Annotated in this window: 54 protein-coding genes and 3 pseudogenes (2 of these 57 running past the window's edge); 25 read left to right on the forward strand and 32 right to left on the reverse strand. The window is 58.8% G+C overall.

Annotated elements, in window-relative coordinates:
* From CKW32_RS17290 to CKW32_RS17320, 7 genes are all read right to left on the reverse strand, one after another.
* A protein-coding gene (locus CKW32_RS17290; RefSeq protein WP_256585340.1) for a glycosyltransferase crosses the window boundary here: on the reverse strand, positions 1-424 show its 5' portion. Its footprint begins 1,523 nt before the window's first position; 424 of the gene's 1,947 nt are visible here — the first part of the coding sequence; its start codon is at positions 422-424; its stop codon lies beyond the left edge, outside the window.
* A gap of 128 nt (positions 425-552) precedes the next feature.
* Entirely contained in the window at positions 553-1,527 is a 975-nt protein-coding gene (locus CKW32_RS17295; RefSeq protein WP_241089452.1) for a bifunctional 2-polyprenyl-6-hydroxyphenol methylase/3-demethylubiquinol 3-O-methyltransferase UbiG, read from the reverse strand.
* 19 nt (positions 1,528-1,546) lie between these two features.
* Positions 1,547-3,703, reverse strand: coding sequence for a glycosyltransferase (locus tag CKW32_RS17300; RefSeq protein WP_095185493.1), 2,157 nt, complete (start codon positions 3,701-3,703; stop codon positions 1,547-1,549).
* Positions 3,704-3,714: 11 nt separating this feature from the next.
* Positions 3,715-4,419: a 2OG-Fe(II) oxygenase family protein gene (locus CKW32_RS17305; protein ID WP_095185494.1), complete on the reverse strand. Its 705-nt coding sequence runs from the start codon at positions 4,417-4,419 to the stop codon at positions 3,715-3,717.
* Positions 4,412-5,836 carry a polysaccharide pyruvyl transferase family protein gene (locus tag CKW32_RS17310; protein WP_095185495.1) on the reverse strand — a complete coding sequence of 475 codons (1,425 nt, stop codon included), beginning with the start codon at positions 5,834-5,836 and terminating at the stop codon, positions 4,412-4,414. Before CKW32_RS17310 ends, CKW32_RS17305 begins: the two co-directional genes overlap by 8 nt.
* Positions 5,833-7,101: an ABC transporter ATP-binding protein gene (locus CKW32_RS17315; RefSeq protein WP_095185496.1), complete on the reverse strand. Its 1,269-nt coding sequence runs from the start codon at positions 7,099-7,101 to the stop codon at positions 5,833-5,835. Before CKW32_RS17315 ends, CKW32_RS17310 begins: the two co-directional genes overlap by 4 nt.
* Positions 7,091-7,906, reverse strand: a complete 816-nt coding sequence (locus CKW32_RS17320; RefSeq protein WP_095185497.1) for an ABC transporter permease — start codon at positions 7,904-7,906, stop codon at positions 7,091-7,093. Before CKW32_RS17320 ends, CKW32_RS17315 begins: the two co-directional genes overlap by 11 nt.
* Positions 7,907-8,203: 297 nt before the next feature.
* Here CKW32_RS17320 and CKW32_RS17325 point away from each other — a divergent pair, with 297 nt between their 5' ends.
* Complete coding sequence (locus CKW32_RS17325) at positions 8,204-8,662, forward strand: Hsp20 family protein (protein ID WP_032885931.1); 459 nt, start codon at positions 8,204-8,206, stop codon at positions 8,660-8,662.
* A 109-nt stretch (positions 8,663-8,771) separates the two neighbouring features.
* On the opposite strand, the gene CKW32_RS17330 is transcribed toward CKW32_RS17325, so the two are convergent.
* The 3 genes from CKW32_RS17330 to CKW32_RS17340 all read right to left on the reverse strand — a co-directional run bounded on the left by CKW32_RS17330 (position 8,772) and on the right by CKW32_RS17340 (position 12,018).
* A complete protein-coding gene (locus CKW32_RS17330) occupies positions 8,772-10,040 on the reverse strand; it encodes a cation:dicarboxylate symporter family transporter (RefSeq protein ID WP_095185498.1) in 1,269 nt (422 codons plus the stop codon).
* Between the two features lie 95 nt (positions 10,041-10,135).
* Positions 10,136-11,344, reverse strand: a complete 1,209-nt coding sequence (locus CKW32_RS17335; protein WP_095185499.1) for a pyridoxal phosphate-dependent aminotransferase — start codon at positions 11,342-11,344, stop codon at positions 10,136-10,138.
* 11 nt (positions 11,345-11,355) lie between these two features.
* A complete protein-coding gene (locus tag CKW32_RS17340) occupies positions 11,356-12,018 on the reverse strand; it encodes an RraA family protein (protein ID WP_095185500.1) in 663 nt (220 codons plus the stop codon).
* A 122-nt stretch (positions 12,019-12,140) separates the two neighbouring features.
* Between CKW32_RS17340 and CKW32_RS17345 the strand changes: the two genes are divergently transcribed.
* Positions 12,141-13,037, forward strand: a complete 897-nt coding sequence (locus CKW32_RS17345; RefSeq protein ID WP_095185501.1) for a LysR family transcriptional regulator — start codon at positions 12,141-12,143, stop codon at positions 13,035-13,037.
* Between the two features lie 64 nt (positions 13,038-13,101).
* Positions 13,102-14,157, forward strand: coding sequence for a D-isomer specific 2-hydroxyacid dehydrogenase family protein (locus CKW32_RS17350; RefSeq protein ID WP_095185502.1), 1,056 nt, complete (start codon positions 13,102-13,104; stop codon positions 14,155-14,157).
* Between the two features lie 81 nt (positions 14,158-14,238).
* On the opposite strand, the gene CKW32_RS17355 is transcribed toward CKW32_RS17350, so the two are convergent.
* The 3 genes from CKW32_RS17355 to CKW32_RS17365 form a co-directional block, all read right to left on the reverse strand.
* Positions 14,239-16,635, reverse strand: coding sequence for a TonB-dependent siderophore receptor (locus CKW32_RS17355; RefSeq protein ID WP_095185503.1), 2,397 nt, complete (start codon positions 16,633-16,635; stop codon positions 14,239-14,241).
* Positions 16,636-16,710: 75 nt separating this feature from the next.
* On the reverse strand, positions 16,711-17,661 hold the full coding sequence (locus CKW32_RS17360; RefSeq protein ID WP_095185504.1) for a FecR family protein: 951 nt from the start codon (positions 17,659-17,661) through the stop codon (positions 16,711-16,713).
* Entirely contained in the window at positions 17,658-18,179 is a 522-nt protein-coding gene (locus CKW32_RS17365; RefSeq protein WP_095185505.1) for a sigma-70 family RNA polymerase sigma factor, read from the reverse strand. Before CKW32_RS17365 ends, CKW32_RS17360 begins: the two co-directional genes overlap by 4 nt.
* Positions 18,180-18,393: 214 nt before the next feature.
* Here CKW32_RS17365 and CKW32_RS17370 point away from each other — a divergent pair.
* The 4 genes and pseudogenes from CKW32_RS17370 to CKW32_RS17385 form a co-directional block, all read left to right on the forward strand.
* Positions 18,394-18,624, forward strand: a pseudogene (locus tag CKW32_RS17370) (MFS transporter); the annotation flags it as partial.
* A 61-nt stretch (positions 18,625-18,685) separates the two neighbouring features.
* Positions 18,686-19,120, forward strand: a complete 435-nt coding sequence (locus CKW32_RS17375) for a hypothetical protein (protein WP_095185506.1) — start codon at positions 18,686-18,688, stop codon at positions 19,118-19,120.
* Positions 19,117-20,571: an ATPase domain-containing protein gene (locus CKW32_RS17380; RefSeq protein ID WP_032885925.1), complete on the forward strand. Its 1,455-nt coding sequence runs from the start codon at positions 19,117-19,119 to the stop codon at positions 20,569-20,571. The genes CKW32_RS17375 and CKW32_RS17380 overlap by 4 nt, the downstream gene beginning before the upstream one ends.
* A gap of 15 nt (positions 20,572-20,586) precedes the next feature.
* Positions 20,587-21,603: a sensor histidine kinase KdpD gene (locus CKW32_RS17385; RefSeq protein ID WP_095185507.1), complete on the forward strand. Its 1,017-nt coding sequence runs from the start codon at positions 20,587-20,589 to the stop codon at positions 21,601-21,603.
* Here CKW32_RS17385 and CKW32_RS17390 read toward each other — a convergent pair.
* Complete coding sequence (locus CKW32_RS17390; protein WP_095185508.1) at positions 21,600-22,661, reverse strand: SDR family oxidoreductase; 1,062 nt, start codon at positions 22,659-22,661, stop codon at positions 21,600-21,602. The two genes, CKW32_RS17385 and CKW32_RS17390, sit on opposite strands and share 4 nt — an antisense overlap.
* 156 nt (positions 22,662-22,817) lie before the next feature.
* Here CKW32_RS17390 and CKW32_RS17395 point away from each other — a divergent pair, with 156 nt between their 5' ends.
* Positions 22,818-23,615 carry a DNA/RNA non-specific endonuclease gene (locus CKW32_RS17395; RefSeq protein WP_032885922.1) on the forward strand — a complete coding sequence of 266 codons (798 nt, stop codon included), beginning with the start codon at positions 22,818-22,820 and terminating at the stop codon, positions 23,613-23,615.
* Between the two features lie 9 nt (positions 23,616-23,624).
* Here CKW32_RS17395 and CKW32_RS17400 read toward each other — a convergent pair whose 3' ends face one another.
* The 4 genes from CKW32_RS17400 to CKW32_RS17415 form a co-directional block, all read right to left on the reverse strand.
* Positions 23,625-23,804, reverse strand: coding sequence for a DUF1289 domain-containing protein (locus tag CKW32_RS17400; protein ID WP_032885921.1), 180 nt, complete (start codon positions 23,802-23,804; stop codon positions 23,625-23,627).
* 34 nt (positions 23,805-23,838) lie between these two features.
* Positions 23,839-24,762 carry a CDF family Co(II)/Ni(II) efflux transporter DmeF gene (gene dmeF, locus CKW32_RS17405; RefSeq protein ID WP_095185509.1) on the reverse strand — a complete coding sequence of 308 codons (924 nt, stop codon included), beginning with the start codon at positions 24,760-24,762 and terminating at the stop codon, positions 23,839-23,841.
* Positions 24,759-25,034 (reverse strand): metal/formaldehyde-sensitive transcriptional repressor, encoded by a 276-nt coding sequence (locus tag CKW32_RS17410; RefSeq protein ID WP_095185510.1) that lies wholly within the window; start codon positions 25,032-25,034, stop codon positions 24,759-24,761. Before CKW32_RS17410 ends, dmeF begins: the two co-directional genes overlap by 4 nt.
* Positions 25,035-25,110: 76 nt before the next feature.
* Entirely contained in the window at positions 25,111-26,328 is a 1,218-nt protein-coding gene (locus CKW32_RS17415) for an MFS transporter (protein WP_032885918.1), read from the reverse strand.
* 244 nt (positions 26,329-26,572) lie between these two features.
* On the opposite strand from CKW32_RS17415, the gene CKW32_RS17420 reads away from it, so the two are divergent.
* Positions 26,573-27,784 (forward strand): YeeE/YedE family protein, encoded by a 1,212-nt coding sequence (locus tag CKW32_RS17420; protein WP_095185511.1) that lies wholly within the window; start codon positions 26,573-26,575, stop codon positions 27,782-27,784.
* Between the two features lies 1 nt (position 27,785).
* On the opposite strand, the gene CKW32_RS17425 is transcribed toward CKW32_RS17420, so the two are convergent.
* The 5 genes from CKW32_RS17425 to CKW32_RS17445 form a co-directional block, all read right to left on the reverse strand.
* Entirely contained in the window at positions 27,786-27,947 is a 162-nt protein-coding gene (locus tag CKW32_RS17425; RefSeq protein ID WP_081797666.1) for a DUF2986 domain-containing protein, read from the reverse strand.
* 60 nt (positions 27,948-28,007) lie between these two features.
* Positions 28,008-29,234: an MFS transporter gene (locus tag CKW32_RS17430; RefSeq protein WP_095185512.1), complete on the reverse strand. Its 1,227-nt coding sequence runs from the start codon at positions 29,232-29,234 to the stop codon at positions 28,008-28,010.
* Between the two features lie 169 nt (positions 29,235-29,403).
* Positions 29,404-30,639 carry a type II toxin-antitoxin system HipA family toxin gene (locus tag CKW32_RS17435; protein ID WP_095185513.1) on the reverse strand — a complete coding sequence of 412 codons (1,236 nt, stop codon included), beginning with the start codon at positions 30,637-30,639 and terminating at the stop codon, positions 29,404-29,406.
* A complete protein-coding gene (locus tag CKW32_RS17440) occupies positions 30,632-30,877 on the reverse strand; it encodes a helix-turn-helix transcriptional regulator (protein WP_095185514.1) in 246 nt (81 codons plus the stop codon). The genes CKW32_RS17435 and CKW32_RS17440 overlap by 8 nt, the downstream gene beginning before the upstream one ends.
* A gap of 86 nt (positions 30,878-30,963) precedes the next feature.
* On the reverse strand, positions 30,964-32,004 hold the full coding sequence (locus CKW32_RS17445; protein ID WP_095185515.1) for an alpha/beta fold hydrolase: 1,041 nt from the start codon (positions 32,002-32,004) through the stop codon (positions 30,964-30,966).
* Between the two features lie 216 nt (positions 32,005-32,220).
* Between CKW32_RS17445 and CKW32_RS28120 the strand changes: the two genes are divergently transcribed.
* The 3 genes from CKW32_RS28120 to CKW32_RS17455 all read left to right on the forward strand — a co-directional run bounded on the left by CKW32_RS28120 (position 32,221) and on the right by CKW32_RS17455 (position 36,354).
* On the forward strand, positions 32,221-32,724 hold the full coding sequence (locus tag CKW32_RS28120) for a hypothetical protein (RefSeq protein ID WP_143499380.1): 504 nt from the start codon (positions 32,221-32,223) through the stop codon (positions 32,722-32,724).
* A gap of 287 nt (positions 32,725-33,011) precedes the next feature.
* A complete protein-coding gene (locus CKW32_RS17450) occupies positions 33,012-34,178 on the forward strand; it encodes a hypothetical protein (RefSeq protein ID WP_143499383.1) in 1,167 nt (388 codons plus the stop codon).
* Between the two features lie 826 nt (positions 34,179-35,004).
* A complete protein-coding gene (locus tag CKW32_RS17455) occupies positions 35,005-36,354 on the forward strand; it encodes a hypothetical protein (RefSeq protein WP_143499387.1) in 1,350 nt (449 codons plus the stop codon).
* Between the two features lie 87 nt (positions 36,355-36,441).
* Here CKW32_RS17455 and CKW32_RS28855 read toward each other — a convergent pair whose 3' ends face one another.
* Positions 36,442-36,936 carry a methyl-accepting chemotaxis protein gene (locus CKW32_RS28855; RefSeq protein WP_256226225.1) on the reverse strand — a complete coding sequence of 165 codons (495 nt, stop codon included), beginning with the start codon at positions 36,934-36,936 and terminating at the stop codon, positions 36,442-36,444.
* A 372-nt stretch (positions 36,937-37,308) separates the two neighbouring features.
* Positions 37,309-38,661 (reverse strand): annotated as a pseudogene (locus CKW32_RS28860) (FIST signal transduction protein); the annotation flags it as partial.
* A gap of 101 nt (positions 38,662-38,762) precedes the next feature.
* Here CKW32_RS28860 and CKW32_RS17465 point away from each other — a divergent pair.
* The 5 genes from CKW32_RS17465 (at position 38,763) to CKW32_RS17480 (ending at position 43,994) form a co-directional block, all read left to right on the forward strand.
* Positions 38,763-40,193: a protein kinase gene (locus tag CKW32_RS17465; protein ID WP_095185519.1), complete on the forward strand. Its 1,431-nt coding sequence runs from the start codon at positions 38,763-38,765 to the stop codon at positions 40,191-40,193.
* Entirely contained in the window at positions 40,183-41,340 is a 1,158-nt protein-coding gene (locus CKW32_RS17470) for an ATP-binding domain-containing protein (protein WP_095185520.1), read from the forward strand. The genes CKW32_RS17465 and CKW32_RS17470 overlap by 11 nt, the downstream gene beginning before the upstream one ends.
* A 2-nt stretch (positions 41,341-41,342) precedes the next feature.
* The gene (locus CKW32_RS28125) at positions 41,343-42,713 is read left to right on the forward strand and encodes a hypothetical protein (protein ID WP_143499390.1); all 1,371 of its coding nucleotides are present in this window, start codon (positions 41,343-41,345) and stop codon (positions 42,711-42,713) included.
* A gap of 224 nt (positions 42,714-42,937) precedes the next feature.
* On the forward strand, positions 42,938-43,339 hold the full coding sequence (locus CKW32_RS17475) for a GFA family protein (protein WP_095185521.1): 402 nt from the start codon (positions 42,938-42,940) through the stop codon (positions 43,337-43,339).
* A 115-nt stretch (positions 43,340-43,454) separates the two neighbouring features.
* The gene (locus CKW32_RS17480) at positions 43,455-43,994 is read left to right on the forward strand and encodes an AAA family ATPase (protein ID WP_095185522.1); all 540 of its coding nucleotides are present in this window, start codon (positions 43,455-43,457) and stop codon (positions 43,992-43,994) included.
* 151 nt (positions 43,995-44,145) lie between these two features.
* On the opposite strand, the pseudogene CKW32_RS28625 reads toward CKW32_RS17480, so the two are convergent.
* Positions 44,146-44,450, reverse strand: a pseudogene (locus tag CKW32_RS28625) (DUF6124 family protein).
* Between the two features lie 14 nt (positions 44,451-44,464).
* Positions 44,465-45,010 carry a hypothetical protein gene (locus tag CKW32_RS17490; protein ID WP_095185523.1) on the reverse strand — a complete coding sequence of 182 codons (546 nt, stop codon included), beginning with the start codon at positions 45,008-45,010 and terminating at the stop codon, positions 44,465-44,467.
* A gap of 154 nt (positions 45,011-45,164) precedes the next feature.
* Here CKW32_RS17490 and msrA point away from each other — a divergent pair, with 154 nt between their 5' ends.
* Positions 45,165-45,689: a peptide-methionine (S)-S-oxide reductase MsrA gene (gene msrA, locus CKW32_RS17495; protein ID WP_095185524.1), complete on the forward strand. Its 525-nt coding sequence runs from the start codon at positions 45,165-45,167 to the stop codon at positions 45,687-45,689.
* Between the two features lie 156 nt (positions 45,690-45,845).
* Here msrA and CKW32_RS17500 read toward each other — a convergent pair whose 3' ends face one another.
* The 5 genes from CKW32_RS17500 to CKW32_RS17520 all read right to left on the reverse strand — a co-directional run bounded on the left by CKW32_RS17500 (position 45,846) and on the right by CKW32_RS17520 (position 49,703).
* Entirely contained in the window at positions 45,846-46,382 is a 537-nt protein-coding gene (locus CKW32_RS17500; RefSeq protein ID WP_095185525.1) for a hypothetical protein, read from the reverse strand.
* Positions 46,383-46,510: 128 nt separating this feature from the next.
* Complete coding sequence (locus tag CKW32_RS17505; RefSeq protein WP_032885900.1) at positions 46,511-47,764, reverse strand: NAD(P)/FAD-dependent oxidoreductase; 1,254 nt, start codon at positions 47,762-47,764, stop codon at positions 46,511-46,513.
* Between the two features lie 79 nt (positions 47,765-47,843).
* Positions 47,844-48,284, reverse strand: coding sequence for a type II 3-dehydroquinate dehydratase (locus CKW32_RS17510; RefSeq protein WP_032885898.1), 441 nt, complete (start codon positions 48,282-48,284; stop codon positions 47,844-47,846).
* A 13-nt stretch (positions 48,285-48,297) separates the two neighbouring features.
* Positions 48,298-49,278 (reverse strand): NAD(P)H-quinone oxidoreductase, encoded by a 981-nt coding sequence (locus tag CKW32_RS17515; protein WP_095185526.1) that lies wholly within the window; start codon positions 49,276-49,278, stop codon positions 48,298-48,300.
* The gene (locus tag CKW32_RS17520; protein ID WP_095185527.1) at positions 49,275-49,703 is read right to left on the reverse strand and encodes a RidA family protein; all 429 of its coding nucleotides are present in this window, start codon (positions 49,701-49,703) and stop codon (positions 49,275-49,277) included. Before CKW32_RS17520 ends, CKW32_RS17515 begins: the two co-directional genes overlap by 4 nt.
* Positions 49,704-49,886: 183 nt before the next feature.
* Here CKW32_RS17520 and CKW32_RS17525 point away from each other — a divergent pair, with 183 nt between their 5' ends.
* The 7 genes from CKW32_RS17525 to argE form a co-directional block, all read left to right on the forward strand.
* On the forward strand, positions 49,887-50,861 hold the full coding sequence (locus CKW32_RS17525) for a LysR family transcriptional regulator (RefSeq protein WP_032885896.1): 975 nt from the start codon (positions 49,887-49,889) through the stop codon (positions 50,859-50,861).
* A gap of 263 nt (positions 50,862-51,124) precedes the next feature.
* A complete protein-coding gene (locus CKW32_RS17530; protein WP_095185528.1) occupies positions 51,125-52,642 on the forward strand; it encodes an amino acid ABC transporter permease/ATP-binding protein in 1,518 nt (505 codons plus the stop codon).
* A 27-nt stretch (positions 52,643-52,669) separates the two neighbouring features.
* Positions 52,670-53,542 (forward strand): phytanoyl-CoA dioxygenase family protein, encoded by an 873-nt coding sequence (locus CKW32_RS17535; protein WP_032885895.1) that lies wholly within the window; start codon positions 52,670-52,672, stop codon positions 53,540-53,542.
* Positions 53,543-53,569: 27 nt separating this feature from the next.
* A complete protein-coding gene (locus CKW32_RS17540) occupies positions 53,570-54,400 on the forward strand; it encodes an ABC transporter substrate-binding protein (protein WP_095185651.1) in 831 nt (276 codons plus the stop codon).
* Between the two features lie 50 nt (positions 54,401-54,450).
* Positions 54,451-55,182, forward strand: a complete 732-nt coding sequence (locus CKW32_RS17545; RefSeq protein WP_095185529.1) for a class II aldolase and adducin N-terminal domain-containing protein — start codon at positions 54,451-54,453, stop codon at positions 55,180-55,182.
* Positions 55,183-55,192: 10 nt separating this feature from the next.
* Positions 55,193-55,870 (forward strand): DUF1028 domain-containing protein, encoded by a 678-nt coding sequence (locus CKW32_RS17550; protein ID WP_095185530.1) that lies wholly within the window; start codon positions 55,193-55,195, stop codon positions 55,868-55,870.
* Positions 55,867-56,130, forward strand: partial view of an acetylornithine deacetylase gene (gene argE / locus CKW32_RS17555; RefSeq protein WP_032885892.1) — the start only. Its footprint extends 888 nt past the window's final position; the window shows 264 of its 1,152 coding nt (coding positions 1-264); it begins with the start codon at positions 55,867-55,869; its stop codon lies off the right edge, out of view. The genes CKW32_RS17550 and argE overlap by 4 nt, the downstream gene beginning before the upstream one ends.

The raw sequence follows: 56,130 nt of genomic DNA on the forward strand, positions 1-56,130 counted from the left end.
ACCAGAACGGGTGTTGCACCAATGAAATCACCCGTGCGCAGCCGGCCCAAAGCAGCACCTCGCCGATGCTGCTGCACAGCTGTTGAACCTGCGCGGTGCTCGGGGCCGCGGCGTAGATCAGCGGCGCGCCACGCGTGAACAAGTGGACCTGGAACAACCGGTGCTCTTGGTCCAGCGCCTCAAGCTCAAAGCCGGCGTGGCTGGCATCTATCAGTGACGTCGAAACGTAAATAACCCGCCGTCCCGTGGCGACCAGCGCGAGGGCCAGTTGTTGAGGGCGTTGGTGCCGGAAGTCCCAGTCGATAGCGCCCCAGATAATGTAGTCCGCCAGCCCGGCCTGCGGTGGCTGCGGGGCTGGCGAAGGGCTGACGAAACCCTGCCCGGAGTTCAGGGCGCTGCGTAGCGCGCGAACTGCTCTGAGCACTGCCCTTCGGTAAAAGGCCGCGAGCAGTTTTTTCATACTGGCCGGAAGCGGCAGCCGGTGGTAGGCCACACGCCAGCGGTTCCAGCGTGAGGGACGCCGATCGGTCAGCATAGGGGCGGGCTGCCTTATCAGGACTTTCGCGGTGAGGCGGCGACGATGACGAAGTCGCTTTTCAGCGTGCCGGATTCGATCAAGCCGTCTTCGATGTCGAACAACATTTGCAGCACCCGTAACGACTGTGGATTGTCCTCCTTGAAATTGCCGGCGATACCGTGCATCAGGAACTGCAGCAGCGAGCCGCCGCAAAGATTCAGTGCCCGGATATCAAAGTGCTCTCCCACCACCCGCAGAATATCCGCCGAACGCACGGCTTCCGAAGGGTCGACTTTGACCACGTCGGCCGGGTCGGGTAATGGCACGGCGTGTTGCACCTGGCCGTATGAACCCTGCACGAATGAACGGCGAAACTGCTCGGGAATCAAGCCGAACGCGTGGCTGATGGCTGCACGTTGCTGCGCATCAAAGGCGAAGTGGTTGGCCCCGACGTATTCATTGAAGAACAGCCAGCCGCCGGGTTTCAGGCTATGGGCAACGCGCTGGCAGACCACCTCCAGCTCACGGATATGGTGCAGCGAACCATTGAACCAGACCGCATCGTATTGATTGGCGGGCAGGTCAGTCTTTTCGATATCGCACAACGAGTAATTGATTGTTGACGCACCCATCGCCAGCGCTTCTGCCCTGGCGGCGTCGAGTGCGCCCGGTGCGATGTCCACGGCGTCGCAGTGTTCGAATGCGTGGAGCCTGTAGAGCTCGCGCTCCAGGGTGCCGGTGCCACAGCCGATACTGAGCATCCGAGCGCCTTGCACCGGGTCGCCCAGGAACTCTTTGAGGCAGTACTGCACCCAGCCGGGGTGGCCGCTGCCAGCCGTTGCCTTGCGCTGATGGCGCCGCTGTACCGCCGGAACGGCGAGCCAGTAGACATCCGCAGAAAAAGCATCGGAGCCGGCCATGTTTTCCGACCAGTGATCGGCCGTCACTTGCTTGTCGGCGCTTATCTCTTCCAGCTTACCGCTGAGCTTGCTCATGATTCGCTTGAACACGGAGTCCTCCTTGGGTGGGTCAGTGCGTATCCGGTTGTCGCTGTGGCTGCGGACGTGTCCAAGCCCCCCATTTGCTTTCGAAATACGCTTGGTTTTTGTCCCACAGCGCTTGGTATTCACCGCTGACAATCAGCTTCTTGAAGGAAGCTTGGCCTACGTGATGGATGAAGGCGTCCTCTGCGCACACGGTCCGCAAGCCCGCCGCCTGGATACGCCGGCTGTAATCGTCGTCCTCGAACATGCCGATGCCGAAGGCCTCATCCAGCCAGCCGATGCGCTCGAACACGTCGCGACGCATGGCCACGCAGAACATGGCGAGCATGCTGATATCGAACGTACGGCCTCGGTGCTGCGCGACGTGGCGGTCGGCGAAGGCTTCCATGTGTGCAATGTCAGCGTAGTCGACGCTGATCTTGGCTTCGTTACCCACCGAGTTGGTCATCGGGCCGATCAGGCCGATCTGTGGGTCTTGCAGGTGGCGGAGCAACGGGTCTATCCAGCCCTTGGGCACCACAGTGTCGTTGTTGAGCAGCACCAGGTAATCCCCGGTTGCCAATTTGAGCCCCTGGTTATTGGCGGCGGCGAAGCCCAGGTTAAGGTCGTTGAGCACCAGGGTGAGGTTGGCGTGGGTGCGGCCCAGGTAACGCAGGTAGTTGCCCGTATCGTCCGAGGAGGCGTTGTCGACGATGATCAGCTCGTAATTAGGGTAGGTGGTGTTGCGCAGCAGGCTTTCGACGCAGGCTTGGGTCAGCTCGACATTGTTGTAGGTGACGACCACGATCGACACTTTCGGATGCAACGCCTTCAGTGCGCTGAGGTTGGCGTCGAAGCGATTGCGCCAGTCATTGGCGCTGGCGAGTGCCACTCGCTCGGTGGGCGTCGCGAGATCGGTTTCGCTTAAGGCACGGTTAATCTGCTCGATGAACGCTTGCGGCCCATCGGCGAAATACACGTAGTCGTCGTAGATCTTCATTTCTTCCAGCGGTACCGACACCACCGGTTTACCCGCGCTGATGAACTCGTAGAATTTCACCGGATCGACCGCGTGGGTCACGTTGTACAGCCGAAATGGGATCAGGCAGACATTGAAGTGGTACAGGTACAACGGCATCTGGGCATAGGGCTTTCTGCCGAGCAGGTGCACATTGGGCAAACGGTCAAGGCCGGCCAGGTCCTTGACGAAAATGTCGCCGATCAACACGAAACTCCAGTCTGTACGCTGCCGGGCGATGGTGGCGATCAACTGCAAGTCCACCCACTCGGCCAGGCCCCCGTAAAAACCGATCAAGGGCCGTGGGATGTCCGACAGCAGGCTGTTGGGCACGCAGTTGCGTTCGAAGAATCCGAAATCCACACCATTGCGCAACAGCAGGCAGTTACTGCTCGTCGTTGCCCATTTTTCGTGCAGCAGGGCGGCGGTGACGGTCACCAAGTCGGCGTCTCGAACCAGGGTTTCTTCTTCCTCCAGCAACACCTTGCCGATGCCCGGAAAGCCCACCCAGTCATCCATGCAGTCGTATTGGATTTTCCAGCCATGGTCTCGGCGCAACTGAGCGGCGAGTGGTGCCCAGAAGGCCAGGTGGACGACGGACACCGCCGTCTTTATGCGCAAGTCCTCGGCCAGTTGCTCAATCGCCGTCGAATAGGCCAGTAGATTTTTTTCCCCGATGCGGTCGTTGTAGCAGTCCACGAACTCCTGGCGCTGTAACGCAATCTCGAAGACGCCGGGCGCCACTTCAAGGCAGCTATAGGCATGGCCGGGCTCGGCACTGCGTGAGGGCACGATGTAGAAGACGCGGTAGCCATGCCTGGCGAACTGGCTCATCAACTGCTGGGGGCGCTGGAAACGCGCGGCCCAGTCGATATTGGCGAAGCAGAGGATGTCGAAGCGGTTCTCTGACGAGGCTTCGTCAGGCGCTGGCGACCCGTTGCTTATCGACGGGCTGCTAAGAGGAAAACTGTCCTGGTGCAGGAAGTCGGGAGTGTCGGGGCCGGTGTGCAGTGATCGGTATCGCAACCAATGAAGCAGTGCTCGCAACGGCTTGGTGATCCGCCAGGAGCGCGTGTTTTTTAACGTTGCGATATAGGCAATTGCTGCGTCTCGCTGCCGGCTGGCTGCATCACGCTCCATGCGCATGCGGTCTTGCTCAAGGGTAGCTTGGCTGTCCTTATCCATGTCGTTGGCCTTCACGAGCGTGTTGGGTTGTTCTGCTCGCCATAAGCGTGCAGCGGTGTCTGGTCATCGGCGGGCCACATCGAACTGCTGGAGCCAGGTCGATAGAACGTGACGGTGACGCTGCGCCGAGAGGAGCGGCAACCGTCCACCACCCGTGAAACGGCATGCCAGGAATGGTCTGAGCGAACCAGAATGGCTGAGTTGCCGATCACCGGGACCACTTGCGCGATGATATCGGTGGGGGCTGCAGAGCCGAGGATTTGCAGGCAACCGCCCTCGGCCGGGTTCCACGTCTGGTTGAAATACAGGATGTGCGTGACCAGCTTGTCGCCCAGGTCCGGGTGAGGTCCCAGGTTGGCCCCAGGCCCGTAATGGAACACGTTGACCTCCATCGGCACGTGCGTCAGGTCCACGCCGGTCAACGCGGACATCGCCTGGCGGTACTTCGGCGAACGCAAGCTGTGGGTCAATGCCAGCCATTGGCGGCTTAACGTCTGTGGGTTGACCACCTCGTGGCTGCCCATTGCGATCAACTGCCGTGCCTCGTATTCGTAGTCCTTCGCCCCGCCGTAGCCGGAGACCGTCTTGAAGTGATCGTGCGGGTAGGTTTCGGCCAGCGCCCTCGCATCTTCCGGCGTATATAACTCACCGATCTCGGCCCAGGCATACGGGGCGGTGTGCAAGCGATGGGCACTTAGTTTGCTCAGGTCAATCATGTCGAAGGGCTCCCAGCCATTTCTGCAAAGTACGGCGAGCGTGGCGCAGCGGCGCCGTCAGCTTGAAAGAGTTGGAGCGATACAACTTTTCAAGCGCCTGTTGATGGTGTTCGTGTTCGGCTTGCCGCTCGGCGGCCTGGCGCTGGCTCTCTATGTATAGAGCTTCGAAAACGCCCCGCTCGGCGACCTGACGCTGGCTCTCTACGTATAGATCTTCGAAAACACCCCGCTCGACGGCCTGACGCTGGCTCTCTATGTATAGATCTTCCAAAACACCGGGCAAGCCTTGCCAGTAGCGGTTGAGGGCCGGGGGGGTGGGCCTGCGACCTTCGCGAACCAGCTCTGCCACACGGTCCCAGTGCGCGTCGACCTGTTCCATCGCCGAGGCGGTGACGGCAGATATCGGCTGCTTGCCCAACTGAGCGCGAAACCACTGCGGGTCAATCGCCTGGTCCCGGCGCAATTGGAAGATTCGCCCATGGCTGGGCAGTGCGGTGTATTTGCCGGTGCCCAGGTCTGCCGAGCAGAAGATCGGTACACCAAACACCAGCGAACTGATCGCCAAGTGGTAGCTGTGCCCGATCACACCTTCGGCATGGGCGATCACCTCGGCCAGCAGCAGGGGAGTGGGCCAATACGGCAGGCACCGCGAGCGCTCCAGATCATCGCCCAGGACTGAAGGGTGATCGCCCAGCACCGGCCCGATGGGCAGCAGCAATAGTTGCAGGTCCTCGAACAAGGCGGCATGTGTTCGCCACATCGCCAGGAAACTGTCCAGCCCCCACATGGCGTGCACCACCACATAGGGTTTGGTCAGGTCGGCACTGGCGCGTAATGCCAGGAATTCGGCTGACGGTGATTGGGGATCGAGCAGCCGAGGAAGACCAAAGGCGGTGTCGGGCAGCACCTGCACCGAGGCTGTTTCCGACACGCGGGCCAAGACCGCCTGCGACAGCGCATCCCTAACCCTGATGTGGGGGCTGTGATCCAGGGTCAGCTTCACCAGCGGCGCGGCCCACGGCGGTATGTCGTTGCAATGCATGCCCGGCGCATTCCAGATCAGCGGGACGCCGTGTTGCAACGCGATCAGTGCCGGCGTCAGCCAGTAACCGGTGGGGTGGTGGATGGACGCGTCCGGCGGGTAATAGTCGGTGGCCACCACTTTGTCGAAGCGAATGATGAAGCCGCCACCGATCAATACCCCGTCAAGCTGGGCGGCGATGTCGGGCAGTTGGGTCACTGAGGTGACCGCGTAAGGCCATTCAGGCTCGGCTTTGCCGTGATAGGAAAATCGGTGCAGCGTTATCGGGCCCAGACGCCTGGTCAACTCCGCCTCGGCGAGGATGGGGAACAATAAGTCGCCGTAATTGGCGACATCGAAGGTGCCGAAGATCCCGACCTGCCATTTTCGACTCATTGCAACTCCCCGGATTGGACTGTTTGAGCGCCGGGGCTGGCTTCTATTCCCAGGTCGACGAAGCCCAGGAAGTCCTTGGTGCCAGGCAAGGTGTCGAAGGCCAATAGCGCAACCTGCTTTTCGATCAACTGTGCAGTTTCTTCGGTGTGGCCGTTCATCAGTTTCAGTGTGATGTGGTACTTGCCCGCCGCGAGGCTGGCGGGGAAGCGGACGGTAATCGTCGCCCTGCGCCAGCCGTCTTGCGCGACCTCCATGTGCAGCGGCAGATTGGCCCCGCCGATCACCAACAGTCGGGCTTCCTGGATTGTCACGCTGATGGTCGGCAGCTCGATGGTTTCACGCACCCGGGTTTCGATGCGCAGCTCGATGGTTTCGCCATACACAAAGCTCGAATACAGGCTGTCAGTGTTAGTAAAGCAGGCCGCAACAATATGGCCTTCATCCGTGCCAAAGGCGATACCACCCTGCTTGGCGAGAAACGGCTTGGGGGCAACGGGCACCGTGCCGCCGCTGGCCCAGCGGCGCTGCTCGTCACGCATTTCGAGCAGGTAGAGTTCGGCCATTTCTTCGGGAGAACCGCTGGCGCGCACCTTGCCTTCACGCAGGTAAATCACCCGATTGCAAAAACGTTTGACCATGCCCATGTCATGGGACACGAACAGCAGTGTCGTCCCTTGTTGAGTCAGTGCTTCCAGACGATTGAGGCATTTGAATTGAAAGGATGCATCCCCCACTGCCAGGGCTTCGTCGACGATCAGGATGTCCGGTTGCACGCACACCGCCACCGCGAAGGCCAGCCGCACCAGCATGCCGCTGGAGTAGGTCTTGGTCGGCTGGTCGATAAAGTCGCCAATATTGGCAAAGTCTGTGATTTCGGCGAATCGCGCCTCGATTTCGGCGTGGCTCAGCCCCAGCACGGCACCGTTCATGTAGACGTTTTCGCGGCCGGTGAACTCGTGATTGAAGCCCGAGCCCAGCTCCAGCAACGCGGCGACGCGGCCATGGCTCTGAAGGCTGCCGGACGTGGCACTCAGCGTGCCGCAGATCAGTTGCAGAAGCGTCGATTTGCCACTGCCGTTGCGACCGATGATGCCCACCGTCTCGCCTTTGCGCAGCTCCAGCGACACATCCTGGAGTGCCCAGAACTCTCGATAAAAATGTTTTTTGCCTCGGGATAGCATCTGCCACAGGCGATCCCTGGGCGTGTCATAGATGTGGTAGCTCTTACTCAGGTTGGCCGTTTGCACGGCGATTTCAGAGCACATCGGCAAATCCTTTGCGGGTCTTCTGGAACCAGATAAACCCCAGCCAGGCGACGCCACTGGCAACCACCAGGCCGCAGGCCCATGTGAAGGGATCGGGCACGATGCCCCAAAACAATACGTCTCGGGTCTGCTCGACCACCCGAGTGAGCGGGTTGAGGTGCAGAAGGCCTTGGTAGGCCTGGGGGAATGCGCTGGTAGGGTAAAAAATCGCCGACACAAACATCAAGGCCGTCGTCAGCACGCCGACCATCTGGCCGACATCGCGCAGGTAAACGCCCAGCGAGGCCAGCAGCCACGAGATGCCCAGGGTAAACAGCACCAGTGGCAGCAGCACCAAGGGCAAGAGCAGGCTGGTCAACGGTGGCAGGCCGAAAAACACCAGGTGGAAGACCAGCCAGATCGTCAGGCTGGCCAGGGTATGGAACAACACCGCGCCCAGCACTACCCACGGCAGGATCTCCAGGGGGAACATGACTTTCTTGACGTAGTTGGCGTTGGAGATGATCAAGCCCGGCGCACGGCTCACGCATTCGGAAAACACGTTGAACACCAGCAGGCCGGCAAACACCAGCAACGCAAACTCCGTTCTGGAGCCGCTGCCTTGGGGCCAGCGCATCTTGAACATCATGCTGAACACGAAGGTGTACACCAGCAACATGAAGAGCGGGTTCAGGAACGACCACAACAGCCCCATGATGGAGCCACGATACCGACCAATTACATCCCGCTGGACCATGGATACCAACAGTTCTCTGTGTCGCCAAGGGCTGGAAAACATGCCGGCCTGCGTGTTTGTTTGACTCATCCAACGATTCCCATGGCCAGTGCAGTGCGCTCATGAGTCTAGTCAGCAATTGTCGTTTCGCTATGTACCTTTTAAGGATTGTTCAATCGACCTTGATCAGCCCTGTATTGCTGGTGGCTCCCGCGATGGCCCTGACGCGTCGGTGCGTCAGCCGGTCTTCATGCAATCCTCGGTGCGAGTAAAATTTTTTTGTGGGCGCCGCTTGAAATTTTTTCCCCTGATCCTACTTAGGTTTTACGCGATGCCGAATGCGGGTCGCGTATCAAATCACTTGGAGAAAACTCAGGAGATTTTGCAATGGCTACTACTCTCTCGTTGGCCCCACTGTTCCGTCATTCCGTTGGTTTTGACCGGTTCAACGACCTTTTTGAATCGGCGCTTCGCAGCGAGGCCGGTACCACCTATCCACCTCACAACGTCGAAAAGCACGGTGATGATCATTACCGGATCGTCATCGCGGCCGCAGGACTTGTGGAGGATGACCTGGAGATCCAGGTGGAAAAAGGCGTGTTGACCGTCGCCGGTGGCAAGCGTGAACACGATGAGGGCATCACTTACCTGCACCAAGGCATTGCCCAGCGCGCGTTCCGTCTGTCGTTCCGCCTGGTCGACCACATTGAAGTGCAGGGCGCGCAACTCGCCAATGGGTTGCTGAGCATTGATCTGCTCAGGGTGGTCCCGGAGGAAGCGAAGCCTAAGCGCATTGCGATTGGCGGTGCGGCCAAGGCTGACGTGAAATCCATCAGCGAGCAGTAAGGCTGGAATGAATAAAGGCGCTCTTCGGAGCGCCTTTATTCGATGTGGCGAGGTCAAAATTAGCCGCTTTTGTGGTGAGCGGGCTCGTCACAAAAGCACAGCCGCCGCTTCATTGCATCTGCACATTTTGCGCGTTCTGCTGCTGCCCAGCCCGCCCCTCCCACTTGGCAATCACCAACGGCGCCAACGCATTGCCCAGCACATTCAGCGCTGTGGTCGGCATCTCCATCAAGCGGTACACCCCGGCGATAAACGCGATGCCTTCCAACGGCAAACCGGCGCTGGCCAGGGTGGCCGAAAGAATCACGAACATGAACCCCGGCACCCCAGCCGCGCCCTTGGAGGTGAGCACCATGGTCACCACCAGCAAGGCCTGATCGCCCAGGCTCAAATCAATGCCGTACAACTGCGCGACGAACAGGGTACCGATGCCGAGGAACAGTGAGGCGCCGTCGAGGTTGAACGAGTAACCCACCGGCACCACAAAGCTCACCAGTGAAGGTGGTACGCCGTAGGTCTCGAGTTTCTTCATCAGTTGCGGCATCACCGCCGCAGAGCTGGCGGTGGAGAAGGCCAGTACCAGTTCATCCTTGATATGACGCATCAGCGCGAACAGGTTGATCCCGCACAGGCGCGCCACCAGGTTGAGCACCACCAGCACAAAGAAGGCGATGGCCGCATAGCTGACCATGATCAGCTTGGCCAGTGGCAGCAACGAGCTGAAGCCGAAGTTGGCCACGGTCACGGCAATCATGCCGAACACGCCGATGGGCGAGTAGGCCATGATCATCGAAGTGACCTTGAACATCGCATCGCTGACGCCGCGCAACAGTGCGATGACCGGGTCTTTGCGCTCGGCGGGCAGGCGCGCCACGCCCAGGCCGAACATCACCGCAAAAAACAGCACCGACAGCAGGCTGCCCTGGGCCATGGCGTTGACCACGTTGTCGGGGATGATGCCGACGATGATCTGCCCCAGGCTATGACCGGCGCCGTTGCTGGTGGGCAGGGTGATATTCGCCGCGTGCAGGCTGGACAGTTCAGTGCCGGCGCCGGGCTTGAGCAGGTTGCCCATGACCAGGCCGATGATAATCGCCAGGGTGGTGATGCAGAAAAAATAGCTCAGGGATTTGACCCCGATACGGCCCAGGGATTTGCCGTCACCGTGCCCGGCAATGCCCACCACCATGCAGGAAAACACGATGGGCACCACGATCATTTTCATCAGCTTGATAAAGATGTCGCCCGCCGGTTGCAGGACATTGTCCACCAGCCATGGTCGGGATTCGGGAAAGCGGTGCAGCAGGGCACCAATGGCGATACCGGCGAGCAAGCCGATCATGATTTGCCAGACCAGCGCGATACGGGGCGTGTGCATGGGAATGCCTCATTTGAGATCAATGATTTTTAAATTGTTGTTCTAGGCAGTCAAAAGGCGTCCGTCCGCTGGTCGCCGGGTGTTACGGGTGGCCGTCAGCGCAGGTCGTGGCATGCGTCTTTGAGGCGACGGCACCCTTCTTCGATCACGTCCAGGGAGCTTGCGAACGACAGGCGCACATACGGCGACATGCCGTAGGCCGCGCCGCTGACCGTGGCCAGGCCGTAGTCGCGCAGCAGGTAGTCCACCAGTTGGGTGTCGCTGTCGAGGCGATCACCTTGGGGGGTGAGCTTTCCCATCAGGCCGCTGACGTTGGCGAATACATAAAACGCGCCATCCGGTGGTGTAACGCCCAATTCGGGGATGCCCTCAAGCAGCGCCAGAATCCGCGCGCGGCGTTGCTGGTATTCCCCGCGCATGCCGGCGATAGGTGCTTGATCACCCGCAAACGCGGCCACAGCTGCCGCCTGGCTCAATGAGCTGGGGCAGGTGGTGGTCTGTGACAGCAACTTGGCGATGGCCGCGATCAACCACGCCGGCCCCGCGCCAAAGCCCAGGCGCCAACCGGTCATCGCATAGCCCTTGGACGCGCCGTTGACGATCAGCGTGCGTGGCTTGAGGTCGGGCGCCAGGCGTGTCAACGGCACATGCCGGGCGTCTCCGTAGACGAAGTGTTCGTAGATCTCATCGGCCATGACCAGCACATGGGGATGGCGGCGCAACACCTGCGCCAGGGCCAGCAGCTCGGCTTCGCTGTACACCGCGCCGCTGGGGTTGTTCGGGCTGTTGAGGATCACCCATTTGGTGCGTGGGGTGATCGCCTCTTCGAGCGCGGCGGGCGACAGCTTGAAACCCAGGCGTTCATCGCCAGGAATGATCACCGGCGTGGCATCGTTGAGCCGTGCGATGTCCGGGTACGAGACCCAATACGGCGTGTGCACGATGACTTCATCGCCGCGATTCAACGTGGCGGCCAACGCGTGATAAATGATGTGCTTGCCACCGCAACCGGCGACGACTTCGTCCAGCCCATACACCACTTCATTATCGCGCTGCAGTTTCAGGCAGATGGCCTGGCGCAGCGCGAGGGTGCCTGGGGTGGCCGTGTAATGGGTATCACCGTTGTGCATCGCCAGGCTGGCGGCCTCAAGAATATGCGCTGGGGTGTCGAAGTCCGGCTCGCCCACGGTGAAGTTAACGATGTCGCGGCCTTGGGCGCGCAACTCGGTGACCAGGGCGTTGGCAGCAATGCTGGGGGAGGGCGCGATACCCAGGACACGGTCCGACAAAAATGCAGTGCTCATCTCGGACTCCTTCACACCAGGCCGGCATTGTTGAGGGCCTTGTCGATCCAGCTCTGGCGCACCGCACCGCTGGCAATTTCGGCCTTGACCGCTTCTTCGTGCTCGGCATGTTGCGCGGCGCGGCGCAGCACTTCGGCGGCGTCGGCCTGGGAGAACGCGACCAAGCCGTCTTCATCACCCACCAACAGGTCGCCGGGATTGATCACCATGCCGCCGATGGACACCGGCACGTTCACTTCGCCGGGGCCGGTTTTGTAAGGGCCGGTGTGCACCACGGCGCGGGCGTAGCAAGGGGTGTCCTCAAAGCTGGCGACATCGCGAATCGCGCCGTCGATCACAAACCCCACGCAACCACGCTGTTGGGCGTAGAGCTTGACCAGCTCACCGATCACCGCGTTGTTGGTGTCGCCTTGGCCGTCCACCACCAGCACATGGCCGGGTTGCAGCATGCTCATGGCCTTGTAGATCAGCAGGTTGTCGCCGGGACGGGTCTTGACCGTGATCGCCGTGCCCACCAGCTTGCCGCTGCGGTTGTAGCGCGTGAGTCCACGGGCGCCGATATGCCGGCCGAGGTTGTCGCTGATATGCGGCGTGACCACCTGGGCAAACGCCTCGACCAGTTCGGCCGGGGCCATGGGCGCGTTGGGAAGGATGCGTGAACCGGGCAAGGACATGGCAAATCTCCAGAATTGTTAGATAGCGATGGGCTATGGCCGGATCTTAGGAGTGATGACCGAAGAGTTTTAGCGATATTTTATGATGTGATAGCATCGCTTTTTCTCATGAATTGGTCGCCATGATCACCTTCAAGCAAATCGATGCGCTGTATTGGATTGCCGAACTCGGCAGCTTTGAAGCGGCGGCGAACAAGCTGAACATGTCTCAGTCGGCCATCTCCAAGCGCATCCAGGAGTTGGAAGACACCTTCGACGTCGAGATTTTCGACCGCAGCAAGCGCAACGCCCGGCTGACGGAGAAGGGTGGTGAGCTGCTCGACTACGCCCGCGACCTGCTCAACAGTCGCGACCAACTGCTCGAACGGGTCAGCGCCCGCGAAGTGCTGGTGCGCCGTTTTCGTCTCGGCGTCACCGAACTCACCGCATTGACCTGGCTGCCGGCGTTGGTGGAAGCGCTGCGCCAGGCCTACCCCAAAGTGCAGATCGAACCGTCGGTGGAACTGAGCAGCGAACTGTTTCGCAAGCTGGAAAGCGACCAACTCGACCTGGTGATTGTGCCGGACGTTTACAGCGACCCGCGCTTCCATAGCACCGCGCTGCAAAGCCTCGAAAACGCCTGGATCTGCGCGCCGGGCCTGATCCCCCATCCAGACCCCGTAAGCCTGGAAGTGCTGGCCGATTACACCGTCCTGACCCAGGGTTCGCAGTCGGGCACCGGCTTGATCTACGAGCGTTGGCTGGCCGCGCACAACGTGCAGATGCCGCGCACGCTCACCAGCCATAACCTGCTGGTGCAGGTGGGGTTGGCGCTGTCGGGGATCGGCGTGAGTTATTTGCCCAAGGCGTGTTTGTCGCACCTGATCGAGCACGGCGCATTACGCGCGCTGGTCACGCAGCCGGAGTTGCCGAGTATCCAGTACGTGGCATTGCACCGGGTGGACCGTCAATTCGGCTTGAACCAGGACGTGGCGCGGCTGGCGCAGGCCTGCTGTGATTTTTCGCGGTTACTGTTTTAGAACCAGTGTGGCGCGGTGCTAGTGTATCGGTGCGGTTGAACACCCTTTAAAGAGGCTCACAGGTATGGCATTCACCACCCTGATACTGGATGCTCCCGGCCCGCCGTTGCTGTTCGAGGAAGTCGGCCGATTCCTTGAGTTGGGCCTGATCGTCACCCTGAATCTCTACTATTTCACGGATAAACACAGTATCCGTGAGCACTATGGCGAGCGCATCCGGTACACCGAGATCAATGGCCACGACCGGCAAGCTTTTATCGACGCCGTGACTCAGGCCGGGGGGTATAGCGTGTTGAAGACGCGCCTGAATATTCCCATTGAGAGCGAACTGATCCGCGCCGCGGCATCATCGGCCCTGCCAACGCCGCTGCGCGCCATCGCCCAAGCGGGTACAGGCGTTAACCATATCGACCGGCAAGAGGCTGAGCGGTGTGGCGTGACCGTACTCAACACGCCGGGCTCCAACGCGTCGGCGGTCGCCGAATACGTCGTCGCCCAGGCGTTGTTTTTATCCAGGGACCTGGACCACTACAACGCCGAAACGCACAACGGCCGCTGGTCCAAGGGCACCTTGGCGCCCGGCCTCGAATTCGGCGAACTCACGCTGGGGGTGGTGGGCACCGGCAGCATTGCCCAAGCCGTCGCACGCAAAGCGGGATCGCTCGGTATCAATGTCATCGCCAGCGGTTCAGAGCGTTTTACGCAGCAGGTCGCGCGTAGCCTTGGGCTTGAGCGACGGCAAACCCTCGAACAATTGCTGGGCGAGGCCGACGTGGTTTCTATCCACGTACCGCTGACACCGCTCACCCAAGGCCTGTTCGGCCTTGCCCAGTTCAGGCTGATGCGCCAAGGTTCGATACTGATCAATACCGCTCGCGGCGGCATCGTCGACGAAGCCCAGTTGGCAAGCTTCATGACCGCGTTTCCCAGGCATATCAAAGCGGTTGCCATCGATACCTTTGTCCACGAAAAAGACCGTTTTTATTCGCCACTGGCAGGCATCAGCAATGCCCAACTGACACCGCATATCGCAGGCAACACGACGACGGCGATCCGTAAGGCTTCACGGCAGATTGTCGACAAGATCCACGCACTCAGCCTGGCTGCGGGCGCAGGTTAACCACGGACCTGTTCATGGTCATCGGCTCGTTCGCCAGCTTGCTGGTGCTGCTGACCATTGCCGAGCCGGTGCCGGTGAGCATTACCAGCGATACGTCAACGAACTGACCAACTGTCGCTCATCGCCATACCGGCAAATCGCGAATTCGCAATAGGTGTAGCGCTTGTTGGTGACGTTATTGGCGTTCAGCGCGACTTCCCAATGCGGGTCGATCTCGTAGCTGGCGCGGGCGTCGTACAGGGTATAGGCAGGCATCGATGACGGCACGCCGGAAGCCTGGGTGGTGCCTTTGTAGCGGGCGCCGCCGCCGATGCGCAGTTGCGGGATGCCGAGCGCCGCCAGGCGGTAATCGGCCCAGAGGGCGGCCTGGTGGTAGGGCGTATCTTCGCTGCGTTGGCCGATTTCACTGGCGATATCGCTTTTGGTGATGCGTGCGTCGATGTAGGCGTAGGACGAGATCAGGCTGAGGTTGGGGGTGACTTCGGTCTTGGCTTCAAGCTCGAAACCACGGGAACGCACTTCGCCGACCTGTACCGAGAAATTGAGGTCGGTGCGGTCCTGGCTCAGCACGTTTCGCTGTTCCAACTGGTACACCGCTGCACTCAGCAGCGTGGCGCTGCCTTCGGGTTGATAGCGGATACCGATTTCATACTGCTTGCCTTCGGTGGGCACAAAGCTTTGTCCCGCCTTGTCGGTGCCGGCCACCGGGAAGAACGATTCGCTGTAGCTGATGTAAGGCGCCAGGCCGTTGTCGGCCTTGTACACCAGCCCCGCGCGCCAGGTGGTAGCTTCATCGCGCTTGCTGCTCTTGGCCGAATTGCGGAACAGTTCGGTGTCCTGGTTGGCCCAGTCATGGCGGCCGCCCAACAGCAGAATCCAACGTTCGTCGAATTTGATCTGGTCCTGGAAGTAGATGCCTTTTTGCAGGGTGTCGATCTGCGAGCCACGGTCCGCGGCCGGGTTGCGATTCACTACCACCGGCTGGCCATATTGGTAGGTCGCCAGGTTCAACGGCTGTGCGGTACCACGGAAGTTGTGCGAGTCGTAGCTGGTGTCGTAACCATCGAAGCCCAGCAGGAAGGTGTGCTGCCAGTCGCCGAACTGCCATTTGCTCTCGATATTGGTGTCGCTGGCCAGGCCCCGCGAGCGTTCCTGGCGGTCGCTGTATTGGCGCCGCAGCAGGCCGGTGGTTTGCGCGGTGCCGATGTTGACTTGCAGGTAACGCCACGTCACATCCGACTGGTAGTAACGCAGCTTGTTGCTGATACGCGTGTGTTCATCGAAGCGGTGTTCGAACTCATAGCCGAGCGCCGACATCTCGCCGTTCATTTCGTCGTAGTCCGGCTCGCCGATAAAGTCGTGGCGGCCGATCTGGAACCGGCCTTCGCCGACGCCTTTGGTTAACTGATAGGGCAGCGGCGCGGAGAAGCCCGTTTCGGTCTTCTGGTAGAACGACAGCAGGGTCAGCGAGGTGTCGTCGTCTGGTTGCCAGGTCAGGGCCGGGGCCACATAGATCTTGTCGTTGTTGATGTGGTCGGCGGCGGTGTCGCTTTTGCGATCGAGCAGGGTCAGGCGGTAGCTCAAGGTGTCGCTGTCGCCCAACGGGCCTGTGAAGTCGGCGGACAGTTGCTTGCGGTCGTTCTGCCCGGCTTGTAGGTTGATCTCGTGGTAGGGCGTCTGGCTGGCGCGCTTGCTCACGGTATTGATCAGGCCGCCCGGCGACAGTTGGCCATACAGCACCGACGCCGCGCCGCGAATCACTTCCGCCCGTTCCAGGCCATAGGGTTCCTGCACGCCGTCGTAGGAGTTGTTCTGCAAGCGCAGGCCGTCGCGCAGGGAGCCGCCGGTGGCCGATTCCACATCGAAGCCGCGAATGCGGAAGCGGTCCGAGGTGCGGTTGAAACTGGTGGGCTGGCTGGTGAAGCCCGGGGTCAGGTCGAGGGTCTGCGACAGAGTTTCCGATTGGCGGTCGCGGATCTCGTCGCTGGTGACCACCGACAGCGATTGCGGGGTTTCGATGATCGGCGTGTCGGTCTTGGTGGCGCTGAGGTTGCGCGTAGCCACATAGCCCTGGACGTGATCGGTGCTGCTTTCTTCGATCCGCCCGGTGATCGACGTGGGCCCCAGTTCCAAGGAACCTGTAGTGTTGATCGGCACCAGCACGTAGCCATTGGCGCCTTGCATCGCCTGCAAGCCGCTGCCGCGCAGCAACTGGGCAAAACCCTGGGCCACCGGGAAGTCGCCCTGCAGGCCGCTGGTGTTCAGGCCTGCGACGGTTGTGCTGTCGAACAGCAGCGCCACATGGGCCTGCTGGGCGAACAGGTTCAGCGCAGGTCCCAGCGGCCCGGCGGCGATGGCATAACGCGCCGCCTCCTGCGCCGCCACCGGGCTGCACACGCCTAAGCTCAGCGCAGCCAGGCTGACCAGGTTGATCGCCAGGGCGAGGGGTAAGGGAGAACGCTTAAGGTGGCGTGGCATGGAAGAAATTCCTGTTATTAAGGTGCTTTCTTCCTTGACGGGGCAGGTGTGAAAAGCGGAACCCGGCAGGCGAAACTATTTTTCCAGGCGATCGACCTGCAACCACAACGGGCTGAACGCGCGGATACGCACCGGCAGGCCGTCGGCAATCAATTGCAAGGCGCGCCGCGGGTTATCCAGCGGCAACACAGCGGACACGCGCAGGTCGGCCAACTGCTGGCGATCGAACTGCACATGGCCGCCGTACTGGCGCGCGAGTTCATCGAGCACCTCCGGCAACGGCCGGTCCTGCACCACCAATTGATGGTGTTTCCAGGCGTCCTCCGTGGCGCGCGGGTCGATCCTGCCCAGCAGCGTGACCGCGTCCGGGGTGATGCGTGCCTGTTCGCCGGCGCTCACCTGCACAGCGTCATGCTGGCTGGCGTCGGTGGCGGCGACGGTCGATTCGAGCATGCTCAGCAGCGTACCCGGTGCTTCGCGCTTGACCGTGAAGCGCGTGCCGAGGGCGCGCATCTGGCCGTCGTCGGTCACCACCGTAAACGGCCGCGTCGCATCGTGGGCCACTTGCACGAGGATTTCGCCGCGCAGTAAGCGCACCTGGCGCTGCTGGCCGTTGAAGGTCAGGTCGACGGCGCTGTTGCCGCCGAGGGTCAATTGCGAGCCGTCTTCCAGATTGACCTGCTGCCATTGCGCCCGGGCGGTGCGCTGGTCGGCCAGCCAGTAACTGGGCGGGTAAGTTCGCAGCGCCAGGGCCACCGGCAACGCCAGCAGCACGCCTAGCAGCACGCGGCCGGCCGGGTTGCGCCGACGTACCCGGGCGGCCTCCAGCGCGGCCTGCACCGGCGCCTGTTGCGGGCGCAACGCCTGCAAACGCCCGACAAAACCCTGCAAGCGTTCAAACGCGGCCACGTGCTGTGGGTCGGCGGCCTTCCAGCGTTCGAATTGCTGTTGCTCGTGCTCGCTGAGGTTGCCTTCATTCAGACGGATCACCCAGTTGGCGGCCTGCTGGTCGAGGTCGGCGCTCATACGTCCAGCGAGTGGTTGCAGTGCATCAGCGCGTTCATCAAGTGCTTGCGCACCATGCGCTCGGAAATTCCCAGACGGCTGGCGATCTCGCTTTGGCGCAGACCTTCGAGGAAGTACAGCAGGAACGCCTGCCGCGCATTCAGGGCCAGGCCGTCGAGCACGAAGGCAATCTGTTCCAGTGCCTCCAAGGTGACGAGGATCTGTTCCGGCGACTGCTGGCACTGCTCCATCATCTCGACGGTCAGCGCCAATTCCCGCAGGTAGGTGTCTTCCAGATGACGCCGGCGTGCGCGGTCGATGATCAGGTGGCGCGCCGTTGTGGTGAGAAACGCCCGGGGCTCGCGCATGCCACCGAGGGCGTCGCGGGAGGTGAGGATTCGCACAAACGTATCGTGGGAAAGATCCGCGGCGTTATGGGGGCAGCCCAGCTTTTTGCGCAGCCAGCCGAACAACCAGCCATGGTGCTCGGTGTAGAGCGCATGGACGGCGTGGTTCAAGGGAAGGTGGCGTGCCGACATGGGAGCATACGTCTGCGGATAAGAATTATTCGCAAGATTAGCGGTGTGCCATCAGCGAAAGCAAGCGTGGCCAGCATGGCCTGCTGAATTTATATCGCCTGGGCTGGCTAACCGATGGGGAATCCAGCCCAAGCAAGCCGGTTATTTCGACGGATTGCTACGGCGCGGCACCGTCGAGGCGGCTATATCCCAGGTCATCAGAAGTTGGCTGATCGCGGCGGGCGAGGGGGCGGATGTGGCGTTATCGCTGAACGTGGTGGCGTGGAACAGCGCAATCGCCGGCAGTGGTGTGGTGGGCGGTGTGCTGCTGGATACCTGGGGCGTGGCCTCGTTTGCGTGGGCGATGCTCGTGTTGATCGGCGTGGCGCTGGCAATTGTCTGGGCGGCGCGTGCCCATGGTTTCAGGCCGGGGCGAAGGGCTGGTGTTGAGACAGCGACTCAATAAACCTTCGGTCGAGCGCCATAGGGTGTACGCTGGGTCTCAATTCATCGGATATAAGCCCGTCATGTCCACGCTAAGCGAAGAGAGCCGCCGGATCGTAGCTTCTCTGGCGCACCGTGTTGGTCCCAGCGCTGATACCGCGCGTATCGCCGAAGTGATCGTGTCGATACTGCAAGGCATGGATGCCGCACTGACGCCGATCATCGGCCAGCAGGGCGTTGTTGCGTTGACACGCCGCAGCATCCACCTGAGCGCCTCCATTCATCCCCACCTGGCCAGCACGTTTGAACGTGCGCAGGCGGCGCCGGATCTGCTCGGCCTCAAATCCGTGCTGGTTGAGCAAAGTGAAGCGGATGCACTGCTTTTCGGTGAAGGGCTGCTGATCACCTTTTACACGCTGCTGACCACGCTGATCGGGCCTTCGCTGACCGCCCGTTTGCTGCGCGACGTGTGGGAACCTTCTTTGAGCGACACCCCTTCGCAGGAAAATTCGCCATGAGCACCAAAGTAACTATCAACCGCCTGGCTACCGGCGTGCCAGGGCTGGACGAGGTGCTGGGCGGAGGATTGCCGGAGTTTTCGTTCAACCTGATCGCCGGCCCTCCCGGCTGCGGCAAGACCACGCTGGCGCATCAGATGATGTTTGCCCTAGCGACACCTGAGCGGCCCGCGCTGTTTTTCACTGTCTTGGGTGAGCCGCCGTTGAAGATGTTGCGTTATCAGCAGCAGTTCGACTTTTTCGACAACGATGCGATCAACCATTCGATTCGCTACATCAACCTGGCTGACGACACGCTGGCAGGTGACCTGGATGAAGTGCTGCGACGCATCGTCAGCGAAGTGGAGGCGCATTCACCGTCGCTGGTGTTTGTCGATTCCTTTCGTTCGGTGGTGCTGGCCAGCCAGACTCAGCACAACCCCAACAACAACCTGCCGCAGTTCGTTCAACAACTGGGCATGTTGATGACCACTTGGCAGGCGACCACCTTCCTGATTGGTGAGTACTTCACCGAAACCGACACCAACCCGATATTCACCGTAGCTGACGGGTTGATCTGGCTGCGCCAGAGTGTTGAGCGCAATTCCATGGTGCGCAAGATGGAAGTCATGAAGATGCGCGGCCAACCGACTTTGCCGGGTTTGCATACCTTCCGCATCGCCAGTTCCGGCATCAATGTGTTCGCACCTGCGCCGCTCAACCCGGTCGAGATACCGATGACGCTGCCGATGCAGCGCTTGAAAATGGGCGTGCCACGCCTCGACGAAATGCTTGGCGGCGGTTTGCCTCGCGGCTATTCGCTGCTGGTGGCGGGGCCTTCTGGGTCGGGTAAGAGCATCCTAGCGGCGACCTTTCTGGCCGAGGGTGCGCGCAATGGCGAAACCGGCGTTATCGCGGTGTTCGAGCAACGGCCCAACCGCTCGCAAAACGCTACCCTGGCAGACCTGATCCAAAGCGGAAGGGTCAGCCTGGTGGACAGCCGGGCGCCGGATTTGTCCATCGACGAAATCGTCCAACTGTTGCTGAGCGAGATCAGCCGCTTGAACGCCACGCGGGTGGTCATCGATTCGCTGTCGGGCTTTGAGCTGGCCCTGGCGCCGACCTTTCGTGCGGACTTCCGTGAGTCGCTGTCACGCATGGTTACCGCGTTGACCCGCGCCGGGGTCAGTGTATTGATGACCTCGGAGCTGGAAGACCGCTACACCGATCTGCGCTTCAGCCCCTACGGCACGGCGTTCCTGACCGATGCGATCATCGTGCAGCGCTACATCGAAGTGCGCAGCCGCCTGTTGCGCATCATGGCCGTGGTCAAGGTGCGTGCCAGTGCCCACAGCGATGAGCTGCGCCAATATCACATCAATGACGATGGCCTGCAGATCGGCGAGATGCTCGCTGACCAGGAAGGGCTGCTCGGTGGTCGTCCGACTAGCCAGCCAATTAAGGAACGATAATGTCTGAGTTGACCCATGAGTAAACGCGCTGGAGAGGACGAGCGTGAAGCAGCCAATGCTGCCCACGAACTCTTCCTGCTCGGCCAGAAAACCGTTGAAGCCCGAGCGGTACTGGCCGCATTGCAGCAGCAACTGAGTGACGCCAACAGTCGCCTGGAGGATTCCCAGCACGTCGAGCAGTTGATCGAGGCCAACCAGCAGTTGGTGCTCGCCATACTCCTGGCCCAATCCGTACCGGTCGCCATGCCGGGCATGGAAGAGCAACTGTTTCAGGAACTGCGTGAGGCCAACGCGCAACTGGTCATCGCAGCGCTCGGCGCCCAGGACCTGCAGGCGACAGCGGAGCGAGCGTTGGACCAGCAGAAAGGCATCCTTGCGATGGTCGCCCATGAACTGCGTAATCCGCTGACCCCCATCAAGCTGATTGCCGAGCGAATGGTACGGCTGCCCAGTGATCAACTGCCGCGCATGCGCGAGTTGATCGAGGGCCAAGTCCAGCATATTTCCCAACTGGTCGACGACTTACTGGATGTCTCGCGCGCCAGCACCGGCAAGCTGCGTATCAACTGCAGTGAAGTGGACATGCTGCGTATTCTGAATGCCGCCGTTGATGCCTGTAGCCCGGTGATGATTGCACGAAAGCAACAGTTTGATGTCGAGCTGCCTGACGCTGCTCTGATCGTCAACGGCGACCCGGGCCGACTCGCGCAGATTTTGCACAACCTGCTGGCCAACGCGGCCAAGTACACGCCCGTAGGCGGCACCATCAGCATGACGGCCACCGTAACCGCCAAAGTGTTGCGGATCAGAATTGCCGACAATGGCATCGGTGTTACCGCCAAGGCACTGCCGTTCATTTTTGACCCGTACGTGCAAGACACACACGCCATCGGCTTCAACGTGACGGGCCTGGGCATTGGCTTGACGGTAGTGCGTGAATTGGTCGAAGCCCACGGCGGTAAGGTGACGGGGATGAGTGATGGGCATGGCAAGGGCAGCGAATTTGTGGTGACGCTGCCCCTGGTGCGTTAAGGGATCAACCGTGCTTCGCGCAACTTATCGAACACCTCGAAAAATGCCTGGTCGCTCGCCTGGTAGGCGGTGAACCCCATCTTCCGGCTCTTGGACATGTCCGTGACCACCTCGATCGGGCGCCCCAAGTCGGCATCGGTGTGCCAGGGCGAGGCGAGGCGGCTGATGTCCGTTTCCTTCAGCCCATGCTCCGCAGCGAGCTGGCTCCAGGCGGCCTGATCGTCGGCCATCTGACTCTCAAGCGGCGAGGGTTTGGCCGGGAAGTCTGCGGGTACAAGGCCAAAATAATCGGCAATCTGCCCCCACATCCATTTCCATCGGAACACGTCGCCGTTAGTGATGTTGAACGCCTGGTTGGCCGCCGCCGGCGTGGTGGCGGCCCACAGCTGTTGTTGTGCCAATTGCCGCGCATCGGTCATGTCGGTGAGGCTGTCCCATTGCACGCGGGAACCTGGGAATACAAATGGGCGCCCAGTGTGTTTGCAGACACTGGCGTAGACGGCGAGGGTGGTCGCCATGTTCATCGCATTGCCCACGGCCACGCCGGTGACTGTGTGCGGGCGATGCACGTTCCAGGTGAAGCCGTCCTTTTTGGCGGCGGCGAACACTTCGTCTTCCTGGGCGTAATAGAAGTTCTCCACATCCAGGCGGCCTTGCTCTTCGCGGAAGGGGGTTTGCGGCAGGCTGCCCTTGCCATAGTTTTCGAACGGCCCGAGGTAGTGCTTCAAGCCGGTGACCAAGGCCACATGCTGCACGCTGCCGGCGGGGCGCACGGCATCCAGCACGTTGCGCACCATGGCGGCGTTGACGCGGATGTTCTCGGCTTCGGTGGCCTGGCGCGACCAAGTGGTGATGAATACGTGGGTGGGTTTCAGATCGGCCAGGGCCTGTTGCAGCGATGCCGGGTCCTGCAAGTCGGCGGCGACTGGAATCACGCCCGGCACCTGTGATGGCTGGCGGGACAGCGCGGCGACCTGCCATTGTTGTTCAAGCAGTAGCTGGGTGATAGCGCTGCCAACGATGCCGCTGGCGCCTACGACGAGTGCTGTCTGGGTCATAAAATTCTCCCGAGGATGTAGGCTTCTGAGCCCCTGCGTGTAGGAGAGGTTCAACCTTATCCGTGAGTCTCGCGGCACCAAACAGACGAATCAGGGTCCATAAGCCCCGCACGAACATTCGCGCTTCTCCGTTACCCTCACCATAAGATTTAAAGCATGTACCTACGCACTATCGCTGTCGGGCTGTCGGCCCTTGTTTTGTTTTCTACCGCTGTAGATGCCCGCAGTCTGGTAAACCCCTACACCCCCACCGAACAACGCGCCTCATTCGATGGCTGTGCCGATCTCTTCCCTGCCGCCGCCCCAATTAAGACAGCCACCGTTCCGGCGTCGATGAAACCCCTGGCGCTGTGTTCCGAGACGTTTGCGGTGCTCTACTCACAGACCAGCAAGACCCCGTTGGTGGTGGTCGAACGCCTGAACGCTGCGCAGTTGAAAGATGCCAAAGGCGAGGAGCGCACCAACCAGTTCTATGCCGACCCGCGCATTCCAAAAGGCGGCCGCGCGGAGCTGAGCGACTACCGCAGCCAGCACCCGGCCGTTGACCGCGGCCACCAGGCTCCGGCCGCCGATGCTCCCAACGCCCGCGCCATGGCGCAGTCGTTTGCGCTGTCGAACATGGTGCCCCAAGACCCCACCAACAACCGCAAGATCTGGAGCAAGGTCGAGGCGGACGTGCGCAAGTTTGCCAAGCGCGCCGGCGGTGATGTGTATGTGTTTACCGGGCCGCTGTTTGACCAGGGTTACAGCACCATCGGCGACAACAAGGTCTGGGTGCCGACGCGCCTGTTCAAGCTGGTGTACGACGCCTCCAGCCAGCGCGCCTGGGCCTACGTGCTGCCCAACGCTGAAACGCGCATCCAGAAGCCGATGGACTACGACACCTTCGTGAAAAGCACCGGGCTCAAACTGCTGGGTAATCTTCCTGTGTCAGGGTCGATTGGGCGCTCCTGAATACGCGGCTTACTTAGCCTTTTTCAACGCCTTCAAGCGTTGGGTTGCACGTTGCACCGCGGCCATTTTCTCGGGGCGTTTCATGCGTTTCCATTTGCGGATGTCGTCCTTGCTGCGCCCACAGCTGACGCACAGGTCGCCGCTGAGCTGACAGGTGGAGACGCAGGGGTTTTCGATGTCTTTAGCCAAGAGGTCACCTGGAGATGGGGTAAAGGGGGCGCACTCACGCCAAACGAAACTCAACGGTGAGGTGGCTCACTTCATGCACCGGCTTGAGGCGCTCGCGAATGCTGTCGGCATCCGTGCTCGCCTGGCCGACCACGCTCACAATCGCCGCGTGGGCGTCGGGGCCGACGCGCCACACGTGCAGGTCGGTAATCCTGGCGTCGCCGGGTTGCTCGACCAGCTCGCGGATTTCGGCGGCGACGTGCTCATCGGTTTGATCCAGCAGCACGCCGGCGGTTACGCCCATCAGGCTCCAGGCCCAACGCGCAATCACGATGGCGCCGACGATACCCATCACCGGGTCCAGCCACACCCAGCCCAGGTAGCGCCCGGCCAATAGCGCCGCAATGGCGAGGACGGAGGTCAGCGCATCGGCGAGCACATGCACATAGGCGGATTTCAGGTTGTTGTCGTTGCTGTGGTGATGGTGCTCGTGGTCATGCTCGTGGTTGTGGTCATGCCCGTGGTTGTGGCCGTGCCCCAGCAACAGCGCACTGACGATGTTCACCACCAGTCCCACGATGGCAATCAGGGTCGCGGTACCGAACTGCACCGCGGTGGGTTCAAGCAAGCGGATCACCGACTCGACGCCAATGCCCAGGGCCACCAGCGCCAGGATCAGCGCCGAGGCGAAGCCACCCAGGTCGCCCACTTTGCCGGTGCCGAAGCTGTAGCGCGGGCTGCGCGCGTGGCGTTTGGCATAGGCATAGGCTGCGGCGGCAATGCCCAAGGCACCGGCATGGGTCGCCATATGAAAACCATCAGCCAGCAAGGCCATGGAGCCGGTGACGTAGCCGGCGGCAATTTCCGCCACCATCATTACCACTGTCAGCATCACCACCCACAGGGTGCGCCTGGCGTTCTCTTCGTGGGCAGCGCCGAGGAACACATGCTCGTGGGCGTGGTTTGTCATGAGCGTCATTTGGCGTAACGCCGGATGGCTTCGAGCAGTTCTTCGACACCTTTGTTGCGTTCTTCCTCGCTGAGGGAAGGATCCGCCACGTGCGCCCTGGCGTGCTCTTCGATGATCTCTTCCATCAAGCCGTTGATGGCGCCGCGCGTAGCGGCCACCAAGTGCAGGGTCTTGGCGCAGTCAGCGTCTGACTCCAGGGCTTTCTCCACCGCCTGAATCTGCCCGGCGATGCGTTTAACCCGTTTTATCAGGTTGTCTTTGTTGGCTGTGATATGGCTCACGATATACCCCCCCTACCTATAGTGGGGCGGATGGTGTCATACCCCACCCCCCTATACAAGGACGCCGAAGCGAGGGTTACTTGGGCCGATCCAACCGATGCCGCAGGGTGTAGACCGCCACACCCACTGCCAGGATGCCCGACAACGCGCCGACCCCCAGTGCCCAGCGCGGGCCCAGGTGGTCCGCGACCCAGCCGACGATAGGCGCACCGATCGGTGTGCCGCCCAAGGCCACGCCGACGCGCAGGGCAATCACTCGGCCGCGCATGGCGGGTTCGGTGGTGAGTTGCATCAGGCTGTTAGTGGTGTTGCTGAAGGTCATGGCACCGACGCCGATGATCACCAGCGCCACGGCGAACAACCAATAGTTCGGCGCCAGGGCCGCCAGCGTGCAGCCAATGCCGAAGATCGCCGCACCGTTGAGCAACGACTTGAACTGTGGCCGCTCGCGTCCGGCGGCCAGCAGGGCGCCGGCAATGGTGCCGATGGCCAGCGTCGAGGAAAGCAGGCCAAAGGCGCGCGCATCGGTATGGAACGCAGTTACCGCCATGGTCGAGATAAAAATCGGGAAGTTCATGCCGAAGGTGCCAATCAGAAACAACATCAGCAGGATCGCCTTCAAGTCCGGCCGTGCCCACACATAGCGCAGGCCCTCGGTCAGGCTGCCCTTGGTGCGCAGTGCCCGCACTTTGGCGTGCTGTCCCGACACCCGTAGGAAAAAAAGCGAAACCAGCACCGCAAAGAAACTGCTGCCATTGAGCAGGAATGCCCAGCCGGTGCCCACCGAGGCGATGGTCAGGCCCGCCACGGCGGGTCCGATCATGCGCGCCATATTGAACGACGTGGAATTGAGTGCGATGGCGTTGGACAAATCCTTCTCGGCCACCAGTTCCGCGACGAAAACCTGCCGCACCGGCGCATCGAACGCCGACGCGCAGCCGGACAAAAACGCGAACACATACACGTGCCACAGTTCGACAAACCCAGTGACGGTGAACACCCCCAGCGTCAGTGCCAGCAGACCCATGAGCGCCTGAGTGACCATCAGTAATTTGCGCTGGTCGTAGTGGTCGGCGGCAAAGCCGGTCCATGGCAGCAACAGCAACTGCGGCCCGAACTGCAACGACATCACGATGCCAACCGCCGCAGCGTTGTGCGGGGTCAACTGGGTCAGCACCAGCCAGTCCTGCGCGGTGCGCTGCATCCAGGTGCCGACATTAGAGACCAACGCCCCGGCGGCCCAGATGCGGTAGTTGGGGCTGCGCAGGGAGCGGAAGGTGCCGAGGAAACTCATAGCGGTATTCGTGACTCCTCAAACAGGACGAGGTGATTTGAACAGGCGCTGCCGGCGCAGTACTCAGCCACAGTGACGGTCAATGTGGGAGTTGTCGAGCCCTGGCGAGGCTGCGATGGCGGCGGCATTGCCAACCTCCATGTTGCCTGACACACCGCTATCGCAGCCTCACTGAAGTCCGACAACTCCCACAGGCTATACTCGCCCGTTCGCAATCCCCCCTTCAAACAAACCGAGATACCCCATGAGCACCTCTCTCCCTATCACCCCCGCGCGCAAGCCAGTCGCGCCGTTGGTGGCCTTTGTCATCCTGGTGCTGGGCGCCTTGTTCCTACAAAACAGCGTCGGTTCGCGCCAGGTGCTGTTGCTGGTGGTCGGCGCCGCACTGGGCTTGACCCTTTACCACGCTGCCTTCGGCTTCACCTCCGCTTGGCGCGTGTTCATCAATGAGCGCCGTGGCGCTGGCTTGCGGGCGCAGATGGTGATGCTCGCGCTGGCAGTGCTGCTGTTTTTCCCGGCGCTGGGGGCGGGCACGTTGTTCGGGCAGCCAGTGGTCGGGCTGGTGGCGCCGGCCGGGGTGTCGGTGGTGTTTGGTGCGTTTATTTTCGGCATCGGCATGCAGTTGGGTGGCGGGTGTGCCTCGGGCACGCTATTCACCGTGGGCGGCGGTAATGCGCGGATGCTGGTGACGTTGTTGTTCTTTATCTGCGGCTCGCTGATCGCCACACACCATGTGGACTGGTGGTTTGCGTTGCCGGCGTTCCCGGCGGTGTCCATCGTCAAGAGCTTCGGCGTAGTGCCCGCGTTGCTCGCCAGCCTGGCGATGTTTGCGCTCATCGCGGCCGTCACCGTGCGTCTGGAGAAGCGCCGCCACGGCCAGCTTGAAGAAGGCGTGACCAGCGAACATCAGGGCTTGCGCCGCTTCCTGCGTGGGCCATGGCCATTGGTGTGGGGCGCGATTGGTTTGGCGTTGCTCAACTACGCCACCCTCGCACTGGCCGGGCGGCCGTGGGGCATCACTTCGGCGTTCGCCCTGTGGGGCGCCAAGGTGGCGAGTGGTTTGGGTGTGGACGTAAGCGCTTGGGCGTTCTGGCAGATGCCGGGCAATGCCAAGGCCCTGGCGGCGCCGGTGTGGGAGGACATCACCAGCGTCATGGACATCGGCATCGTCCTTGGTGCGCTGTTGGCCGCCGGCCTGGCTGGGCGTTTCGCCCCCAGCCTGAAGATCCCGGCCCGCTCGCTGATCGCTGCGGTGATCGGCGGCCTGCTGCTCGGTTACGGTTCGCGCCTGGCGTACGGCTGCAACATCGGCGCGTACTTCAGCGGCATCGCCTCGGGCAGCCTGCATGGCTGGGTGTGGCTGGTGGCGGCGTTTATCGGTAACAGCGTAGGCGTGCGCCTGCGGCCGTTTTTCTTTGTGGGCGAGCGCCGTCAGGTGGCGCTGAGCGGCTGCTGAGTCAGTCTTGCGGGGAAACGCTTGGCGCCTGATCCGCTTCAGCCGCCAGCTTTTCCCGCTCTGCTTTGCTGATGTACCTGTCCTTGGATTTGGGCGCCAATTTGGCGCTGGCCTTTTTGGCCTTGGCCTTGAACAGCTGCTGCAGTTTTTTCTGGCGATTCATGGGTGTCTACCTGGGTTAAACGTGCCCGGATGATACCAGCTTAAAAATCGCAGCCAATGGCTAGCAAGGCTGCGCCGCCAAGCTATTGCTGACCCTGCGTCCCAACACCAGCACCGTCACAAAGCCGCAACCTACCAGCGCCGTGGCCAGGCTCAACAGCACCGCGCTGCCCATCTGGTCGACGATCTGCCCGCCAAAGAACGAGCCCAGGGCAATGATCACTTGGAACAACGCCACGAACAGCGGCATGCCGCGCTCGACATCCTTGGGCGCCACCACAAACATCCAAATACTCGCGCACGCCGGGAAGGCGCCAAAGGCAAAGCCCCACAGCGCGATCAGCATCGCCGCGCCGGTCATGCCGGTGGCGAAATACGGGAACAGCGCGGTGCTGGTGCCGATCATCAACGCCACCAGCAGCAAGGTATTGCGCACGCTGCGGTTAGCCGCGAACCCGGCAAAAATATTGCCCATCACGCCTGCGACGCCATACAGCAGCAACAGCGAACCAATGGTCGGCCCGTCGAAGCCAGAGCTGTGTTTGAAGAAGGGCGCGACATAGGTGTAGGCCGCAAAGTGCGCCAGCCCGATCAGCAGCACCGCGATCAAGCCGACCCGCGCTTGTGGGTTGATAAATAAAGCAGGCAGATCACTGATGCGAATGGCCTTCTCCGGCGTGAGTCTTGGCAGCAGGAACATCTGCGCCAACAGCACTGGAATGCCCACCAGCGCGGTCACCAGGAACGTCATGCGCCAGCCCATCAGGCCACTGAGCCAGGTGCCGACGGGGACGCCGAGTACGGTGGCCAGGGTCACGCCCATCATGATGATCGAAGTCGCCTTCGCTACGCCCACACCCTTGGGCGCCAGGCGACCGCTCAGGGCAATGGCCGTGGCCCAGAAACCGCCGATGCTGATGCCCAGCAATACACGGCCGAACAGCAGCAGGTTGAAGTCGCTGGCAAAGGCCACGACCGAGTTGGCGATGATCATGATCAGCGTCAGGCCGATCAGCAGATAACGACGGTCCATCGCGCCAATGCTCACCGACAGAAACGGTGCAGCGAGGGCGGCCATGATGCCGGGCAGCGTCACCATCAAACCCGCGTGGCCGGCACTGATACCGAGGTCGGTGGCGACATCGTTGAGCACGCCCACCGGCAGGAATTCACTGGTCACCAGTGCAAAGGCACCTACCGCGACCGAGAGAATCGCCAGCCACTGCTGTTTGACACTTTGTTGATTATGTTCGGGAAGGCCGCTGGGGGCCTGGAGGGCGCTTGGCATGATGCTGGGTTCCAAGGGGGGATGTCGCCTGAAGCCAGGCGAGGGGGAAGAATTGGGAGGCGATTATAGGAATCGGGCTTGGCCACCCCATAGGCGAGCGGTTCGATAGTAATCATCAGTGCTATCGATGTGACGGGGTTGGGCTGCGTCCTTTACGGGAAGGGCACGATCACTCCGGCTCAATACTTCGCGCGAGTCCCTTTGCCCATGCGGCGGTCATTTTTTCCCCCACGGCATCAAACTCCCGGTGAGCGATTCGATAATCCGAAAGTTCGACCATCGCTCGGCTCATTCCGCCGTGTACTCTTGCGAGTAATTCAGTGCAGCGAGACTCCGTCAAATTGCATGAGGCGCGTCCGAACTGGACTAGCGTCTTACGTTTTGGCCAAGCCTTTGAGCCACCGAGCAGCAGGCCCATGATGTCCTGCCCCTGGTATACGGTGGTCGTGACGAGATCGTAAGCTGGCGCAAGCCGAACATCAGCATTCTCAGCACAGTCCTCATACAGCAGTCCGAAGTTTTTCAGGTGTGCGTCACCATTTTGGATGCCAGCAGAAAGCGCGACCATGATGAAGAAGTCCTCCAGCGCCTTCGTGATGCGCCATGGAGAGACATAAGCCTTGATCAGCTTTGCGCATCCTTGGTAGCTACCGTCGTATTTTTTTGCCGTTCCCCAACCTGACAAAACGCACATGTCCTCGAAGCCGAGGTAAGCGCTCTCACCGATGTCGAACCGTTTAACGACCAGCAACTGTCCTTGTTGGCCAAGCTGGAATTCGGGAACCTCAAGACCGCAATGAAAGGCCGCCCGCATGCAGAAAAACTCATTGGCGGCCAGTTGAGGAAAGTCTGTGTTGTTGAACGCTTTCACCAGATGCGTAGCGCCTCGGTGGGTGAGGCGAGCAATATCAGGATCCTTCTCGTCAGCGTCGCGTACCAATACCTTCGGTTGAACGCCGGAAACACCTGAGTAGGCTGCATAAGTTTTCATCAGGTCGGAGAATAGATCTTTCGCCCCGTCATAGACCAACAGCTCAGAAAGTTTGATTTCAGGCAGCGATCTATCGCCGTTATCGTGGGATACGCTGATGCGGCCAAGTTGGTGCGGACCGGTGATCCCTAGTAAGGCAAAGTCATCAAAACCGCGGACCGATTTGCTGAAACGCCGTACGAGCTCATCTTTGAGATGCCCTTCCGGGATGTGCATTTCGAACAGTGGATGAATCCCGTACTCCCAGTTATAGCTTTCCAGGCGGACTGGCATGGTCAGGGAGACTGCATCTTTATCGGCTACCGCTTCGTGATACGAAAATACCGAGTCGCGCTTGTTTTCTTCGCTTCGCCCCAGCGTTCCCGCATCCACTCCTCCTGCACCGATATACAGCCGATCACTTTGCCTAGTCATGGATGTTTCCTGATTTTAGTTCATCAAGCGTCTTACGCCGGCGCTTGGGCGTAGCGGTCAATTCATACCCTAAACCCTCAAGGATCGCTGCAACCTTGCGAATCCCTACTTCAGGGATCGTATTGTTCTCGATGCCTGAAATAGTTGCGCGGCTCATTCCGTGCCGTTCTGCGAGCTGGCTTTGTGAAAGACCGGCTGCCTTGCGCAGATCTTTGATAAGGGCACCCAAGTCATTCATTTTTTGCATCCTATACGGTGCATTTGTATGGATTTTTAATTTGTGCATCGTATTTGATGCAATTTGACTTGGGTAGTCCTTTCTTTTTAGTTGTGGGCTATTCGACTCAAAAAAACCGTAATCAGCCCCACAACCTGCTGCTGAATCACTCTCCGCGCCCGAGCGCCTTCGCCATCCCGGCAAATCATGCCATCTCCCGGCGAGCTCTCTTCAATCAACGCAATCGCCCCCGGCTTGCAGATCGACATAAAGCTGAAGTGGGTAGCGTCGGCGATCTCCACATACTGCGTCGAAGCTTTTGCCATCCGCCGGACCATATCGGCGGACTCCAATTCAGGCGCCATATCTTCCGTTGGCACACCCCCCGCAATCACCAGCGCCGGCACCGGCAATGCGGCGAGGCTGGCGTCGGTAAAGCCGCGCGACAGGCCCAGGTCCAACGACACAATGGCGGTGACGCGTTTGTCGCTCAAGTCAGCGGCCAGCTTGGCCTTGCCCTCTGGCGTGGCAGCGGGATTCATCTCGTGGTAGCCAATGCAACCGCCCAGCTTGGGATAGGTGCTGCACTCCTTGACGAACAGGTCAGGATCGAAGCGTGCACCGGCGATTTCCAGCACGGTCCAGCCGCCGAGGGAATGGCCTACAGCGGCGATCTGTTTGTTCGCCACCGCGCCGAATTGCGTGGGCTGATCCAACACTGCATCGATAGCACGGCTCAAGTCCGCCGGGCGCTGCCATAACTGCGCGGCGGCTTGCGGGCTGCGGTCCTTGGTGGTGGTGCCGGGATGGTTGACCGCCGCGACGATATAGCCCTGATGGGCCAACGCACTGGCCAGCCACGTCTGTTTACCCCAATTACCGCCGTAGCCGTGGGAGAGCACGACCAGTGGATGTTCGCCGCTGGCGGGTGGTGCATCGGGTACGGCGAGGGCGCCGATGAAGACTGCGTTGTCGGCGATCAGCTTGGGTTGGGTGGTGGTGGTAGCGGGGTACCAGACGACCAGTTCGAGTGGTCGGTTGTTTTGCGCATCGGGCAGGGTGGTGGTCTTGAAACCGACGGGGTTTTCGGCGGCGAAGGCGGGAGCGGTGAGGCAAATCAGGAACAGGGCGCGTAGAGCGGTTTTCATTGTTGTTATCGTCCTTGAAATGAGCGGCGAAGCATGACCTGAAACAAGCGGTTTTGGTAGAGGGGAGGCGGGACTAGGACGTTACCGACGTATTCCTACTTATTAGTATTACAGATTGCTCTTTCGTGAATTTAGGACGTTGCTATCTTACTTCGGTTAAAAAAGCGTGCGACGGTAGTGCCGTACTTCCTACCGTTGATTAATAAGTTGAGGGTTATGAAAATTCCAATCGAGATGTTGACTTTAATGCTTGGTTTGAATGTTCGTAAGTTCATACTCGTTTTGTTTGCGCTCTTGCTGTTTGTGTCTGCTAGTTTGGCGTTGGCTGAAGAGCGATCTTTCACTAAAGCTGATACGCCAAGTCCTGTGCTGGTTTTGTCCAGTGAGGGTGTTGGATTAGCCAATTTCTATGCGAATTCGTTGGACTTTTCCAGTGGTACTTTGCCTGATCCGAAAGAGTTACTAGAGATCGCGTGGCGTACAACGTACTACCCTGGAAGTGCCAATTCAAAGGTCGAACTCTGTTACTTTCGCCCCTATAGTTCTCAACCTAATTGCGTGGATATCGCTCCTAACTCATCTGGCGTTATCTATGAATTTAATGCACAGAGTTTCAATCACGGATCACGTGTTGTCATCAAGCATTATGTCTTAGGGGGCACACCACCCTACAGCCGTCCTGCTGGCGTTGATACAGTGACTTTTCGATATAGGTACTAACTCGTAATACCGTGCAAGGGTCACTTATTACGGTGACCTCTGCTCTGATAAATAAAAAACGTGCAGTTGGTAAAATTTTAGCCGCCTCTACAGGGTGAATTCTCATGGCAACTATCCACGCTTATTCCTCAGTGCCTAACAATCGCTTGGCTAGCAGTCCGGTTAATGCCGCAACCTCGCCAGCAATGCAGACAACGGCAGACACGGCTGGTGCATCTACCGCTACACACACTGATAGTGCGCCCCACACCGTATCGGTTTTGGCTCGTCAGTTGAGCGAAGCCTCAGTGCGCGCCGACACCCGCACCGCAGAGCCACTCGCCGATCCGCCGGACTCGATCATCGGCGACAGCTACCTTACGGATAAAGCGCAGCATGACGCCGAGGTGCCAGACACCGATCTTCCAGAGCTCCTGGCCCGCGCCCGACAGGCAACCGCCTTCATCAACGGTTCCGACAGCAACCCCTTCAAGGGCTTGGGACGTGATCAGTTGATCCTGATCGCCCATGACGACAGCGGCGCATTCACCACCAACGAACGCCGTGCCGCATGGCAAGAGATGGAATCTACGGCACCCGCCCAGGCGAGCAGCGCGAGTCAGGCATCGATTGACGGCCATGCTCTGATGGTCGCTCGCGTGTTCGGCAACTACGAGCCGCCGGTGGCCCAACCACCATTGACGTCCTACAACCTAACTCAGAGCTCTTATCATTTCCTCAACCGCGATGATCGTGCCGTGATCTCGCAGATGTACGCTTACGCGCAGGCTGAAGGTGCTGATCTGGCCTTCGTCGATGACTTGGCCTGGCAGCTCGGCCATTATCGACATCTCAGCGACGGCGGTCAGCAGTTGAGCCACAACAATGGCTATACCTCGGAGGGTTATCGCATCACCTTCCACTTCAAGGAGCAGGACGCGGCTATTGCCTCGCGCATTCTTAATGGTTCGGCCATCAACAGCACCCGTATCGACCCAGGCTTCTTAAGGCATATTCTGAACCCGGACTACGGATCTCTCTCCAACATCGGCGGAATACCCTTCCTTGAACAGATGGTGCTCAAGTTCTCTGCTGAAGGTGCTTCACAAGCCGCGCTCGGCAGCGAATTCGCCACCTTCAACCGGATCGAAAACAAGGACAACGTCCTGGTCACGACGAACACGGACACCAAACTGCCGCCCTCAAAGGTAGTTGCCACTAACGTTAATGGCGTGTGGAGTTTGACCGAACTGGGTAAGTCCGCTGGCTACACGCTGGACACCGCTACCGGCAAGCTGCACCGACCAACAATGCCTCCAGAGGATGAAGCTCAGCAGGGCTTCATCCTGGAAACCTCTGTTGGTTCCGCGCAGAGTCGCTCCCTTATGGATGCCCTTGCCGACAGCGACGATCCGCCCCCCAAGCGAGCGATCTGGATGAACAATCTGTTCAGCCTGCTTGACTCGCCTGAGTAGCCTTACAAAGCCCAAATTAAATAGCGGGCATGCGGGATTAGGAAAATACCTGCGTATTCCTACTTATTAGTATTACAGAGCTGTCCTTCAATGTTTTAGGAAGTGCGTGGGTTTCTACGGTTAATGAATCGTGCAATGGTAGAAGTGTGATTCTTACCGCTGGATCCATTGGGCTCTTACGTATTAACTCCTCAAGCGATGGTGGTGATTATGAGTGGCTCGATAGTGATTCGTTGCTCCGTAAATGCAAACAAGCCTGTGCGTGCCCTTGTTACTGCTCTGCTGGTATTGGCTAGTGGGGTGGTCGGGGCGGAGGAAAGGTCTATTTCAAAGTATGGGGACCCCAGTCCCGTGTTGGTGTTATCCAATTCCGATACTCATCCGGGTGTAGGGTTTGCGAGTTTCAGTGTTGTTAGCTCGGACTTTCCCCCAGGAACGCTCATTGATCCCAAACAGTTAGTGGAGATTCAATGGAGTACAACGTTTTACCCTGACAGCATCAGGGAGGATGTGAGGCTTTGCTATTCAAGGCCCTTCAGCTCTCAAGAGGGTTGCAGGAGAATCACTCCGCGTTCGTCTGGCACAGTGCAGGATTTTAACACTCAGTCGTTTGGTAATGGCTCGCGAGTTAGAATCTATCATGATGTATACGGGGGCACACCTCGCTATACGCGTCCAGCTGGCGTCGATTCAGTCGTATTAAAATATAGCTATTAATCAACTGAAAAGTATTTTGTCCGTTTGGTTTTTTGGCTCTTTTACATGGAAAACAATAATATTAATGATGTGGCAGCGGCGCTGTCCTCCTATTTAGGAAGAGTGATCCATGATATCTATTAATCTTCATTCGTCGTCAGCCACTAATCGTATGGCAACAAGTAGTACTTCCAACGCCGAGCCCGTATTTGTGGTTTCGTCAGATAAAGAAGAGCCCATTGCCGCGTCAACTTCGAACGGTGAAGTTACCAACAGCACCGTCTCAATCCTGGCTCACCAGTTGAGCGAAGCGGCAGCGCGTGCTGAAAAACGCGCGGGCTCGGAGAGCGAAAACCCGTTCCACTCGATTACCGGCGATAACTACATTGCCAACAAAAAACAACACGGTGCAGCGCTTCCCAATACCGATAACCCGGAACTCCTGGCTCGGGCCCGGCAGGCCAACGGCTTCGTCGATGGCACTGACAGCAACCCTTTCAAAGGGCTTGCGCGCAATCAGCTCAGCCTGATTGCTAGCGACGTTGGCGGTGCCTTCACGCTCAATGAGCGACGTTCAGCGTGGGAAGAGTTGCAAGCAACCGCAACCCCAATGGCTGCCAACCCGAAACTGCAACCTGCAAATGGGCGTGATCACCTGATTTCGCGTTTGTACGGGGGGGGTGAACCGCCGGTCGCCAAGCCACCTGCCACCGTCTATAACGGCACTCAAAACCACGCCGATTTCCTCAACCCTGAGGATCGTGCCTTGATCTCGGATATGTACGCTTACGCCGCAGCGGAGGGTGCTGACCTGCGTTTTGTAGATCACGTGGCCATAGCACTCGGTACCTATCGTCATTACAGCGACGGCCTTCAATTCGGGGGGAGTAACGTTCGCTATGACGGGGAAGGGTATCAGGTGACGTTCGATTTCAAGCCAGAGGACGCCGCAATCGCGTCAAGCGTCCTGGAGGGTTCGGCGATCAACAGCACCCGTATCGACCAGGGTTTCTTGCGACACATTCTGGACCCGGCCCAAGGTGCGTTTACAAACATTGGTGGCATACCGTTCCTGGAGAAGATGGTAAAAAAATTCTCTAATGAAGGGGCTGATCAGCCCCCACTCGCCAGCCAGTTCGCCACCTACCACAAAGTCAGGTACGAGGACCATATTGTCCAAACCACCAACAAGGACGTCAGGCTACCGCCCTTCAAGGCACTCACGGATAACGTCAACGGCGTTTGGACCCTCACCGAACACGGCAAGGCAGAAGGCTACACACTGGACAAAACCACTGGCCGGATAAGCAAGCCGGTCGCCTCTTTCGACAGTCAGACGTCACAACGCTCAATCTTGGACGACATTGTTCGCCAATCGCCCAAACGCTACTTCCCGGACTTTGTTGCCGGTGACCGTGAGGCATTCGCCATGCGAAGAATCTGGCCCGGCCATTTTTTCATGCTGATGAAAAACCAATAATTATGAGGACTTGATAAGCGATGCCCTAAGGCACCGCACAGTCCTCATGCCTCAATGAGATTCCAAAGCTGACGATTTCAATAACGCCTACGCGTGCGTCAACCCCGTCAACGTATCCGCAATCGTCTTCGTCCGCTGCGCCGTGCCCTCGGTCGCACGGCTGGACGCTTCCAACGCGTCCAGCATCTCTCGCAGTGCGCCCACACCGGTGGACTGGTCTTCAATCTGCTGGGCTACCCGCTGGATCTCACTCGACAGCAGGTCAATATCCACGCCAATTTCCGCCGCATTCTTACGCGTGATTTCCGCCAGCTTGCGCACCTCGTCCGCCACCACTGCAAAGCCCCGGCCCAAGTCGCCCGCGCGCGCCGCTTCAATGGCCGCGTTGAGCGCCAGCAAGTTGGTCTGCCCGGCGATCTGCTGGATTACCTGCACAATCGACTGGATCCGCAAACTCGACCCGGCCAGCGTGCGCGCACCTTCCACCGCCACATCCGCCTGGCTCGACAACCCCTCCACCGTGGCCCCGGCCTGGGCCGATACGCTGTTCTGCTGGTCGATGGTGCTGACCAAGTCATCCATCGACGCGTGCAACTCACCGGAGTAATGCTTGAGCTGCGCCGCGATTTCTTCCTGCTGTTGCTCAGCCTGGGCCAGCACCTGGCCCAAGTCCGCCAGGCCTTCGAATACCGGCAGGATATTGTTGTCCAGCCCACGGGTGTTCAGGGTGTTGGAGAAATCATTGTTCTTGAACGCCGCAATCTGCTTGACCACCACATGGTTCAATCCCGCCAGTTTCTTCACCTGACGCCGTAAGAAAAACGCCTTGAACTCGCCGTAATGAGCGATGAAATTGTCCACATACTCGTCACTGAAACTTGCGCCCTTGGCCACCCGAAAGAAGAAAATCGCGGTCAGCGTCTGGTTCAGGTTCAACCCCAGAATCTCCCCAAAGGTCGAGAATCCCGCCAACGGCACATTGCCAAACGTCCCCGCCATGCTGCCCAACTCGGCGCCGTTGTTCAGCCGACGCAAGATGCAGTCATTCAAAATCCCCGCCACCGGATGGCCACCCTTGCCACGCAGGAACTGTTCATAGTCCAGGCGCGTCGCCTCACGCAACGGCGTACGCCGCACCATCACCAACTCCTCGCCCGGCGCCACGTCGCAAAACAACTGCACGATCTGCTGCTCGAAGTCGATACGCGCGATGGACCGCACAAACAACTCACTGCCCACCCGAATCGCAAACGAATAATCCGCCAGCTTCGACTCCAATGCCTGCGGCGCACAATTAAACGCATCACACAGTGCCTGCACCATGCTCTTGATATTGCCGGCGCTGTCGATCACCTGGTCAATCGTGCGGTCCTCCACCGAGGCCGTCAGCACACTGAAGGTCAAATCCGCCGGTTTGAAATTCTGGCTTTTGAACACCCCAAATCGCACCTGCGCCGCCGTCTTCACAAACACAATCTGCGCATGATTCTGATAACTGCGCTGACCGTCATGAATCAGCGTCTTCTGGAAGTCCGACTTACCGCCGGCCGATCCCCCTACAAACAAACACGGAAACCGCCCCGACTCATACAGCGCCTCCATAAAAAACGACTCCGACGCCGACAACCCGTCGAACACCACATACGCCAACGTATCCCGATGATCGATCGGCGTACGCACCTGCACCCGCTTGATATGCCCCACCAACTTGGCAATGCGCTCCTGCATCCCCAACCGCTTACCGCCGCCACGAATGTCCTCACACTCCAGCGGCACCATCACCACCTCGGCCGAGGCGATCAGACTGTCGTCGAACAGCTGCAACACCACCCGATCCCAGCGCTCGCCGGTGGCGCAATACAGCGAATTGGGCGCATTGCAGAGTTCGCCGGAAGTGGTGCACAGGCTGATGGTGGATTGTGGGAAACGGCGTTTGAGCTTGGCGGCGACCTGATCGATATCCAGATGCGGCGAGATAAAACCGGTGATCAGAGTAGGGGTGATGCGCAGGGCGGTGAGGGCGGCGTCCAGGTCGTTGGCAGTGCTGGTGAGCGTGGCGGTGCCTTGACGATCGGCCCGGGCTTTTTTTAGAAGGGAGAGTGGGTTCATGTGGTGGACTCGATCGAGTGGTGATGCAGGGGTAGGCATGCGGTTAGTAGGGTTATCGGCAGGTTGGGTGGGGACTGGAGGGTGGGGGATGCGACGGATGGACGCGGGTGTGGGGAGGTTCCCGATTACTGACAGGGTGTTTTCGGCCAGAAGCTGCCGTTCGTGAATAGCCGCGCTCGGGTCACAGCGGAGAATCATATACTTAGGCTTTAGGTTTGGCAGACTGCAATTAATAGTGGCAATCTGTACGTAGGTTGCCGGTAGCCGCCAACAGGCGACCGTGCCTAAAGGAGTTAGGTATGCCTGATTTGTCACAAGAAAAAATCGATGAGTTACAGGTTACGCTTGAGCGATATCTTGAAAAAAGCGGTGTGAAATGGGAGATTAATTTCCTCGCTGCCGGTGGTTCTGCCGCAGTATTTCGTGGGGTTAATTGCGAAGATAAGCGAGCTTTTAAAGTTTTCGACCCGAGATTTATTAGCGATGAGGAGGGGTCGAAAGAGCAAGAGCGTTTAGGGCTCCAACGTAGACTCATAGGTCATGAGTGCGACCATCTAGTTCAAACATTTTCGATAGAAAACTTCGATGATACCGCTGTCATTGAAATGGAATATGTTGAATGGCCGAGATTAAAAGAGGTACTCAAACACGTACCTGATGCCTCCGTCGAAGTACTTATACGGCAACTGGTAAGTGCCGTTCTTTATCTTGAAGCTCACGGCATCGTACACCGAGATATCAAGCCTGAAAACATTCATGTTTCACAATGCTGGGGGAAACTGAAGCTTTTAGATTTGGGCGTTGTTCGTGAGTTTGATCCCGGCCCCGGTGCTGCCGATACCGACCAGGGTGCTCAAAGGCCATTTTTAGCTACTGCTCAATATAGCTCTCCTGAATATTTGTTTCGTTTGGATGAACCTTCGCGTGAGCTGTGGCAGGGGCTCAATATTTATCAAGTAGGTGCGGTTTTGCATGATTTGATAATGAAAGAGCCTCTGTTCAGAGCTGAAATAGAAGCAGGGAACCGTTGGCTCGTCGCAAAAGCAGTGCTTCTGAACCCACCAAATTTTAAAGATGGAAATCCCAGTCGCTTAGCATATTTGAAATCGCTGGCGTCTAAATGTCTAAATAAGGACATGCAGGCTAGGCTGACGCTTGTCGACTGGCTTGACTTTGAGGTGCAAGAGCATAATGTTGGGCTTAATAAACTTCGAGTTCGCTTGAAATCCAGGCCAAACAAGCAAACCGATTCCGAAAGAGCATTGAATTTTGATCGGGATCGGTTCCAGGAATCGTTGATCGATAAAATTAAGCTATTGCTAATTTCCGTCTGCGGAACAGATTTGCCTTTATCATTTTCCAAATCAAAAGTGAGCAATAGAGAGGTTGTGAGCTTTCAATTTGCATACAGTGATAATGTAGCAGTGGTGGCTCATATTAGTTTTTACTGGAAGACGGGGCTTTACGCTGGCTCGGTCGATATTCTTGCATCGGGTTTTATATACCAGCCCGAATCAGATTTTGCACTTAATCCGGACATGCTTAAGCTTCTAGGTACGGTCTCAATGTCTGATGCCATAGATGATGCTGGAAGTATTATTGCTGAATCGATAGCTGAAATTGTCGAGAACGCTCTCGGTGAAATAGAGTCACATTGTTCAGCGGCTGACTCCATTGAATCACTTTATGGAAGACAGATCGAACTTAAGAGGATGAGTGATGAACGGTAATTGGTGGCGTAGCAAGAAAGAAATGGATCAAGCGCAAATCGATTTTATCGGGCTACCGATGGAAGGACGCTATCTTTTATCAGGGCCGCCGGGGTCTGGAAAGACTAATTTACTCCTTCTCCGTGCTGAGGTTATGGTGGGGAGTGGTGAAAAAGATATTTTATTCATAACCTACACTCGCTCTCTTGCTGACTTCATTCGGAGCGGAGCTGTCGCAAAAGGTTTTGTAAAAGCTAGTCAAATTAAAACATTTCACTCATGGCTCGCTGAGTATGTAAATCTTAATCTCGGAAGCAAGGTAAAGTGGAGTGAGGGGGATTTTGATGATGATTCTCGAAATGAAGCATTGAAAAATTTGATAGCCGCAAACGAAGCTAGGCCCTCAGAGAAAATGTACAGTGCTATTTTTGTTGATGAGGCTCAGGATCTCTCTGAAGGTGAACTCACAGCTTTACTAGAACTTTCAGACAAAGTCTGTATATGTGGCGATGAGCGACAAGGCATTTATAATCAGGACGGTATGGGAACTGCCGGGGCGCTTGGGCTAGATACACATCGGTTAACTCGTCACTTTCGAATTGGACAAGAGATTGCTAAGGTCGCAGATAAGCTAATGCCTCCAGTAAAAAGAGGTGTAACTCTGGAGTCCACCTGCAACTATGATCCGACCATTCAGGGGGAGTCTTCAGCGATATTGCACCCGAGTCAGCCTAGGGTCGAACAACTAAATAAAATTCTTGAATTAATCGAGGTTCAGCTGGATGCGTTTCCTGATGAGGCCATTGGTATATTTTGCCCTCGGCAAGAAGACCGACTCGAAGTAAAGAATTACCTTGAGGCAACGCAATTAAAAGGCAAGCTTTGCACTCACGGAGTGGATTCTGATGCGACTTTTTCAGGAGGCGCCTTAATTCACATCATGACGCTGCATGCCTCAAAAGGAACTGAGTTTAGGTGTGTACATATTTTTGGCGCTGAAGGTCTTACAAAATTCCCGCTGCGACGGACAAAGCTGATTTATACAGGTGTCACGCGCGCTAAGACAGCACTGAATGTTTATAGAAACGGAGAAACCACTATTAAAGTAGAGGCAGCATTTGCCAAGCCTACTTTATTTGGCCTTGATAATCTTTTCCCGGATGATTAACGATGACTGAGCTAAACTTCGAATTTTCTTCGCGGGATGATTTGCCGGATGCATTATTTTCGATGCTGAATAGCCCGTATACACCAAAGCTTTCTATTGAAGCGGTGGAGCCTATTGGTTTGGGAGCAATTCTTGGATACCCTAACAAAAGCTCTGGGCACGGCTACTCATCTCCCTATCTAATTGTTTTGCCGCCAGTAAAAACTTTTGAATTGTTTGCGTGGCTCAAAACTTATGCTCCAGAAACCTTTCCACTAAGTCAGTTTGGCCGAGTAGTCAGTAGGGCTGATTTTGATTCGGTCAAGAAAACTGCAGGCCAGGGAGAGTTCTTTTGGTCCCGCCCAGACCGATGGCCATCGGTGATACTTGGAGAGATGTTGGCACAAAGTGATGGGGATATTTCGGTTGCGTCGATTCCGCTATCGCGTTCTACTGCTACATACAGTTTTTCGGTGGCTAGAGCGTCGATTGCTCATAAAAACGATTTCGTAACGCAGGAATGTATTAATCGTTTGGAATCGTTGTCATCGGATCGCAGATTTGTTGATCGTTTAATCCATATCGAATCCTTGCAGCCAATTTGGAATAGGGTTAGTGTTTCTTGGAACGATAACGCCGGAGCCGAACAGCTCCTTCAAGCATGTCATCCAGATAATAAAGATTTATTCGGCAATGGACCTTCAATAACGGATTATATGGGGTTGTTGAGTGACTCCGCTGAAAATCGTGTTGTTGCTTTTAGAAAGTTCTCGAAAGACTGGGCGGCCCGTTTAGGCGGCTCACGAGATTACAATGATCAGGCAGAGTTGGAAATCGCATTATCGGCTTTTTTAGTTGGGCGTGGAACTTCTCATGCTTTTCTTTTGAAAGACATTGTGAAGCGCAATCCTTCAATTTATGTTTGGTTCGGCCTAATCGCGGCACTATGCGGGCCTACTTCTTGGGATCCAGCTTGGGCCCGGGCGGTCAAAAACATTGAAAAATTACTCAAAAGTAGCTTTTCTTGGGAGGAGATCTCTTCTTGTGACATTTCTTGGGCCGAATATCAATGGCTTGATTCGTTAGATAACGAGAGGGCTTTTCAAGAGCTGCCAAAACTCCTGCCAAAAGTTTTGTCGGTGGAAATTATTCCAGGAGTGGTATGTCAGTTTAGGCTCAAGTCGGCAGGAACTATAAGGGACGCGGACCATAGTGGCGCGGTTGTAGAAGCACCTGTTAGCAATGTCGAAACCGAAATGCTTTACAAGTTTGTTAGCGAGTTTATGAAAGTTGCTGATAAAAGCAAGCTCAATCTCGGTGACACTGTTTTCCAAGCTGCGGAAGATACAGCACCTAAAACGAGGCGTTCTAGTTCAAAAGGGGGGCGGAAATAGTGTGGGTATTTGTAGCTACCTTTGAATAATTTAGTAAGCGGGTTTGTATGAGCCGATAGTGGTTAGTTACTAGCGTCCGCTACCGGCTAAAGCTGCCTTTAATTGATCGTCAGCTTCTGGCCGATAGCTGCCCTTCATGATAGCCAGTTACTAGCCACTATCTGTCAGTCGACTGATTAGACCGGGACGGTTACGCTGGCGTTTTAGCATGCACGGAAGAGCGTATGACAGAGGTGTACCAAGGAAGCTGTTTATGTGCCGCCGTCAGTTATGAGCTATCCACCACACCGCAAGCAGTGAGTCACTGTCATTGCAGCCAGTGTCGCAAAGGTCATGGGGCGGCATTTGCTTCTTACGGCAGCGTTCCGCGTAGCGCGCTGCAAATACTTAGCGGCGCCATCCATATTAAAACCTATGCTTCTTCAACGACGGTATCACGCGAGTTCTGCGTGCAGTGTGGTTCGGCCTTGTTCTGGTCACGGTCTCAAGGCGAGTTTGCCAGTTGGGTTTCAATAGCATTGGGTACGCTCGATTCGCCGTTCTTCCCTCGAAAGCAGAAACACGTTCATCTCGACTCCGCAGCTCACTGGTACATTCCAACCACCCCATGCCCTCCAGTTGATTGAGGTCTTCTGGGCGAAAGCTGCCTGTCGCTCTGACCCCTTGTTGTTGACCGATATAGGCATTGACGTAAAATCGCCACCCCCAAAAAATCAGCTTGCATAGCGAGAAGGAGCTTCGATGCAACGGGTGATGATTGTTGGTCAACCTGGGTCTGGCAAAAGCACTTTGGCGCGCGAGCTTGGTCAGCGCACGGGCTTGCCGGTCGTTCATATCGACACTATTCACTGGCAGCCAGGTTGGATAGAACGAAGCCGGGACGAGAAAACGCAGCTTTGTCTCGAGGTCGAGGCTCGTGATTGCTGGATATTCGAAGGGGGCCATTCGGCCACTTGGGAAAATCGGATGGCCCGTGCAGATCTTTTAATTTGGATTGATCGTTCGGCGACGCTTCGATTCTTGCGCGTACTGCGCAGAACGCTGCTCCAACGGGGTCAATCTCGACCTGACTTGCCCGAGAACTGCCCCGAACTGCTGGCGAACCTGCCGGAGTTTTTTAGATTCATGTGGCGGACGAAAAAAACAGCGCGAGCAAAGATGCAGCAACTCGTGGCAACTGCACCATCAACCTGCCGCGTGGTTTATCTGCGGTCTAATCGAGAGATCAGGATGTTTCTCGCGGGCATTGGAAATTCGGCTGGCCAGGGTCCGCGAGATTAATCGACGGCTGACTGCTTCTCTACGGAAGCTGCCGATCACGAACTCGCGTTGAGACGGGTTAGGGGAGAGGTCTATTTATTCCTAAAGAAAATCGTCGAGTCTTCGTAAAGTGAGTCACAAAGACTCAGCGATCAATCGAGTTGGTAGAAGGTTAGCTGCCCGCTCCGGCCCCCTCCCGTTCCATCAACTTACCCACCAACAAAACCCCCAATTCACTCAACGGGTGAATCGCCAACGCCACATCCCGCTGTTTCCCTTCAGCTCATCCGACAGGCCAAGCAACAACGCAGTAACCGAAGAAAAAGTCTCATAGCTATCAGCAATCAACACTTCACTGCGAACATCGTCAGCAACGCTGAACAGCGTCGTCGTGTGCGGGGGAGGCGTCTCCAGCGGTTCTGCCCCCGCGTTGAGGTAGTGATCAATCGTACGATGCGCCGCTTGATTCAGTTTCAGGTCGGGACCGTTCCTCAGCCTTGCACCCGTGGTGGTGTGGAGTCGGATACTGGCGTTTCTGGTTCGTCAGCGAGTTGCATGGCCGACAGCGCTTTCAGCTTGTGATGGGGGCCGGTGAAGCGTGTGTCGCCATCCAGTACCGTGAGCGTGATCCGTTCTGAAACGCACCGATGGAATGGGGTGAACATGCGTTTTTTTGGGTAGTAAACGCCTTCCGACGTCTCGGAATATTTTAAGGCGAGCATCGCTTTTTGCAGTGCAGCGGGGCTGATACGACTGGCAACGCGCCACTCGGCAAGTGCTGCTTCGCGGTACATGCTGTAAGTCCGCCCTATGCATGCGCCCAGGGTGCCGCCGTAAAGGACGTTACTCTTGAATGTGTCGGTTATGCCCATGATGTGTGCAGCAAACAGCAGAATGGCCGTCGCTATAAAACAGAGGAGGATGCTTTCCAGTAGTGCCAATGCCTTGTAAGGGTCAGCGGCCAGTTGGTCTTTGAGCTTAAGTCGGGCGATGGCAGTGTCGGCGTGTTTTGGCGCGTGGGTGTTAAGCGGTTTCAAGCGTTACCCCTCCTGGGTTGAGTTTTCCTGATCGAGAACAACTCGCATTCTACGTAAAGTGAAGCGGCCATCCCCGTTTTTGCTCGATTCAACTTGGTATTTCCCAACATCCCCCCATAACTACCTCTGTCTCCATTAACCGCAAGGACAAACCATGACCAACCCAACCGAAACCGCCATCCTCGCCGGCGGCTGCTTCTGGGGCATGCAAGACCTGTTGCGCCGCTACCCCGGTGTTCTGCAAACGCGGGTCGGCTACACCGGTGGCGATGTGCTGAATGCCACCTATCGCAACCATGGCAACCATGCTGAAGCGATTGAAATCGTGTTTGACCCGGCGGTGATTTCCTACCGGCAGATTCTTGAGTTCTTTTTCCAGATCCATGACCCCAGCACGCCGAATCGGCAGGGCAATGATCTTGGGCCGAGCTATCGTTCGGCGATTTACTACCTGAGCGAACAGCAAAGGGATATTGCCGAAGATACCGCGGCTGATGTGGATGCCTCCAAGCTGTGGCCGGGGCGTGTGGTCACGGAAATTGAACCCGCCAGGGAGTTTTGGGAGGCGGAGCCGGAGCATCAGGATTATCTGGAGCGGATACCGAACGGGTATACCTGCCATTTCATCCGGCCGAATTGGAAGTTGCCCAAGCGGGCGTCATCGGGGTCAGCTCCCTGAGCGCCTGCGCCCAGCCAAGGACGAAGATGTCCAAGCCTCAAATGGCGAAAAAAACGCACACAGGGCATGCAGGATGGCCGGCGTGGTCATCACTGCCTACGTCCTTGTCGTCAGAAAAGTCGCCATTTCAGTGCTTTGGCCAAGTGCCATCGCTCGTTAGGTAGGAATGGCCAAGTCCGGTTGATTCAAATCCCTTCCTGCTCCATCAGCCTGGCCGACAGCGCTTTCAGCTTGAAATAGGGGCCTGCGAAGCGCGTGCCCCCATCCAGTGTGGTGAGCGTGATCCGCTCTGAATCGCACCGATGGAATGGGGGTGAACATGCGTTTTTTCGTGTAGTAAACGCCTTCCTGCGTCTCGGAATACTTCAAGGCGAGCATCGCGTTTTGCAGTGCAGTGGGGCTGATATGCCGGGCAATGCTCCACTCGGAAAGTGCCGCGTCGTGGTACATCCAGTACGTCGCGCCTATACATGCGCCCAGTGTGCCGCTATAGAGGACGTTGCCCTTGAATGTGTCGGTTATGCCGACGCTTTGTGCAACGAACAGCATAAGGGCCGTCGTTACCAAACAGAGGAGGGTGCTTTCCAGCAATGCCAATCCCTTGTAAGGGTTTACGGCCAGTTGGTCTTTGAGCTTAAGTCGTGTGATGGCCGTGTCGGCGTGTTTTGGCGCGTGGGTGTCAAGCGGTTTCAAGCGTTACCCATCCTGGGTTGAGTTTTCCTGATCGAGAACGGCTCGCATTTTACGCAAAGTGAAGCGGCTGTGTAGGACGTTTTCCTTGGGCCCCATCTCTATCGTTTGCCGCCTCACCGGCTCCCCCTTCACTCCGGCTTCTTGTAGGCCTTGTACTCGTTCTGCAGCACGATATGGTCCGCCACGTATTTCGCGTCGTGCCACACCCCATAGATAAACGACGACGCACGGTTCACCAGATTCGGCAGGCCCAAAAAGTAAACGCCGCTTTGCGCCGAGATTCCGCGTTTGTGGAACGGCTCGCCTTTCTCATCAAACGCATCCACCTTCAACCAGCTGAAATCGAACTTGAAGCCGGTTGCCCAGAGAATGGTGGTTACACCGGCTTCAGCCAGGTTGAGGCTGAGGATCGGATCAAGCAGGCACTCCGGGTCGGGCAGCAGTTCCCAGGCTTGCGGTTCCAGCGGGAATGGCAGGCCGTTGGCTTCGATATACGCATCCGCATCACGCAGTACATCAAAATACGCACGATCCCCTTCGGCCACGTTTTCGGCCAGGCCCGGTTGGAAGGTCATGACGCCGTCCTCCCAATTCTGGGTAACGCCTACCAGGTGAATGCCTTGGTGCGCCAGTCGGCGGAAGTCGACGGTCTTGCCGCCTTCATAGCCACTCACTGCAAACGCCACGTGCTTTTTCTTCGGCTGGATTTTGACTTCGTCCCACAAACCCAATGCGCCCAGCCACCAGCAGTAGTCGCGGCTGCGGTAGGCGCGGGGTGGGCGATAGTGTTCGCCGACGGAGAGGTACACGGTTTTGCCGGCCTTTTGCAGTTCTTCGGCGATTTGTGAGCCTGAGGCGCCGGCGCCCACTACGAGTACGGCGCCTTCGGGGAGTTGGCCGGGGTTTTTGTAGGTGGACGAGTGCAGTTGGTGAATCGGTGCGGTGGTGGGGACGATGTTGGGGATTGAGGGGCGTTGGAACGGGCCGGTGGCGGCGACGACGTTGGTGGCTTCGATCACGCCGGCCGAGGTCGTGACTTTGAAGCCGGGGCGGCCGAGGTGGCGCTCTACTTGTTGCACTTCTACGCCAGTGCGCACCGGAGCCTGGAGTTTGTCGACGTAGGCTTCGAAGTAGTCGGCCATGCGTTCTTTGGGCGGGAAGGCTTCGGGGGAGAGGCCTTCGAAGGTCAGGCCGGGGAAGCGGTCGTGCCAGGCGGGGCCGTTGGCGACCAGGGAGTCCCAGCGTTCGGAGCGCCAGCGTTCGGCGATGCGGTGGCGTTCGAGCACGATGTGGGGCACGCCCATCAGGGACAGGTGTTCGCTCATGGCGACGCCGGCCTGGCCTGCGCCGACTACTAGGGTGTTGATGGTTTCGACGGTCATTGGCGTTTCCTGGAAAGTAAGAGGTTTATTAGCAACACCGAGGGTCCACATTGGGTCTGCTGTGTTTTCGAGTTCGCATTTAAGGCTTGAGCAACTCGGCCACCGCCGTCAGCGCCAATTCATATCCCAACGCCCCCAGCCCGGCGATCACACCGGTGGCGGCCCTGGACACGTAGGAGTGATGCCGAAAGCGCTCGCGCTTCCAGATATTGCTCATGTGCGCTTCGATGATCGGGCCGCCGAAGGCCAGCAGCGCGTCAAGGATCGGCACTGAGCTGTAGCTGAGGCCGGCGGCATTGATCACCAGGGCGTCGCTGTTCAGACGCGCCTCTTGAATCCAGTCCACCAGCACGCCTTCGTGGTTGCTTTGGCGAAAGTCCAGGGTCAGGCCCAACTCGCCGGCGTGGCGTTGGCAGCGGGCTTCGATGCTGGCGAAGCTTTCGTTGCCGTAGGTGCCGTGCTTGTCCAGCCCGTAGAGGTTGGCATTAGGGCCATTGAGGAAGTACACGCGGTGGGGCATGACGGGCTCCAGGTTATTCGGCGACGGTCAGCACGACTTTGCCGACGTTGGCGTTGGCTTCCAGCAGGCGATGGGCATCGGCCGCTTGAGACAGGGGCAACTGCGCGTGGATCTGTGGGCGCACCACACCGGCCGCCAGCCAGGGCAACACGCGCGAGCGGATACACGCCGCCAGGCGGGCTTTTTCAGCGTGGCTTTTGGGGCGCAGGGTGGAGGAGGTGAGGCTGAGGTTTTTGCGCATCAGCACCTGCAAGTCCAACTCGATGTTCGCGCCTTGCAGGAATGACAGGCTCACATGCCGCCCGCCCATGGCCATGGCCGGCAGATTGCGCGCGACATAGGGGCCGCCGACGTTATCCAGCACCACGTCGACGCCGCGTCCTTGGGTGCAGTCGTGCACCACCGCGACGAAGTCTTCCAAATGGCGATCAATCGCACGCCATACACCCAGCGCTTGCAGCATCGCGACCTTTTGCGGGCCGCCTGCGGTGGCGATCACCCGCGCCCCCGCAGCCTGCGCACACTGCACGGCAAAGCTGCCGACGCCACTGGCGGCGCCGTGGATCAGCACGCTGTCGCCGCTGCGCAGGCGCCCGAGCTCAAACAGGGTGTGCCACACCGTGAACGCCGCTTCCGGAACCGCAGTGGCAGCGTGCAGCGATAATCCCGCCGGCACCGGCAGGCAGTGCGCCGCCTGGGCCACGCAGTACTCGGCGTAGCCGCCGCCGTTGAGCAAGGCCATCACGCGATCGCCCACCGCACATTCATCCACGCGGCTGCCCACCGCGACCACAATGCCCGCCGCTTCCAGGCCCAGCACATCGGTAACGCCGGGTGGGATTGCTGAGCCGCTGCGTTGCATCAGGTCGGGGCGATTGACCCCGGCCGCCACGACGCGAATCAGCACCTCACCGGGTTGCAAAGCCGGCACAGGGCGTTCCACCACCTGCAGCACTTCAGGGCCACCGGGCTCACGGGCAATCACCGCTTTCATACGGATACGGTCCAGTCGTCCGGCACCACGGCGATCACATCGATCTCCATCAGCCACTCCGGCTGGCCAAGGCCGGAAATCACCAGGCCGGTGGAAATCGGGAACACACCTTTGAGCCATTTACCGACCTCCTGGTACACCGGCTCGCGGTAGCGCGGGTCGATCAAATAAGTGGTGGTCTTGACGATGTGCGACAGGTCCGAGCCCGCCTCTTCGAGCAGCTGCTTGACGTTCTTCATCGCCTGTTCGGCCTGGGCGCGCGGGTCGCCGAGGCCGATCAGGTTGCCGTCGAAATCGGTACCGATCTGGCCGCGCACATAGATGGTGTTGCCGGCGCGCACGGCCTGGCACAGGTCGTTGTCCAGCGCCTGGTTGGGATAAGTCTGTTTGGTGTTGAACATGCGGATGCGGGTGTGGGAAGGCATATCGAAGGGCTCGTCGTAAGCGGGATGAAACCAGCTTCACATCGCCCCCTCTCGGGCGAAACCAGCATTTGCGCGGGGTAGTGCTTAGGAAAAACCGAAGCCCCTGTAACTCATCGGCTCGCCCATGACCCGGCACGAACCCTGCAACGCTCGCCGTACAGTCATTGTTGAGGGGCAGGCGTCATGCTCAGTCGTATTACTCAGCGTCAACTGGAGTATTTCGTCGCGTCGGGAGAGGCGGGCAGCATCAGTGCTGCGGCCGAACGCATTCATGTGTCGTCGCCGTCGATCTCGGCGGCGATCACCCATATGGAAGCTGAGTTGGGCATCCAGTTGTTTATCCGCCACCACGCCCAGGGCATTTCCCTCACGGCGGTGGGGCGTCTGGTGATGCTGGAGGCTAAGCAGATCCTGGAGCAGATGAGCAACCTCTACACCATCGCTTCGGAGTCACTGAACACCGTGCGCGGGCCATTGCGGGTCGGATGCCTGGAGTCGCTGGCGCCGATGATCACGCCGGAATTGGTATTCGGTTTCGGCCGTGCGTTCCCCGGTGTGCGCTTGACCCAGGCCGAAGGCAATCATGAGGAACTGCTGGAAAAACTGCGCAGTGGCGAACTGGATATCGCCCTGACCTACGACCTGGTGACCAGTCCGGATATCGACTTCCAACCCCTCGCGCACCTGCCGCCGTATGTGATGGTGGGCGAGTATCACCCGCTGGCGAGCTTGCCCGCGGTCAGCATGCAAGACCTTGAGGCCTACCCGGTGGTGCTGCTGGATACGCCCTGGAGCCGCGACTATTTCCTCAGCCTGTTCATCCAGGCGGGCACCACGCCGAACATCATCATGCGTTCCACCAACCTCGAAACGGTGCGCGCCATGGTCGGCAATGGCATTGGCTATTCGTTTGCGAACGCGCGGCCCAAATCGAATATGTCCCAGGACGGCAAACGCGTGATCCGCCTGCGCCTGGCCGGTACACATAGGCCGATGAAGCTGGGTTACGCCACGGCGAGCAACACCCAGTTGTCCCGTGTGGTGTCGGCGTTTGCCGAACGCTGCCGCATGTTTGTCTCCGACCAGTACATCCCCGGCATGGCGCCGCCGAGCTTTTTTGACCCGCATGCGGTGCGGGTGTTGAGTGATGTGAGCTGAGATTGCACCAATAGATGGCGTGGGCGGGGAGGCGAATTCAGACGCGCACCATTTCGGCCAGTGCATGCTCTCTCCAGAACACAGCAGGGCAAATGTGGGAGCGGGCTTGCCCTCTCCCACAGTGGATTTTTGCTTCGCTCAGGACTGCATAGGTTCTGCCTACCCAGTGCCCCGGCTTTTACGAATTGACCCCAAGACCCCGCCGCCACGACTCTCATCCCATCGAGGCAGACCCACTTCATTTTTTGCAAGGCGCAGCGACGATGACATTCGACTGGAATTACATGTTTGGTTTGCTGGCTGATGCCGAGTTCTGGCGTGCGACGTGGACGGTGATCAAGCTCAGTACCCTGACCTGGGTGTTGAGCATCGGCCTGGGCTTTCTGCTGGCGCTGGCCAAGCAGTCCAAGCATGGCCTGCTGAGCGTGCCGGCGCGGGGGTATATCTGGTTGTTCCGCAGCCTGCCGCTGTTGGTGCTGCTGATCTTTATCTACAACTTGCCCCAGGCATTGCCGGGCACCTCGGCGGTGCTGGCCGACCCGTTCTGGTCCGGCTTGTTGGCGCTGGTGATCTGCGAAACGGCGTATGTGGCCGAGATCCATCGCGGTGGCTTGCTCTCGATTCCCAAGGGCCAAGGCGAAGCGGCGCGGGCGTTGGGGCTGAGGTTTTTCGGTACCCAATGGCGCGTGGTGATCCCCCAGGCGCTGCGTGTGGCGTTGCCGTCGCTGGCCAACGAATACATTTCCATCGTCAAGCTCACCTCGTTGGTGTCGGTGATCTCTCTGACCGAGATCCTGATGGTCGGCCAGCGCCTGTACTCGCAGAACTTCCTGGTGATCGAAACCATGGCGGCGGTGGCGTTCTTCTATGTGTTTATCGTCACGGTGTTCGACTTTTTGCTCAAACGCCTGGAGCGCTTTCTCGACGTCAACCAGCGCAATGTCTCCCGCGTGCCGGATGCAAACGTGCTGGCCTTGGCTACCCAACAGCGCACCGCCCTGCAACGCCCGGAAAGTAACGGCGCTGCGGCGCTGCAAGCCTCGCGGTTGCACAAGGCCTACAACGACATCGAGGTGCTGGGTTCGGTCAACCTGCTGATTCAGCCGGGTGAAGTGGTGTCGGTAATCGGCCCGTCGGGCTCCGGCAAGACCACGCTGATCCGCCTGCTCAACGGCCTCGAGCAACTGGACAATGGTGAGGTTCATATCAATGGCCTGCCGTTCATTCACCTGAACAAGGTGGGCGCGCAAAAGCCCCAGTACATCGAGCACGCCGAGCATCGCCTGAACATCGGCATGGTGTTCCAGAGCTTCAACCTGTTCCCGCATTTGAGCGTGCTCGACAACCTGCTGATGGCGCCGAAGTACCACCGCCTGGGTCGCACCGACGCGCTCAAGCAACAGGCATACGCGCTGCTGCACAAGGTCGGCATGCTCGACCATGCCTGGAAGTACCCGCACCAGTTGTCCGGCGGCCAGCAGCAACGCGTGGCCATCGCCCGCGCCTTGATGATGCGCCCGCAAATCATGCTGTTCGACGAGCCCACCTCGGCCCTTGACCCGGAGAAAGTCAATGAAGTGCTGCAGGTGATCGAAGCCCTGGCCGGGGAGGGCATCACCATGGTGATCGTCACGCACGAGATGAATTTCGCGTTCAAGGTCTCTGATCGGATCGTGTTTATGGAGGAGGGGCGTGTGGTCTGCGATGACACGCCCGAGGTGTTGCGCCGCGGCCAGAACCCACGCGTGGAGGCGTTCCTCAAGGACGTCTCGCTGGCGTGATCTCTTTAACGTTCAGGAAAAAACAACATGATTGAGCAAGCACACATCGAACAATTCCAGCGCGACGGCTTCCTGGTGGTAGAAGGCGTGTTGTCGCTGGACGAAGTGGCCGCGCTGCAGCATGACTTCGACCAGTGGGTAGAAGAGAGCCGCAGCCATGACCAAGGCTGGGGCGCCACCGTGGATGGCCGCGCGCGCTTTGACCTGGAGGGTGACCACCGCGCCGATCACCCGTCGTTGCGCCGGGTGAGTTCGCCCACCGAGATTTCCCCGGCGTATCAGCGCGTGGCGTTGCACTCGCGCATGGCGGCGATTTCCGCGCAATTGGTCGGCGCCAGCGGCGCGCGTTTTCACCATAGCAAGATCAACTCGAAACTGCCCCACACCGCCACACAGGTGAAGTGGCACCAGGACTTCCTGTTCACGCCCCACAGCAACGACGACATCGTCACCGCGTTGCTGATGGTCAGTGAAGTGACCCCGCAGAACGGCCCGCTGAATGTGATCCCCGGTAGCCACAAAGGCCCGCTGTGGTCGCACTGGCAGGATCAGCGTTTCACCGGTTCGGTGGACGATGCCGTGGTCGCGCAACACTGCCAGCATCCGGTCGCCTGCTACGGCCCGGCCGGTTCCGTGTGCTTTATGCACACGCGTCTTTTGCATGCTTCCAGCCCTAATGAGACCGAACTGCCGCGCACCCTGTTCATCAGCGTCTATGCCGCTGAAGACGCGCTGCCATTCGGCGAAAACCCGTTGCCCAGTACACACGCCGGCCTGCTGGTGGCCGGTGAAGAAAGTGGCTTGGTGCGTTCCACCAACAACCATATGCGCCTGCCACAGAAACCCCGTGGTGCGTCGTTCTTCGTGCAACAGGCCGGACAAGATTCTGCCACTGCCTAACCTCCTAAAACCTTGCGGGTAATGACCATGACAGCGTTTCGTAACAGTGTTCGCCCCCTTGCCGTGTGCCTGCTGGGCGCTGCGGTTGCAATGACCTCGTTGGCGGCTTCGGCGTTCCAGCAGGAAGGCAAGATCATCGCCGGTTCCGACGTGACCTTCTTCCCCTATGAGTACATGGATAACAACAAGCCTGCGGGCTTTGATATCGAGTTCATGGACGGCCTGGGCAAGGTCATGGGCCGCAAGGTCGAGACCCTCGACACGCGCTTCCCCAACTTGATCACCGGCCTGCAAGCCGGGCGTTTCGATGTGACCAACTCGTCGATGTACATCACCGCCGAGCGGGTCAAGGTCATCGACATGATCCCTTACCTCAAGAGCGGCGAATCGATCCTGGCCCTCAAGGACAGCGCCTTCCAGCCCAAGACTCCGGAAGAGTTCTGCGGCCACAAGATCGGCTCCATGGGCGCTACCTCGTGGCTGGCGCAGATGAACAAGCTGTCGGCCGAGTACTGCGTGGCCAAGGGCTTGAAGCCGATCCTGATCAGCGAATACAGCACCGACCCACAAACCACCCAGGCCCTGTTGGCCCACGCGGTGGAAGCGCAAATTACCGACGCCGCCGTGGCCCGCGGTGTGATCGACAAGCTCGGTAGCCGTGTGGTGATTTCCTCCGACACCCTGATCTATCCGGTGCTGAACGGCTTCGGTGTGAAGAAGGGCAATGACACGGTGAAGCAAGCCTTGCTCGACGGTCTGGAGAAATACCGCGCCACGCCTGAATACGCGGCCTTGCTGAAGAAGTACAACTTCGAGGCGCCGACTGAGGCCGACCTCGCGGCGCTGATGCCGAAGTAACCCTACCGCGCGGCCGCAGCCTTGCGGTCGCGCTCTGAGGAGTCCGATCCATGGCGTTATCCCTCGAAGAACAGACACGCATCGACCTGGCGGCGACCTTTCGCATCATCGCCCACCTAGGCATGCATGAAGCGGTGGCCAACCACTTCAGCGCCGCGGTGTCGGCCGATGGCAAACAGTTTTTGCTCAACCCGAAGTGGAAGCACTTCTCGCGTATTCGCGCCAGCGACCTGGTGTTGTTGAACGCGGACGATCCCGCCTGTGCCGACAACCAAAATGTGGATTCGACGGCCTGGTCGATCCATGGGCAGATCCATCGGCTGCTGCCGCACACCCGCGCCGTGCTGCATTTGCACCCGGTGTACACCACCGCGGTGGCGTGCCTGGCCACGCCGCATATCCCGCCGATCGACCAGAACACCGCACGCTATTTCAACCGCGTGGCGGTGGATGAACTCTACGGCGGCATGGCCGATACGGAGGCGGAAGGCGCGCGCCTGGCCGGCCTGCTTGATGGCAAAACCCGGCTGTTGATGGGTAACCACGGCGTGATGGTGACCGCTGCGTCCATCGGTGAAGCCTTTGACGATATCTGGACCCTGGAACGCTCTTGCCAGATCCTCGTGACGGCCTGGTCCACCGGGCAGCCGCTGCGGTTGTTGTCCGATGAAGTGGCGGAGAAAACTGCGCGGAGCTGGGAAGGCATCGCGGATTTCTCACGTCGGCATTTTGAAGAAATGAAGCAAATGATGATCGACGTCGACCCCTCGGTACTCGATTGAGGAACGCCCCATGACCTTTTCCGTTGTCGCCCGCTGCGCCGAGACCGGCCAGTTGGGCATTGCGATCAGCTCGTCGAGCATTGCCGTGGGGGCGCGTTGCCCCTGGCTGCGTGCGGGTGTGGGCGCGGTAGCGTCGCAGAACATCACCTTGCCGAGCCTGGGGCCGCAAGTGCTGGATTTATTGGAGCAGGGCATGGCGCCGAGTGAGGCGCTGACGGCAGTGTTCGCAGGGCAGGAGCACAGTGATTATCGCCAGGTGACGGTGATTGACCGCCAAGGCCGCACCGCGCACTTCAGCGGTGCGCAGACCTTGGGGATTCACGCGGCGGCCAGTGGTGAACAGTGTGTGGCGGCGGGGAATATGCTGGCCAATCCAGGCGTGATTGACGCCATGGTGCGGGCTTTCGAACAGGCCTCGGGGCACCTTGCCGACCGACTGCTGGCGGCGATGCACACGGCGGTGGCTGAAGGCGGCGAGGCGGGGCCAGTGCATTCGGCGGCGCTGCTGGTGGTCGACGACGTGCTCTGGCCCATCGTCAACCTGCGCGTCGATTGGGCGGATAAAGACCCTATCGGCACGCTCGACAAACTCTGGCAGGCCTATCGCCCGCAATTGCAGGACTACATCGACCGCGCCCTCAACCCGCACATTGCTCCCTGCTATGCGGTACCAGGGGATGACCGATGACCAGCAGTCGCGACCTGCTGGCGCAACTGGTGCGCTTCGACACCACCAGTCGCGAATCCAACCTGGCCTTGATCGACTGTGTTCGCACCTATTTGCAGGACCACGGTGTGACCTGCGAGCTGGTCTACAACGAACACAAGAGCAAGGCCAACCTGCTGGCGACCATCGGCCCGGCTGATGTGCCCGGCATCGTGTTGTCCGGGCATACCGATGTGGTGCCGGTGGACGGCCAGCGCTGGAGCGTGGCGCCGTTCGAGCTG

Origin of the sequence: Pseudomonas sp. Irchel 3H9, assembly GCF_900187495.1 — a bacterium.
Lineage (GTDB): Bacteria > Pseudomonadota > Gammaproteobacteria > Pseudomonadales > Pseudomonadaceae > Aquipseudomonas > Aquipseudomonas sivasensis.

Excerpts from the sequence above, each read along its gene's own strand:
- CKW32_RS17540 (WP_095185651.1), top strand. The coding sequence starts at position 53,570 with ATGACAGCGTTTCGTAACAGTGTTCGCCCCCTTGCCGTGTGCCTGCTG.
- CKW32_RS28855 (WP_256226225.1), bottom strand. The coding sequence starts at position 36,936 with ATGGATGACTTGGTCAGCACCATCGACCAGCAGAACAGCGTATCGGCC.
- CKW32_RS17545 (WP_095185529.1), top strand. The coding sequence starts at position 54,451 with ATGGCGTTATCCCTCGAAGAACAGACACGCATCGACCTGGCGGCGACC.
- CKW32_RS17475 (WP_095185521.1), top strand. The coding sequence starts at position 42,938 with ATGACAGAGGTGTACCAAGGAAGCTGTTTATGTGCCGCCGTCAGTTAT.
- CKW32_RS17425 (WP_081797666.1), bottom strand. The coding sequence starts at position 27,947 with ATGAATCGCCAGAAAAAACTGCAGCAGCTGTTCAAGGCCAAGGCCAAA.
- CKW32_RS17455 (WP_143499387.1), top strand. The coding sequence starts at position 35,005 with ATGATATCTATTAATCTTCATTCGTCGTCAGCCACTAATCGTATGGCA.
- CKW32_RS17360 (WP_095185504.1), bottom strand. The coding sequence starts at position 17,661 with ATGAGCGCCGACCTCGACCAGCAGGCCGCCAACTGGGTGATCCGTCTG.
- CKW32_RS17465 (WP_095185519.1), top strand. The coding sequence starts at position 38,763 with ATGCCTGATTTGTCACAAGAAAAAATCGATGAGTTACAGGTTACGCTT.
- CKW32_RS17510 (WP_032885898.1), bottom strand. The coding sequence starts at position 48,284 with ATGCCCCACCGCGTGTACTTCCTCAATGGCCCTAATGCCAACCTCTAC.
- CKW32_RS17470 (WP_095185520.1), top strand. The coding sequence starts at position 40,183 with ATGAACGGTAATTGGTGGCGTAGCAAGAAAGAAATGGATCAAGCGCAA.
- CKW32_RS17505 (WP_032885900.1), bottom strand. The coding sequence starts at position 47,764 with ATGACCGTCGAAACCATCAACACCCTAGTAGTCGGCGCAGGCCAGGCC.
- CKW32_RS17365 (WP_095185505.1), bottom strand. The coding sequence starts at position 18,179 with ATGTCGGCACGCCACCTTCCCTTGAACCACGCCGTCCATGCGCTCTAC.
- CKW32_RS17335 (WP_095185499.1), bottom strand. The coding sequence starts at position 11,344 with ATGAGCACTGCATTTTTGTCGGACCGTGTCCTGGGTATCGCGCCCTCC.
- CKW32_RS17415 (WP_032885918.1), bottom strand. The coding sequence starts at position 26,328 with ATGAGTTTCCTCGGCACCTTCCGCTCCCTGCGCAGCCCCAACTACCGC.
- CKW32_RS17535 (WP_032885895.1), top strand. The coding sequence starts at position 52,670 with ATGATTGAGCAAGCACACATCGAACAATTCCAGCGCGACGGCTTCCTG.
- CKW32_RS17325 (WP_032885931.1), top strand. The coding sequence starts at position 8,204 with ATGGCTACTACTCTCTCGTTGGCCCCACTGTTCCGTCATTCCGTTGGT.
- dmeF (WP_095185509.1), bottom strand. The coding sequence starts at position 24,762 with ATGACGCTCATGACAAACCACGCCCACGAGCATGTGTTCCTCGGCGCT.
- CKW32_RS17330 (WP_095185498.1), bottom strand. The coding sequence starts at position 10,040 with ATGCACACGCCCCGTATCGCGCTGGTCTGGCAAATCATGATCGGCTTG.
- CKW32_RS17420 (WP_095185511.1), top strand. The coding sequence starts at position 26,573 with ATGAGCACCTCTCTCCCTATCACCCCCGCGCGCAAGCCAGTCGCGCCG.
- CKW32_RS17515 (WP_095185526.1), bottom strand. The coding sequence starts at position 49,278 with ATGAAAGCGGTGATTGCCCGTGAGCCCGGTGGCCCTGAAGTGCTGCAG.
- CKW32_RS17375 (WP_095185506.1), top strand. The coding sequence starts at position 18,686 with ATGTCCACGCTAAGCGAAGAGAGCCGCCGGATCGTAGCTTCTCTGGCG.
- CKW32_RS17520 (WP_095185527.1), bottom strand. The coding sequence starts at position 49,703 with ATGCCTTCCCACACCCGCATCCGCATGTTCAACACCAAACAGACTTAT.
- CKW32_RS17300 (WP_095185493.1), bottom strand. The coding sequence starts at position 3,703 with ATGGATAAGGACAGCCAAGCTACCCTTGAGCAAGACCGCATGCGCATG.
- CKW32_RS17390 (WP_095185508.1), bottom strand. The coding sequence starts at position 22,661 with ATGACCCAGACAGCACTCGTCGTAGGCGCCAGCGGCATCGTTGGCAGC.
- CKW32_RS17305 (WP_095185494.1), bottom strand. The coding sequence starts at position 4,419 with ATGATTGACCTGAGCAAACTAAGTGCCCATCGCTTGCACACCGCCCCG.
- CKW32_RS17550 (WP_095185530.1), top strand. The coding sequence starts at position 55,193 with ATGACCTTTTCCGTTGTCGCCCGCTGCGCCGAGACCGGCCAGTTGGGC.
- CKW32_RS17430 (WP_095185512.1), bottom strand. The coding sequence starts at position 29,234 with ATGCCAAGCGCCCTCCAGGCCCCCAGCGGCCTTCCCGAACATAATCAA.
- CKW32_RS17350 (WP_095185502.1), top strand. The coding sequence starts at position 13,102 with ATGGCATTCACCACCCTGATACTGGATGCTCCCGGCCCGCCGTTGCTG.
- CKW32_RS17445 (WP_095185515.1), bottom strand. The coding sequence starts at position 32,004 with ATGAAAACCGCTCTACGCGCCCTGTTCCTGATTTGCCTCACCGCTCCC.
- CKW32_RS17320 (WP_095185497.1), bottom strand. The coding sequence starts at position 7,906 with ATGAGTCAAACAAACACGCAGGCCGGCATGTTTTCCAGCCCTTGGCGA.
- CKW32_RS17435 (WP_095185513.1), bottom strand. The coding sequence starts at position 30,639 with ATGACTAGGCAAAGTGATCGGCTGTATATCGGTGCAGGAGGAGTGGAT.
- CKW32_RS28125 (WP_143499390.1), top strand. The coding sequence starts at position 41,343 with ATGACTGAGCTAAACTTCGAATTTTCTTCGCGGGATGATTTGCCGGAT.
- CKW32_RS28120 (WP_143499380.1), top strand. The coding sequence starts at position 32,221 with ATGAAAATTCCAATCGAGATGTTGACTTTAATGCTTGGTTTGAATGTT.
- CKW32_RS17525 (WP_032885896.1), top strand. The coding sequence starts at position 49,887 with ATGCTCAGTCGTATTACTCAGCGTCAACTGGAGTATTTCGTCGCGTCG.
- CKW32_RS17440 (WP_095185514.1), bottom strand. The coding sequence starts at position 30,877 with ATGAATGACTTGGGTGCCCTTATCAAAGATCTGCGCAAGGCAGCCGGT.
- CKW32_RS17310 (WP_095185495.1), bottom strand. The coding sequence starts at position 5,836 with ATGAGTCGAAAATGGCAGGTCGGGATCTTCGGCACCTTCGATGTCGCC.
- CKW32_RS17315 (WP_095185496.1), bottom strand. The coding sequence starts at position 7,101 with ATGTGCTCTGAAATCGCCGTGCAAACGGCCAACCTGAGTAAGAGCTAC.
- CKW32_RS17385 (WP_095185507.1), top strand. The coding sequence starts at position 20,587 with ATGAGTAAACGCGCTGGAGAGGACGAGCGTGAAGCAGCCAATGCTGCC.
- CKW32_RS17340 (WP_095185500.1), bottom strand. The coding sequence starts at position 12,018 with ATGTCCTTGCCCGGTTCACGCATCCTTCCCAACGCGCCCATGGCCCCG.
- CKW32_RS17395 (WP_032885922.1), top strand. The coding sequence starts at position 22,818 with ATGTACCTACGCACTATCGCTGTCGGGCTGTCGGCCCTTGTTTTGTTT.
- CKW32_RS17530 (WP_095185528.1), top strand. The coding sequence starts at position 51,125 with ATGACATTCGACTGGAATTACATGTTTGGTTTGCTGGCTGATGCCGAG.
- msrA (WP_095185524.1), top strand. The coding sequence starts at position 45,165 with ATGACCAACCCAACCGAAACCGCCATCCTCGCCGGCGGCTGCTTCTGG.
- CKW32_RS17355 (WP_095185503.1), bottom strand. The coding sequence starts at position 16,635 with ATGCCACGCCACCTTAAGCGTTCTCCCTTACCCCTCGCCCTGGCGATC.
- CKW32_RS17380 (WP_032885925.1), top strand. The coding sequence starts at position 19,117 with ATGAGCACCAAAGTAACTATCAACCGCCTGGCTACCGGCGTGCCAGGG.
- CKW32_RS17480 (WP_095185522.1), top strand. The coding sequence starts at position 43,455 with ATGCAACGGGTGATGATTGTTGGTCAACCTGGGTCTGGCAAAAGCACT.
- CKW32_RS17345 (WP_095185501.1), top strand. The coding sequence starts at position 12,141 with ATGATCACCTTCAAGCAAATCGATGCGCTGTATTGGATTGCCGAACTC.